The 57,671-nt window shown below is 33.9% G+C and carries 55 protein-coding genes and 1 riboswitch (2 of these 56 running past the window's edge); of the genes, 30 read left to right on the top strand and 25 right to left on the bottom strand.

The window, feature by feature from the left end:
• Positions 1–765: the 5' portion of a rod shape-determining protein gene (locus ACGH49_RS01995; protein ID WP_065608129.1), read on the bottom strand. The gene continues 282 nt to the left of window position 1, outside the view; only the first 765 of its 1,047 coding nucleotides appear in the window; its start codon is at positions 763–765; the stop codon falls past the left edge of the window.
• A 369-nt stretch (positions 766–1,134) separates the two neighbouring features.
• On the opposite strand from ACGH49_RS01995, the gene accB reads away from it, so the two are divergent.
• The 3 genes from accB to ACGH49_RS02010 all read left to right on the top strand — a co-directional run bounded on the left by accB (position 1,135) and on the right by ACGH49_RS02010 (position 3,683).
• Entirely contained in the window at positions 1,135–1,590 is a 456-nt protein-coding gene (accB, locus tag ACGH49_RS02000; protein WP_065608131.1) for an acetyl-CoA carboxylase biotin carboxyl carrier protein, read from the top strand.
• A 39-nt stretch (positions 1,591–1,629) separates the two neighbouring features.
• Entirely contained in the window at positions 1,630–2,976 is a 1,347-nt protein-coding gene (gene accC, locus ACGH49_RS02005) for an acetyl-CoA carboxylase biotin carboxylase subunit (protein WP_065560632.1), read from the top strand.
• 68 nt (positions 2,977–3,044) lie between these two features.
• Positions 3,045–3,683 carry a bifunctional 4-hydroxy-2-oxoglutarate aldolase/2-dehydro-3-deoxy-phosphogluconate aldolase gene (locus tag ACGH49_RS02010; RefSeq protein WP_065560631.1) on the top strand — a complete coding sequence of 213 codons (639 nt, stop codon included), beginning with the start codon at positions 3,045–3,047 and terminating at the stop codon, positions 3,681–3,683.
• 57 nt (positions 3,684–3,740) lie between these two features.
• Here ACGH49_RS02010 and ACGH49_RS02015 read toward each other — a convergent pair whose 3' ends face one another.
• Both ACGH49_RS02015 and ACGH49_RS02020 read right to left on the bottom strand, forming a co-directional pair.
• A complete protein-coding gene (locus tag ACGH49_RS02015; RefSeq protein ID WP_065560630.1) occupies positions 3,741–4,511 on the bottom strand; it encodes an ABC transporter permease in 771 nt (256 codons plus the stop codon).
• Positions 4,504–5,448, bottom strand: a complete 945-nt coding sequence (locus ACGH49_RS02020) for an ABC transporter ATP-binding protein (RefSeq protein ID WP_411588050.1) — start codon at positions 5,446–5,448, stop codon at positions 4,504–4,506. Before ACGH49_RS02020 ends, ACGH49_RS02015 begins: the two co-directional genes overlap by 8 nt.
• A 220-nt stretch (positions 5,449–5,668) precedes the next feature.
• On the opposite strand from ACGH49_RS02020, the gene mog reads away from it, so the two are divergent.
• The 6 genes from mog (at position 5,669) to cysS (ending at position 11,636) form a co-directional block, all read left to right on the top strand.
• The gene (mog, locus tag ACGH49_RS02025) at positions 5,669–6,247 is read left to right on the top strand and encodes a molybdopterin adenylyltransferase (protein ID WP_065589534.1); all 579 of its coding nucleotides are present in this window, start codon (positions 5,669–5,671) and stop codon (positions 6,245–6,247) included.
• A 163-nt stretch (positions 6,248–6,410) separates the two neighbouring features.
• Positions 6,411–6,869, top strand: coding sequence for a transcriptional regulator ArgR (gene argR, locus ACGH49_RS02030; protein ID WP_411588051.1), 459 nt, complete (start codon positions 6,411–6,413; stop codon positions 6,867–6,869).
• A 109-nt stretch (positions 6,870–6,978) separates the two neighbouring features.
• Positions 6,979–7,152, top strand: a riboswitch (Lysine riboswitch).
• A 75-nt stretch (positions 7,153–7,227) separates the two neighbouring features.
• The gene (lysC, locus tag ACGH49_RS02035) at positions 7,228–8,592 is read left to right on the top strand and encodes a lysine-sensitive aspartokinase 3 (RefSeq protein ID WP_065608144.1); all 1,365 of its coding nucleotides are present in this window, start codon (positions 7,228–7,230) and stop codon (positions 8,590–8,592) included.
• 208 nt (positions 8,593–8,800) lie between these two features.
• Positions 8,801–9,562: an IS5 family transposase gene (locus ACGH49_RS02040; RefSeq protein WP_411588052.1), complete on the top strand. Its 762-nt coding sequence runs from the start codon at positions 8,801–8,803 to the stop codon at positions 9,560–9,562.
• Positions 9,563–9,743: 181 nt separating this feature from the next.
• Complete coding sequence (locus ACGH49_RS02045; RefSeq protein WP_065608145.1) at positions 9,744–9,989, top strand: GlsB/YeaQ/YmgE family stress response membrane protein; 246 nt, start codon at positions 9,744–9,746, stop codon at positions 9,987–9,989.
• Between the two features lie 249 nt (positions 9,990–10,238).
• Positions 10,239–11,636 (top strand): cysteine--tRNA ligase, encoded by a 1,398-nt coding sequence (cysS, locus tag ACGH49_RS02050; protein WP_411588053.1) that lies wholly within the window; start codon positions 10,239–10,241, stop codon positions 11,634–11,636.
• A 101-nt stretch (positions 11,637–11,737) separates the two neighbouring features.
• Here cysS and trmJ read toward each other — a convergent pair whose 3' ends face one another.
• Positions 11,738–12,427 (bottom strand): tRNA (cytosine(32)/uridine(32)-2'-O)-methyltransferase TrmJ, encoded by a 690-nt coding sequence (gene trmJ, locus ACGH49_RS02055; protein WP_051634114.1) that lies wholly within the window; start codon positions 12,425–12,427, stop codon positions 11,738–11,740.
• Positions 12,428–12,742: 315 nt separating this feature from the next.
• Between trmJ and raiA the strand changes: the two genes are divergently transcribed.
• The 3 genes from raiA to mutY all read left to right on the top strand — a co-directional run bounded on the left by raiA (position 12,743) and on the right by mutY (position 15,373).
• Complete coding sequence (raiA, locus tag ACGH49_RS02060; RefSeq protein ID WP_065636277.1) at positions 12,743–13,075, top strand: ribosome-associated translation inhibitor RaiA; 333 nt, start codon at positions 12,743–12,745, stop codon at positions 13,073–13,075.
• A gap of 100 nt (positions 13,076–13,175) precedes the next feature.
• Positions 13,176–14,327: a bifunctional chorismate mutase/prephenate dehydratase gene (gene pheA, locus ACGH49_RS02065; RefSeq protein WP_411588054.1), complete on the top strand. Its 1,152-nt coding sequence runs from the start codon at positions 13,176–13,178 to the stop codon at positions 14,325–14,327.
• 5 nt (positions 14,328–14,332) lie between these two features.
• A complete protein-coding gene (mutY, locus tag ACGH49_RS02070) occupies positions 14,333–15,373 on the top strand; it encodes an A/G-specific adenine glycosylase (protein ID WP_296317630.1) in 1,041 nt (346 codons plus the stop codon).
• Between the two features lie 241 nt (positions 15,374–15,614).
• Here the strand turns inward: mutY and ACGH49_RS02075 are convergent, their stop codons facing one another.
• Together ACGH49_RS02075 and ACGH49_RS02080 are read right to left on the bottom strand one after the other, a co-directional pair.
• Positions 15,615–16,799: an FAD-dependent monooxygenase gene (locus tag ACGH49_RS02075; RefSeq protein WP_411588055.1), complete on the bottom strand. Its 1,185-nt coding sequence runs from the start codon at positions 16,797–16,799 to the stop codon at positions 15,615–15,617.
• Positions 16,800–16,814: 15 nt separating this feature from the next.
• Positions 16,815–16,994: a Sec-independent protein translocase subunit TatA gene (locus ACGH49_RS02080; protein WP_034909727.1), complete on the bottom strand. Its 180-nt coding sequence runs from the start codon at positions 16,992–16,994 to the stop codon at positions 16,815–16,817.
• 621 nt (positions 16,995–17,615) lie between these two features.
• On the opposite strand from ACGH49_RS02080, the gene ACGH49_RS02085 reads away from it, so the two are divergent.
• The gene (locus ACGH49_RS02085; protein WP_296208013.1) at positions 17,616–18,305 is read left to right on the top strand and encodes a helix-turn-helix transcriptional regulator; all 690 of its coding nucleotides are present in this window, start codon (positions 17,616–17,618) and stop codon (positions 18,303–18,305) included.
• 238 nt (positions 18,306–18,543) lie between these two features.
• Positions 18,544–20,379, top strand: coding sequence for an ABC transporter ATP-binding protein (locus ACGH49_RS02090; protein WP_411588056.1), 1,836 nt, complete (start codon positions 18,544–18,546; stop codon positions 20,377–20,379).
• Positions 20,380–20,444: 65 nt separating this feature from the next.
• Here ACGH49_RS02090 and dacB read toward each other — a convergent pair whose 3' ends face one another.
• Entirely contained in the window at positions 20,445–21,881 is a 1,437-nt protein-coding gene (gene dacB, locus ACGH49_RS02095; RefSeq protein ID WP_411588057.1) for a serine-type D-Ala-D-Ala carboxypeptidase, read from the bottom strand.
• 178 nt (positions 21,882–22,059) lie between these two features.
• Here dacB and ACGH49_RS02100 point away from each other — a divergent pair, with 178 nt between their 5' ends.
• Positions 22,060–23,073, top strand: coding sequence for a TerC/Alx family metal homeostasis membrane protein (locus tag ACGH49_RS02100; protein WP_411588058.1), 1,014 nt, complete (start codon positions 22,060–22,062; stop codon positions 23,071–23,073).
• Between the two features lie 49 nt (positions 23,074–23,122).
• Here the strand turns inward: ACGH49_RS02100 and cycA are convergent, their stop codons facing one another.
• Entirely contained in the window at positions 23,123–24,523 is a 1,401-nt protein-coding gene (gene cycA / locus ACGH49_RS02105) for a D-serine/D-alanine/glycine transporter (RefSeq protein WP_411588174.1), read from the bottom strand.
• 171 nt (positions 24,524–24,694) lie between these two features.
• Here cycA and mltA point away from each other — a divergent pair, with 171 nt between their 5' ends.
• The 3 genes from mltA (at position 24,695) to asmA (ending at position 28,351) form a co-directional block, all read left to right on the top strand.
• On the top strand, positions 24,695–25,786 hold the full coding sequence (mltA, locus tag ACGH49_RS02110; RefSeq protein WP_296208018.1) for a murein transglycosylase A: 1,092 nt from the start codon (positions 24,695–24,697) through the stop codon (positions 25,784–25,786).
• 70 nt (positions 25,787–25,856) lie between these two features.
• A complete protein-coding gene (gene dcd, locus ACGH49_RS02115; RefSeq protein WP_296208020.1) occupies positions 25,857–26,438 on the top strand; it encodes a dCTP deaminase in 582 nt (193 codons plus the stop codon).
• Between the two features lie 32 nt (positions 26,439–26,470).
• Positions 26,471–28,351, top strand: coding sequence for an outer membrane assembly protein AsmA (gene asmA, locus ACGH49_RS02120; RefSeq protein ID WP_296208022.1), 1,881 nt, complete (start codon positions 26,471–26,473; stop codon positions 28,349–28,351).
• 63 nt (positions 28,352–28,414) lie between these two features.
• Here asmA and hslU read toward each other — a convergent pair whose 3' ends face one another.
• The 11 genes from hslU to sucC all read right to left on the bottom strand — a co-directional run bounded on the left by hslU (position 28,415) and on the right by sucC (position 38,167).
• Positions 28,415–29,740, bottom strand: a complete 1,326-nt coding sequence (gene hslU, locus ACGH49_RS02125) for an HslU--HslV peptidase ATPase subunit (protein WP_065608167.1) — start codon at positions 29,738–29,740, stop codon at positions 28,415–28,417.
• 23 nt (positions 29,741–29,763) lie between these two features.
• A complete protein-coding gene (gene hslV, locus ACGH49_RS02130; protein WP_025316169.1) occupies positions 29,764–30,291 on the bottom strand; it encodes an ATP-dependent protease subunit HslV in 528 nt (175 codons plus the stop codon).
• 151 nt (positions 30,292–30,442) lie between these two features.
• Complete coding sequence (gene tolA, locus ACGH49_RS02135; RefSeq protein WP_411588059.1) at positions 30,443–31,456, bottom strand: cell envelope integrity protein TolA; 1,014 nt, start codon at positions 31,454–31,456, stop codon at positions 30,443–30,445.
• 18 nt (positions 31,457–31,474) lie between these two features.
• On the bottom strand, positions 31,475–31,900 hold the full coding sequence (gene tolR / locus ACGH49_RS02140; RefSeq protein WP_411588060.1) for a colicin uptake protein TolR: 426 nt from the start codon (positions 31,898–31,900) through the stop codon (positions 31,475–31,477).
• Between the two features lie 2 nt (positions 31,901–31,902).
• Complete coding sequence (tolQ, locus tag ACGH49_RS02145) at positions 31,903–32,583, bottom strand: protein TolQ (RefSeq protein WP_065608171.1); 681 nt, start codon at positions 32,581–32,583, stop codon at positions 31,903–31,905.
• Entirely contained in the window at positions 32,584–32,979 is a 396-nt protein-coding gene (ybgC, locus tag ACGH49_RS02150) for a tol-pal system-associated acyl-CoA thioesterase (RefSeq protein WP_411588061.1), read from the bottom strand.
• A 174-nt stretch (positions 32,980–33,153) separates the two neighbouring features.
• Positions 33,154–33,261 (bottom strand): cytochrome bd oxidase small subunit, CydX/CbdX family, encoded by a 108-nt coding sequence (locus tag ACGH49_RS02155; RefSeq protein ID WP_141674050.1) that lies wholly within the window; start codon positions 33,259–33,261, stop codon positions 33,154–33,156.
• A 9-nt stretch (positions 33,262–33,270) separates the two neighbouring features.
• A complete protein-coding gene (gene cydB, locus ACGH49_RS02160; RefSeq protein WP_411588063.1) occupies positions 33,271–34,407 on the bottom strand; it encodes a cytochrome d ubiquinol oxidase subunit II in 1,137 nt (378 codons plus the stop codon).
• 19 nt (positions 34,408–34,426) lie between these two features.
• Positions 34,427–35,998, bottom strand: coding sequence for a cytochrome ubiquinol oxidase subunit I (locus tag ACGH49_RS02165; protein ID WP_296208032.1), 1,572 nt, complete (start codon positions 35,996–35,998; stop codon positions 34,427–34,429).
• A 99-nt stretch (positions 35,999–36,097) separates the two neighbouring features.
• Complete coding sequence (gene sucD, locus ACGH49_RS02170; RefSeq protein WP_296208033.1) at positions 36,098–36,970, bottom strand: succinate--CoA ligase subunit alpha; 873 nt, start codon at positions 36,968–36,970, stop codon at positions 36,098–36,100.
• A 27-nt stretch (positions 36,971–36,997) separates the two neighbouring features.
• Positions 36,998–38,167, bottom strand: a complete 1,170-nt coding sequence (sucC, locus tag ACGH49_RS02175; RefSeq protein ID WP_296208034.1) for an ADP-forming succinate--CoA ligase subunit beta — start codon at positions 38,165–38,167, stop codon at positions 36,998–37,000.
• A 177-nt stretch (positions 38,168–38,344) separates the two neighbouring features.
• Between sucC and fldA the strand changes: the two genes are divergently transcribed.
• From fldA to cls, 5 genes are all read left to right on the top strand, one after another.
• Positions 38,345–38,857, top strand: a complete 513-nt coding sequence (gene fldA / locus ACGH49_RS02180) for a flavodoxin FldA (RefSeq protein ID WP_296208036.1) — start codon at positions 38,345–38,347, stop codon at positions 38,855–38,857.
• A gap of 79 nt (positions 38,858–38,936) precedes the next feature.
• Positions 38,937–39,395 (top strand): ferric iron uptake transcriptional regulator, encoded by a 459-nt coding sequence (gene fur / locus ACGH49_RS02185; RefSeq protein WP_065608177.1) that lies wholly within the window; start codon positions 38,937–38,939, stop codon positions 39,393–39,395.
• 71 nt (positions 39,396–39,466) lie between these two features.
• Positions 39,467–40,009, top strand: coding sequence for an inner membrane-spanning protein YciB (locus ACGH49_RS02190; protein ID WP_296208041.1), 543 nt, complete (start codon positions 39,467–39,469; stop codon positions 40,007–40,009).
• Between the two features lie 24 nt (positions 40,010–40,033).
• Positions 40,034–40,489 carry an acyl-CoA thioester hydrolase YciA gene (gene yciA / locus ACGH49_RS02195; RefSeq protein ID WP_296208042.1) on the top strand — a complete coding sequence of 152 codons (456 nt, stop codon included), beginning with the start codon at positions 40,034–40,036 and terminating at the stop codon, positions 40,487–40,489.
• Between the two features lie 6 nt (positions 40,490–40,495).
• The gene (gene cls / locus ACGH49_RS02200; protein WP_411588065.1) at positions 40,496–41,959 is read left to right on the top strand and encodes a cardiolipin synthase; all 1,464 of its coding nucleotides are present in this window, start codon (positions 40,496–40,498) and stop codon (positions 41,957–41,959) included.
• Between the two features lie 38 nt (positions 41,960–41,997).
• Here cls and cpdA read toward each other — a convergent pair whose 3' ends face one another.
• Both cpdA and nudF read right to left on the bottom strand, forming a co-directional pair.
• Complete coding sequence (gene cpdA / locus ACGH49_RS02205; protein WP_411588067.1) at positions 41,998–42,828, bottom strand: 3',5'-cyclic-AMP phosphodiesterase; 831 nt, start codon at positions 42,826–42,828, stop codon at positions 41,998–42,000.
• Positions 42,829–42,995: 167 nt separating this feature from the next.
• Complete coding sequence (gene nudF / locus ACGH49_RS02210) at positions 42,996–43,625, bottom strand: ADP-ribose diphosphatase (protein ID WP_065608183.1); 630 nt, start codon at positions 43,623–43,625, stop codon at positions 42,996–42,998.
• Positions 43,626–43,770: 145 nt separating this feature from the next.
• On the opposite strand from nudF, the gene tolC reads away from it, so the two are divergent.
• Complete coding sequence (gene tolC, locus ACGH49_RS02215; RefSeq protein ID WP_411588069.1) at positions 43,771–45,117, top strand: outer membrane channel protein TolC; 1,347 nt, start codon at positions 43,771–43,773, stop codon at positions 45,115–45,117.
• Between the two features lie 74 nt (positions 45,118–45,191).
• On the opposite strand, the gene ACGH49_RS02220 is transcribed toward tolC, so the two are convergent.
• Complete coding sequence (locus ACGH49_RS02220; RefSeq protein ID WP_411588072.1) at positions 45,192–46,082, bottom strand: LysR family transcriptional regulator; 891 nt, start codon at positions 46,080–46,082, stop codon at positions 45,192–45,194.
• Positions 46,083–46,191: 109 nt separating this feature from the next.
• On the opposite strand from ACGH49_RS02220, the gene ACGH49_RS02225 reads away from it, so the two are divergent.
• A complete protein-coding gene (locus ACGH49_RS02225) occupies positions 46,192–46,335 on the top strand; it encodes an NAD(P)-binding domain-containing protein (protein ID WP_411588073.1) in 144 nt (47 codons plus the stop codon).
• 47 nt (positions 46,336–46,382) lie between these two features.
• Positions 46,383–47,168 (top strand): SDR family NAD(P)-dependent oxidoreductase, encoded by a 786-nt coding sequence (locus tag ACGH49_RS02230; RefSeq protein ID WP_411588074.1) that lies wholly within the window; start codon positions 46,383–46,385, stop codon positions 47,166–47,168.
• 452 nt (positions 47,169–47,620) lie between these two features.
• On the opposite strand, the gene metG is transcribed toward ACGH49_RS02230, so the two are convergent.
• Positions 47,621–49,648, bottom strand: a complete 2,028-nt coding sequence (metG, locus tag ACGH49_RS02235; protein ID WP_411588075.1) for a methionine--tRNA ligase — start codon at positions 49,646–49,648, stop codon at positions 47,621–47,623.
• Between the two features lie 252 nt (positions 49,649–49,900).
• Between metG and apbC the strand changes: the two genes are divergently transcribed.
• On the top strand, positions 49,901–50,974 hold the full coding sequence (apbC, locus tag ACGH49_RS02240) for an iron-sulfur cluster carrier protein ApbC (RefSeq protein WP_411588076.1): 1,074 nt from the start codon (positions 49,901–49,903) through the stop codon (positions 50,972–50,974).
• A gap of 137 nt (positions 50,975–51,111) precedes the next feature.
• Here apbC and ACGH49_RS02245 read toward each other — a convergent pair whose 3' ends face one another.
• Complete coding sequence (locus tag ACGH49_RS02245) at positions 51,112–51,852, bottom strand: acid phosphatase (protein WP_065569444.1); 741 nt, start codon at positions 51,850–51,852, stop codon at positions 51,112–51,114.
• 455 nt (positions 51,853–52,307) lie between these two features.
• Between ACGH49_RS02245 and tpx the strand changes: the two genes are divergently transcribed.
• Together tpx and ACGH49_RS02255 are read left to right on the top strand one after the other, a co-directional pair.
• Positions 52,308–52,820 (top strand): thiol peroxidase, encoded by a 513-nt coding sequence (tpx, locus tag ACGH49_RS02250; RefSeq protein WP_065569445.1) that lies wholly within the window; start codon positions 52,308–52,310, stop codon positions 52,818–52,820.
• Positions 52,821–52,960: 140 nt separating this feature from the next.
• Entirely contained in the window at positions 52,961–54,142 is a 1,182-nt protein-coding gene (locus ACGH49_RS02255) for a sugar transporter (RefSeq protein WP_065607822.1), read from the top strand.
• A gap of 105 nt (positions 54,143–54,247) precedes the next feature.
• Here ACGH49_RS02255 and ACGH49_RS02260 read toward each other — a convergent pair whose 3' ends face one another.
• Positions 54,248–56,173, bottom strand: a complete 1,926-nt coding sequence (locus ACGH49_RS02260; protein ID WP_411588079.1) for an ABC transporter ATP-binding protein — start codon at positions 56,171–56,173, stop codon at positions 54,248–54,250.
• A 202-nt stretch (positions 56,174–56,375) separates the two neighbouring features.
• Between ACGH49_RS02260 and ACGH49_RS02265 the strand changes: the two genes are divergently transcribed.
• Positions 56,376–57,671, top strand: the 5' portion of a protein-coding gene (locus ACGH49_RS02265) for a phage holin family protein (RefSeq protein WP_065607818.1). Its footprint extends 882 nt past the window's final position; the window shows 1,296 of its 2,178 coding nt (coding positions 1–1,296); it begins with the start codon at positions 56,376–56,378; the stop codon falls past the right edge of the window.

Consider the following 57,671-nt stretch of genomic DNA (forward strand, 5'->3'; position numbering starts at 1 on the left):
ATTAGAGTTTAAAGTAAAGCTACGCGGCACACCTTCAGCAAGATTGCGCCCACGAACTTCGATTTCAAGGACTTCATCACCTGGATAAGCGCTACCAATAAAATGTTTGATTTTTTCAGCAGTAGCCTCGCCAATTAAAGCACCATAGTTGCGGCGAACATAGTTTATTATTGCTTCATCAAATCGATCGCCACCAATACGAGCAGATGCGGAATAAACAACGCCATTTAGTGAAATGACAGCAACTTCGGTAGTTCCACCACCAATATCAACAACCATTGAACCAGTAGGCGCAGATACAGGTAAATCAGCACCAATAGCTGCCGCCATTGGCTCTTCAATTAAATATACTTCACGAGCACCTGCGCCTAGTGCTGACTCTCGAATAGCTCGACGTTCAACTTGTGTAGCACCTACAGGAACACAAACAAGCACTCGTGGGCTCGGTCTTAAAAAGCTATGACTATGAACTTGACGAATAAAGTGTTGTAACATCTTTTCAGTAACAGAAAAATCGGCAATGACACCATCTTTCATTGGTCTAATAGCTGCTATATTACCAGGTGTTCGCCCTAACATTTGTTTCGCAGCATGCCCAACAGCAGCAACACTTTTTGGGGTACCGGTGCGGTGATCTTGGCGAATCGCTACAACTGAAGGTTCGTTCAATACAATTCCTTGCCCTTTTACATAAATAAGTGTGTTTGCTGTACCTAAATCGATCGATAAATCATTTGAAAACAAGCCACGAACTTTTTTTAACATAATAAAAACTCTTCCTAGAATTAATCTTGTTTAAGTATAATTTAGTATTTAAAACCACCATGGAATCAAAAAATAAATAATATTCTATTTATTTAGGATAAATAGAATATTATTTAATCCTTTCAAACCATAGTAAACCTTAATAGTAGTTGACAGTTAATATTGTATCGCATTTATAAAATAATACCTAGAAAATAGTATAACAAGTGTTTGTAAAGGAGATATATAATGACAAAAACTATTTTACAGTGTATTCTTCCGCGTTAATATTGAGTTACAACTTTATTACCGACTAAAGAATACCTTTAGCCGATAATAAGGATGCATTTAAATAATTGTTACTTATATCAAATAAACACGGTGTAATTCATGGATATACGCAAAATTAAAAAATTAATTGAATTAGTTGAAGAGTCAGGTATTTCAGAGCTTGAAATTTCTGAAGGTGAGGAATCAGTTCGTATTAGTCGTGCTGCTCCTACTACAAACTATTCGGCGCCAGTACAAAATATTCAAATTCCTCAACCAACTCCTGTTGTTGTTGCTCCAACCGTTCAAACAGAAGTTGTAACTGATAATGTGGTAACTGATGGTACAACAATTAAATCCCCAATGGTTGGAACTTTTTATCGTACACCGAGCCCAGAATCAAAAGCTTTTGTTGAAATTGGCCAAACAGTAAATGTTGGCGATGTGCTTTGCATCGTTGAAGCGATGAAAATGATGAACCAAATTGAATCAGAAAAAGCTGGTACAATAAAAGCCATATTGGTTGAAAATGGTCAACCAGTTGAATTTGATCAGCCACTATTCATTATTGAATAATCTGAATTTATTATTGACAATACGATTAAGAGATTGAATATGCTTGATAAAATTCTTATTGCGAATCGTGGAGAAATAGCTCTACGTATCTTACGAGCATGTAAAGAACTTGGAATAAAAACTGTCGCCGTTCATTCTACGGCAGATAAAGACTTAAAACATGTATTACTTGCAGACGAAACCGTCTGTATTGGTCCAGCAGCATCAGTAAAAAGTTACCTTAACGTTCCTGCATTAATTTCAGCTGCGGAAGTAACCGGAGCAGCTGCAATTCATCCTGGTTATGGTTTCTTATCTGAAAATGCAGATTTTGCTGAACAAGTTGAGCGATCTGGATTTATTTTTGTTGGTCCTAAACCAGATACTATTCGCCTTATGGGTGATAAAGTATCAGCAATTCACGCCATGAAAAAAGCAGGTGTTCCTTGTGTACCTGGTTCAGATGGTCCTCTAAGTAGCGATATTGAAATTAATAAACAAATTGCCAAGCAAATTGGCTATCCTGTTATCATTAAAGCTTCTGGCGGCGGTGGCGGTCGTGGTATGCGTATTGTTCGTGAAGAAAAAGATCTTGAACAATCAATTAAAATGACTAAGTTAGAAGCCAAAACTGCTTTCAACAATGATATGGTTTACATGGAAAAATTCCTTGAAAATCCTCGTCATATTGAAATCCAAGTACTTTCTGATGGTCAAGGAAATGCAGTTTATTTAGGTGAACGAGACTGCTCAATGCAAAGACGACATCAGAAAGTTGTTGAAGAAGCTCCTGCTGTTGGTATTACACCTAAAATGCGTAAATTCATCGGTGAGCGTTGCGTTAATGCATGTATCGAGATTGGCTACCGAGGTGCAGGCACATTCGAATTTTTATTTGAAAATGGTGAATTTTATTTCATTGAAATGAATACCCGTATTCAAGTAGAACATCCTGTTACTGAAATGATAACTGGAGTTGATCTAATTAGGGAACAAATTTTAATTGCAGCCGGCAAACCGCTTTCAATTAAACAAAGTGATATTGAAATTAAAGGTCATGCGATTGAATGTAGAATTAATGCTGAAGATCCCAAATCTTTTATGCCATCACCAGGAAAAATCACTCGCTTCCATGCTCCAGGTGGCTTTGGCATTCGTTGGGAATCGCATATTTATGCTGGTTACAGTGTCCCACCTTACTATGACTCAATGATTGGTAAATTAATTGCTTATGGTGAAACACGTGAAGTCGCTATAGCACGTATGAAAAATGCATTAGCAGAACTAGTTATTGATGGGATCAAAACCAATATTGATCTTCATATTGAAATTATGAACGACAGTGGTTTCCAAAAAGGTGGCACAAATATTCATTATTTAGAAAAGAAATTAGGTATTTATGAATAACAAAATAATCCCTATTTATTAGGGATTATTGCTTTATTTAAGTATCAATAAGGTGTGGGTAGAAACAAATGAAAAAATGGAAACGAAGTGCTGAAGAAATTTTAACTATGGGACCAGTGGTTCCGGTTATCGTTATTGAACGAATTGAGGATGCTGTACCACTAGCAAAAGCTCTCATTGCTGGTGGAGTGAAGGTACTAGAAGTAACGTTAAGAACAGCTTGTGCGATTGAAGCAATTAAGAAAATCATCAAAGAAGTTCCTGAAGCAATTGTAGGAGCAGGAACAGTAACTAGTGTTGAACAACTAAAACAGGTTACAGAAGCTGGTGTAGAGTTTGTTATTACACCAGGAATTACCGATGCTATTTTAGAAGCTGCAGTTGCAGGCCCTATCCCTGTTATTCCTGGTATTGCAACTATTTCTGAATTATTAAAAGCCCAAGAATATGGTTTAACGGCATTAAAATTCTTCCCAGCTGAAATCAATGGCGGAGTTGCTGCATTAAAGGCATTTTCTGGCCCTTGTGGATACATGAAGTTTTGCCCTACAGGCGGTGTGAATTCTAAAAACTACCGTGATTATTTGGCACTTAATAATGTACTATGTGTTGGTGGAACTTGGTTTATTCCAACGGATGCCATAGCAAAAGGTGATTTTACTAAAATCACTGAGATGGCTAAGGAAGCTGTTGCTGGTGCACAGTAGCTAATTATTATTCCGCCGATACAATATCGGCGGTTAATTATTATTTCCTAGCTTTAATTAACTTCTCAATCCTAGTCCACTATCAATCAGTCGCCATGTAATTACATAAAGTACAGTTACAAATAAAATAAGCATTGAAAATGTGATCCATAATGGCACATCTGACACTCCCAAAAATCCATAACGAAAACCATTAATCATATAAACAATGGGATTAATTTTCGATACCCATTGCCAAAAAGTTGGTAGCATTGTAATTGAATAAAAAACACCACCTAGATAAGTTAATGGTGTTAACACAAATGTTGGAATAATGCTTATATCATCAAACGTCTTGGCAAATACTGCATTGAGTAGACCAGCTAATGAAAATAAAATCGAGGTCAATAGCAATGTAAAAATAACAAACAACCAAGAATGTACATCGAAGCGAACAAAGAATAGCGATACAATAGTAACCAAAATACCCGTTAAAATACCGCGCATCACACCACCACCAACATATCCTAGAATAAGAATATTTGTTGACACAGGCGCCACCAATATTTCTTCAATGTTACGTTGAAATTTAGCACTAAAAAAGGATGAACAAACATTGGTATAGGAATTAGTAATTACTGACATCATTATTAATCCTGGAACAATAAATTCCATATAGCTAAAACCGCCCATGTCGCCAACACGAGAGCCAATTAAATTACCAAAGATAATAAAATAAAGAGACATGGTAATAACAGGTGGAATTAAGGTTTGAATCCAAATTCTTAAAAATCGGGTCACTTCTTTACGCCAAATACTTTTTAAGGCAATCCAATATAAATTATTCATTAATGCCACCTTTTTGTTTAGTATCACTATGCAACAGCTCAACAAATAACTCTTCTAATCGATTCGCTTTATTTCGTACGCTGATAACTTTAATATTTTGTTTATTTAATTGTTCAAATAATTGATTTAATCCATTTTGTTTATCTACTTTCACTTCCAACATCCCAGGCTCAACATCGAAATAATTATAGCCATTTAACTCAATCGGCTTAGGCGTTGCCACATAATCAATAACAATTGTTTCAGATTGGCTTTTCGCCAATAGCTCACGCATTGATGAGTTTGCTATCAATTTACCGCTCTGAATAATACCAATATTTCTACAGAGCATTTCTGCCTCTTCTAAATAATGTGTAGTTAAAATAATTGTGATACCTTGACGATTGATTTCACGTAAAAAATCCCACATAGAACGGCGTAATTCAATATCAACGCCTGCAGTCGGCTCATCAAGAATTAATAATTTAGGTTCATGCACGAGAGCTCTGGCTATCATTAATCGCCTTTTCATTCCACCTGATAGCAGGTTAGCTCGACTATGGCGTTTATCCCACAAATCTAAAACTCGCAAATATTTTTCGGCTCGCTCTAATGCGATTTTTCGGGGCAATCCATAATAACCACCTTGATTAGTAACTATTTGTAACACTTCTTCAAATTGGTTAAAATTGAATTCTTGCGGTACAATTCCTAATTGTTTTTTAGCATTTACAATATCGGTATCTAAGTCGTAACCAAAGATTTTTACTTGCCCACAAGTTTTAGTCACTAATGAACTAATAATACCTATAGTTGTTGATTTACCAGCACCATTTGGTCCTAGCAAAGCATAAAAATCGCCAGCTTGTACAGTTAAATCGATACCTTTTAATGCTTCTACACCGTTTTTATAAATTTTTTTGAGTGAGATTAACTCAAGTGCAGGAATTGATGGCATGAATATATCCTAAGTGAATCAATTGTTATTTTAATAATATGATATCATGTTTAATGAACCGACAATATAATCAATCATTGTAAAGAGCTTTTTAGTTTTATTTATATCAATATATATAAATTATAATTTCTAAAATAAAACACATATTATTAATTAAATACTAATAACGTATCTTTAATTATCAATCTGCGTCTAAGTTATTGCTTAAGGAATAAGTATCATGTTTAAGATTGGATTAGTTTCAGTATCAGATAGAGCATCAAGTGGCATTTATCAAGATGAAGGTATACCATCATTAATATCATGGTTGCAAACAGCACTGAAAACACCATTTACAACCGAAAACCATATTATTCCAGATGAACAAGTTGTTATTGAACAAACATTATGTGAACTTGTTGATAGTCAACATTGCCATTTAATTTTAACTACTGGCGGCACAGGCCCTGCGACTAGAGATGTAACCCCAGATGCAACATTAGCAATCGCTGATCGTGTAATGCCAGGTTATGGCGAACAGATGCGTCAGATCAGTTTACATTTTGTACCAACTGCTATTTTATCTAGGCAAGTCGGTGTTATTCGCAAAAAATGTCTAATCATCAACCTACCTGGTAGACCAAAATCAATTAAAGAAACACTTGAGGGTGTTAAAGATGATCAAGGTAATGTTATTGTGAGTGGGATATTTGCTAGTATCCCTTATTGTATACAACTACTAGAAGGACCTTATATTGAAACCTATGACCAAATAGTGAAATCTTATAGACCGAAGGATGCTATTAAATCAACACTTTAATTTTATGCATATTTAACGCATAATTATGTATATAATAATTGCTACTGATACATTAAAATTGGTCGTAGTTATTTTGATTTAATTATCAATTAGACTTTATTATGAGTCTTATAACGACATTTATTAGTAGTAAAGAGTAACAAATTAGAAGCCAAGGAACATTATGAAACAAGCTAATCTCACAAAAAAATTTAAAGAGATGCTTCGTCAAGAGAAGTTTAGTTCACAAGTAGAAATCGTACAAGCGTTACAAGAACAAGGATTTGATAACATTAATCAATCAAAAGTTTCACGTATGCTAACCAAATTTGGTGCGGTAAGAACCAGAAATGCAAAATCCGAAACGGTCTATTGTTTACCTGCAGAAATAAGCGTACCAACAACTAGTAGCCCATTAAAAAATTTAGTGATTGATATTGATTTCAATAGTTCAATGGTGGTGATACATACTAGCCCAGGCGCAGCTCAACTCATTGCTCGATTACTAGACTCAATTGGTAAATCGGAAGGTATTTTAGGTTCAATTGCTGGTGATGATACAATCTTTAGTACACCAACTAAAGAATGTACAGTAAAAAAATTATATCAAACCATTATTGAATTGTTTGAACGAGAGCTATAGATCTTTCCATTTTTTCTATATTACAACTAAATAATTTTTAACTTTTAACCTATTGACACAATTAATAAAATCGTTAATCCTATATAGTGCTGATTTCGTAACAGAAGTTGCAAAACGAAGAGGTGCATTACTCAGGTAAGTCATTTTAAGGACTGGAACCACTAATAAATGATCGAGGGGACGTAATGCCGAGGTTTGATTACCCATCCAGAAGTAATTAAATCGACTGCAAGGGCTGAATCCCTTGGGTTGTCACCTTAACAGGTGGAGCGCTTCATGGTTTGTACTTTTTTAATTGTAAATAGAACATGCCCGCTCTAACTCTGTTAAAAATAAAAATTTTTAATATGAGGAATCCATGGAAACATCATTTGTAATAGCTAAATTTGGTGGTACTAGTGTTGCCGATTATCCAGCAATGGTTAATAGTGCCAATATTGTAATAGCTAACCCTAACGTAAAGGTTGTTGTATTATCAGCCTCCGCTGGCGTAACAAATTTGTTAGTTGCATTAGCAGAAGGACGTGACGCTGAAGTAAGATCTCAACATATTGCGAAAATTCAATCTATCCAATACAACATTCTAGAACAATTACCTGAAAATCCAAAACTACGTGCTGAAATAGACCAAATCATTGCCAATATAGCCTCATTGTCAGAAGCGGCAAGCTTAGCAACATCACCTGCGTTAACCGATGAGCTTGTTAGTCACGGTGAAATTATGTCTTCAAAACTGTTTGTCGAAATACTAAAAGAAAAACAGAAAAAAGCCATGTGGTTTGACGTACGAAAAGTTATGCGCACCAATAATAACTTCGGTAAAGCAATACCTAAAATTGAAGATATTAAACAGCTTTGTTGTGCCCATTTAAAGTCACTAGACAATAGTTGTGTCATTGTAACACAAGGGTTTATTGGCAGTGAAAGTTCTGGAAAAACCACTACTTTAGGACGAGGCGGAAGTGACTATACAGCAGCTTTACTAGGTGAAGCATTGGGTGCAACTCAAATTGATATTTGGACTGATGTTGCTGGAATTTATACTAACGACCCTCGCATTACTCCAGCAGCTAAACGCATTGATGAAATATCTTTTGCGGAGGCGGCCGAAATGGCAACGTTTGGAGCAAAAGTACTACACCCAGCAACGCTAGTCCCAGCTGTACGTAGCAATATTCCTGTCTTTGTTGGTTCAAGTAAAGCACCGCAAGATGGGGGAACTATTGTTTATAGCACTAATAGTATCACATCTAAATTACCTGTCTTCAGAGCATTGGCGTTACGTCGTAAACAAACCTTACTAACACTAACCAGTTTAAATATGCTACATGCACAAGGCTTTCTTGCAAATGTGTTTACGATATTAGCCAAGTATAACATTTCGGTTGATTTAGTAACTACATCAGAAGTAAGTATTGCACTAACCATCGACACTACAGGTACAAACACCAACGGAAACAGTTTATTAACGAAAGAATTATTTGATGAATTATCAACCGTTTGTCATGTTGATATAGAAGAAGATTTAGCACTCATTGCTATTATTGGTAATAACCTAACCTCAACCAGAGGTATTGCAAAAGAAGTGTTTGGGGTATTAGACGAATTTATTATTAGGCTTTGCTGTTATGGGGCAAGTACACACAATCTTTGCTTATTAGCAAAAAGCAATGATGCCGAATCAATTATCAAAATTCTACATAAAACAATTTTCGAACAATAATATATTAAGGGAGATTAAACCTCCCTTTTAATTATGTTTAGTTATCTTCCTATATTCATCAAGTATATATTCTGAGTTAGAAACACCACAAAATACTTTACCTTTAATTAAAAATTAATAGGGCGTGTTGATCTTTCGTGATTATTTTTTAGACGGAATGATGTGAGTTATAATAATTCTGCAAAAAACAACCATAACTCGATTCATCATGCCAAGAACAATGCTAACAGATAAACGGTGGGAAAAGCTACTACAAATAATGAAAAATACCGGCCGAGTTTATAATAAATCCGAGCATCGGATGACGTTTGAAGTGAGCCTTTTCCGAATGAGAACCGGTATTCCTTGGCGAGATTTGCCAGAAGAGTTTGGTGAATGGAGCACCGTCTATAGACGATTTAATTTGTGGTCTAAAAAAGGAATATTAGTTGATATTTTCAAACATTTATCACAACTAGCGGATTTTGAATGGGTGTTCCTAAATGGCTCGATTATCAGGGCTCATCAACATAGTACAGGCGCTGCAACGGAGCATTGTGAGCTAATAGGTCAGAGCTGTGGTGGTAATTCAACTAAAATTCATCTTGCGGTTGATAGTGGTGGTTTGCCTATTTGTTTTGAGCTTTCTGAAGGACAACGACATGATATCACTTATGCAGAAAACCTAGTTGAAAAGCTCGATGAAGTCAATACAGTAATAGCCGATAAAGGTTATGACAGCGAGCTTTTTCGGTGCTTTGTTCGTCAAAAAGGCGGACGAACGGTGATTGCTAAACGTAATTATGGTAAGGATATAGATAAAAGCAGTATGGATAGGTGCCTTTATCGCTATCGTCATTTAGTCGAGAATGCCTTTGCTGGAATCAAGCAATATCGTTCAATATCAACTAGATACGATAAGTTAGAAAGGAATTATGCCAGTATGGTATCACTGGCATTTATGTTAATGTGGCTGCCAATGTATTGTTGAGTAATTTATGTACAGCAAAGATCAACAGCCCCTATTATCATTATCTATTAGTACATTTTGAAATCATTCGTTGACTATTAATTAATCGATTAAAGCTATTACATTGAACACTAACATCTGTTAGATTTTTTAATTTATTTGAGTAAACTATGCATAATTTCAATAAAAAAAGGAAATTATCATGGGTATTATAAGTTGGGTTATTCTAGGATTAATTGCCGGCTGGATTGCTAAGTTTTTTATGCCTCTAGGAAGTGTAGGGGTGATCAAAACTATTTTATTAGGCGTAGCAGGAGCCGTGGTGGGTGGGTATATTAGCACCTTCTTTGGCTGGGGTAGTGTAACTGGATTTAATTTCCCTAGTTTGTTAATTTCAGTACTTGGGTCGATTATACTCATTTATATCTATCGCCATTTAAAACAATAAGTTATTTTAATTTAAATTGGCGGGTAAACCGCCAATTTAAATAAGATTAAGGTTTGTATTTATAGTAAATCATATTTCTCATCATCAACCTTAAAAACATCTATACAAACTCAACAAATTTAATTCAGTTATATTGGTATATGCATTTTCTCAATTTTGCTTACAAAGTTCTTAATAAGTAATTTCGTCATATCCAGAATTTTGTTATATTATCTAACAAAATCCATCAATTTTACCCTGTAGATTATAATGTTAAAAATATTCAATACATTAACACGCGAAAAAGAAATATTTCAACCAATTACCCCTAATAAAGTTGGACTCTATGTTTGTGGAGTGACAATTTACGATCTTTGTCATATTGGTCACGGACGTACTTTCGTTGCTTTCGATGTTGTCGCACGTTATTTACGTTTTTTAGGTTACGATTTAACTTATGTTCGTAATATTACTGATGTTGATGACAAAATAATTAGACGTGCGTTCGAAAATGGTGAAACCTGTGATCAACTTACAGATAGAATGCTACAAGAAATGTATACCGATTTTGATGCACTAAATATTCGTCGGCCTGATATAGAGCCTCGTGCAACTCATCATATGTCACAAATCATCAAATTAGTTGAAGAGCTTCTCGAAAAAAAACATGCATATATTGCCAATAATGGTGATGTCATGTTTTCGGTAGACAGCGATCCGAATTACGGTATTTTATCTCGCCAAAATTTAGAACAATTACAAGCTGGTGCTCGAGTTGAAGTTGTTGATGTTAAACAAAATCCAATGGATTTTGTATTATGGAAAATGTCAAAACCTAACGAACCAAGTTGGGATTCACCATGGGGTAAAGGTCGCCCTGGTTGGCACATTGAATGTTCAGCAATGAACAGCTATCAATTAGGCAATCACTTTGATATTCACGGTGGTGGTTCAGATTTAATGTTTCCGCATCATGAAAACGAAATTGCCCAATCAACTTGTGCGCATAACGGTCAATATGTAAATTACTGGATGCACTCTGGTATGGTAATGATCGACCAAGAAAAAATGTCAAAATCACTCAATAATTTTTTCACTATTCGCGATGTATTAAAGCATTATGATGCTGAAACAGTACGTTATTTCTTACTATCTGGTCATTATCGTAGTCAGTTAAATTATAGTGAAGATAATTTAAAACAAGCAAGAATGGCACTTGAGCGACTATATACAGCCTTGCGTGATACTGATGCGAATCATCTATATACGACACCTGACAGTAATTATTATCGCCAGTTTTGTAACGCCATGGATGATGACTTTAATACACCAGAAGCTTATTCAACGCTTTTTGACTTGGCTCGTGAAATAAACAAAGCCAAAGCCGATAATAATATGCAACTTGCTAATGAATTAGCAGCTGAGTTACGTTATTTATCAGCAGTACTTGGATTATTAGAGCAAGATCCTGTTAAATTTTTACAAGGTGATAAGCAAGATGATGTTGATGTAGCATTAGTCGAAGCATTAATAAAACAACGTAACGAAGCAAGAGCAAGCAAAAATTGGTCTCAGGCCGATGAAGCTCGTGACAAACTAAATGCAATGAATATTGTTCTTGAAGATAGTGCAAACGGCACAACATGGCGCAAAAAAGCTAAAAGCTAACATACTTAGAATTGATATTTTGATTAATAGATAAGATACTACATTAAACAGTATCAACCTTAAAATAGCACCCACAAATCTGTGGGTGTTTCTATTTGACATCAATGTAAAATTTTATTAATCGAAGTTAAAATGCCACGCAAAATATTTAGTTCCTGTTGTTCAATACGTGCACGTGTAAATAATCGACGCAAACGCCCCATAATTTGTCCTGGATGATTGGCATTAATAAACCCTGTCTGTAACAAAGTTTGTTCTAAATGCTGGTAAAATCGCTCTATATCAGCATCTATAGGAAACTCAGTTTCAGCCATATTCTCATTTTCCTTTTCAGATTGCTGATCTTCAAGATTGAGCATTGACATGCGAATTTCATAACACAAAACCTGTACCGACATGGCAAGATTTAAAGAACTATAACTAGGGTTAGCTGGAATTCCAACATGATAATGGCACTTTTGCAATTCTTCATTAGTTAAACCAACACGCTCACGCCCAAATACCAAAGCGACTTGAGTATGGAGATTTGAGGCTTCTTGAATAATCTTATCGCCACACTTTTTGGGAGTTAAATATGGCCACTGTAAACTACGAGAACGCGCACTAGTACCAATCACTAAAGTACAATCAGCAATGGCTTGTTCAAGTGAAGAAAAGATTTGTGCATTTTTTATAATATCACTGGCACCTGCAGCTAACGAAATCGATTGAGAATCAGGCTTGATGATCGGATTAACTAAACAAAGGTTAGTTAATCCCATGGTTTTCATTGCTCTCGCAGCAGAGCCCATATTGCCTGTATGAGATGTTTCAACCAAAACAATCTTCACATTATCTAAATAACTCACATTGTCCTCATTATTGAAAATTACCTATAACATAGGATAAACTAAATAATTATTAATACAGTATATATTAAAACCATGGTAAAATCAGTTTCATCCCGTCCACATGTTATGCAATATTTAGTCAATGGAATTTATTTCAAAATTAAATTAATAAAAATTAGACAAAAGCAAAGATCTTATTGACGAGACTAAAATAATTTGCCAATGTAATAACAACATTAAAATTAACTTTGTTGATAAAAAATGAGGAGGTCAATTATGACTTTAAGTATTACCAGTAAACAAATGGATGTTACTCCTGCTATTCGTAGCTATCTAGAAGATAAATTTTCGAAGTTAGATAAATGGAGAGCACTGTTAATCAACCCTCATTTTATTTTATCGAAAGAACCAGATGGATTTATTGTTGATGCAACAATTGCCACCAAAGGAACTTCATTAGTTGCCTCTGCCAAACATATTGATATGTATGCTGCAATAAATGACCTTATTGATAAGCTTGAAAAACAACTTAATAAACTACAACACAAGAATGAATCTCGGCGTGCGGTTAACAGCATAAAAGACGCAGTATTAGAAGAAGAAATTTAATTCGTCAATTTTCTTGATTGAATAAAAAGGCACTTTGATGGTGCCTTTATTTTTTTGCTTGTTATAATACAAGCTATCTTTTTTAAATAACTAATAAAAAATGGCTACAAATCCTTTATTATCTTTGCGAAATAAAATTAATAAATTAGATAAAAAATTGTTAGAGCTTATTGCCCAGAGGCGTCAACTTTCAACACAAGTAATTCATACGAAAATTGAAGCAAACATTCCTGTGCGTGATATTGATCGTGAGCGTTCACTTATCAGAACCTTAATCAATGAAGGCAAAGACTATCATCTCGATGATATTTTCATTAAACGCTTATATCAATTAATTATTGAAGATTCTGTACTATTACAACAAAAAATCTTGCAAGAAAAGCTTAATCTCAGCACAATCACCACAGCCAAAGTTGCCTTTTTAGGCCCCAAAGGATCTTATTCGCATTCTGCTGCTCGCCGCTATGCTAGCACTCACTTAGATGAAATGATTGAATTAAGCTGTTCAACCTTTAAAGAGATTTTTGAACAAGTCGAAAATAGTGCCGTAGATTATGGTATTTTACCAATAGAAAATTCAAGTTCTGGCTCAATTAATGAAGTTTATGATTTATTGCAAAAAACTAATCTACATATTATTGGCGAGCTCTCTTTACCTATTGATCATTGTGTTCTTGCTATACAAAATTCACAGCTAGAGCAAATCGATACTATTTATAGCCATCCACAACCATTCCAGCAATGTAGTAATTTCTTAGAGAACTATCCTCATTGGAAAATCATATACTGCGATAGTACTTCATCAGCAATGGAAACTGTAGCTAAATTGAATCAACCTAATGTTGCAGCTATGGGTAATAAAGATGGTGGTGAATTATATGGGCTACAAGTCCTTGAACATAATTTTGCTAATCAAAAAGAAAACATTACTCGTTTTATTGTGTTAGCTCGTCAGCCAATAGAAGTATCTGCTCAAATCCCAGCTAAAACCACAATTCTCATGAAAACAGGTCAGCAAGCAGGTGCTTTAGTTGATGCGCTATCGGTATTACGTAACCATAACATTGTTATGACTAAACTTGAATCACGACCAATTCATGGTACGCCTTGGGAAGAGATGTTTTATATCGATTTGCAAGGTAACATTCATTCTTATGAAATGCAAACAGCTCTCAAAGAATTGGCATCAATGACTTTATATACTAAGGTACTAGGGTGCTATCCTAGTGATTCTATTGTTGCTGCAATGTAATGGCTATGACAATACAATACTTTTCGCAAGCTGTCCTGACGTGGTATGAACAATATGGCAGAAAATCGCTACCATGGCAGGTCGAAAAAAGCTCTTATCATGTTTGGTTGTCTGAAGTGATGCTACAGCAAACCCAAGTTGCAACGGTTATTCCTTACTTTAACCGTTTTATTGAGCACTTCCCACAAATAACAGATTTAGCAAAAGCGCCAATTGATGATGTATTGCATCTTTGGACAGGACTTGGTTATTATGCAAGAGCACGTAATTTACATAAAGCAGCGCAATTAATTGTGGATAAATTTAATGGCATGTTCCCTACAAAGTTCGATGATGTCGTCGCACTTCCAGGCATAGGACGCTCAACAGCTGGTGCAATTTTATCTCTTGCACAAAATCAACATTATCCAATTTTAGATGGCAACGTAAAACGTGTTTTAACCCGATATTTTGCTGTTGAAGGTTGGCCTGGTATTAAAACTGTCGAAAATAAACTTTGGCAATTAAGTGCACAAGTCACACCGAAACATAAGGTAGCAAAATTTAATCAAGCTATGATGGATATTGGGGCTATGGTTTGCACACGCACTAAACCTAAATGCTCCTTATGCCCATTGCAAACCCATTGTCTAGCATATAAAACCGAAAGCTGGCAACTCTATCCCACAAAAAAAACTAAAAAAGCCATTCCCAAAAAAACAGCCTATTTTTTAATGCTGGAATATGATCATACAATTTGGCTTGAAAAAAGGCCTCCGTCTGGTATTTGGGGAGGATTGTATTGTTTTCCTCAATTTTCAAGTAAACAAGCAATAACTGACTGGTTAAAAAAACAAGGTATCGAAACAACAGCACCAAAGCAACTTGTTGCATTTCGCCACACATTTAGTCATTTTCACTTAGATATCTTTCCTATTTATTGTGTCATTACCAAGTATACAAAAGGTTTTAATGAACATAGTGGCTATTGGTATAAACTAAAATCTAACAACGCAAAAATAGGTCTTGCTACCCCTGTTTATAACTTATTAAAACAAACAATTTAATCACGATTTATTATCAATATTGGTGCACTTTTTAGTGCATCATTATTATTCTTGTTTAACTATAATTTGCTAAGCACATTAGATCATACGGCTTTAGTTCAGTTTACTTATTTTATGGTTGGATTGTTATTTCTGGAATAGATTCTTAATTTATTAAGTATCATAATTGATTTTTATACTGAAACACATACTTACCTGAAAGTTTTTGACAGACACAATAATAACTAGATATAAGTTTAAATTAAATATGCATAGCATATTTAATCAGTTGCTTTTTTAATAGCTGACTATTATCAATAACATTCATACCAATTGTTCTTAACGTCTTTTTCAACAAATTATCACCATTAAACATATCTTGAATAGTTTGCATGGCCGTGAGCATAACTAACGCATCTTTGCGACGATTAAACTCAAATGATTTTAAATTTTTTACAAGCCCAATATCTTTATTAGTTTCGATTAATTGTTTAATGGTTGAAACTAATAAAGCAGAATCTTGAAAACCTAAATTTACCCCTTGTCCTGCTAAAGGGTGAATAGTATGAGCAGCATCGCCAATAAGTACTAACCGATGCTTAATAAATTGTTTAGCAAATCGCGCTTTTAATGGGAATACCATTCTAGGGTTAATTAACTGGCATTTACCGACTTTATCACCAGTCAACCGAAATAATTCGTTCGAAAATTCTGATTCAGAAAGTGAAGTTAAAGTTGACGCATTATCTGGTTTTGTCGACCAAACTAAACAACTTTTATTTACATTCCAAAGAGGAAGAAAAGCAATAATTCCATTGGGGTAAAACACTTGTCTAGCACAGGATTGATGAGGATATTCAGTTTGAACAGTTGTAATCACAGCATGATGAAGATAATCACGCTCAAGAACAGAAATATTTTCACTCCTACGCACCCAAGAATGAGCACCATCAGCCCCTATCATTAATTTAGCTTGTAAAACAGCTTTATTTGCAAGTGTCAAAAAGACAAAATCATCATTAAATGTACAATCAACTGCTTCATGGCTATAAATTTTAATATTCGAACAGTTTAAGGCAAACTGGTAAAGATAATGAGAAATGACATTATTTTCAATTATGTATCCAAGATTAGAATAACCGTAATCTTTGGCTTGGGCAGACAAATGAGCTTGACCATTTTTTTCCCATACACCTATCTCAGTAAATTCCTGTACACGGTTGCTATTGCATAAATCATCCCATATACCAATTTTTGAAAAGTAGCGCTGGCTAGCGCCATTAATAGCAGAAGCTCTAATACACATTTCAGCATGTGGCAAGAATTCATGCTGACAAATTTTAGTATCTATAATCGCAATGTTTAAATCACATTGGCTAAGTGCACAAGCAGTGGCTAAACCAATTAATCCACCACCAACAATTACTACATCAAATTGTAAATTCATACTAAATAAGTGCAACTATTTATTATCATCTAACTTATTATCACTTTTTGATTCAACTTCGTCATCATTCATCGCTTTTTTAAAGCCCTTTAATGCTAAACCAAGGTCTGAACCTAAATTGCGTAATTTCTTAGTGCCAAATAATAAAATTACCACGGCAAGAAACACTAAAAGGTGTGGAATACTAAAAGACATAATTAAATCCTCTCAACAAATATAACGCTCGGTTAAGATAAGCTTTAAAACAGATTTTACGGATGCTGATTATACTCTTTTTGTGAAGGAATTTCATGAATAGTTCAAGGATAAAAAAAGACCTGTATAAAACTATACAGGCCAACATGAAATATAAGGAATATAAGGAAAGAAAACAATGAAAAATCCTTACCCTGCTTATTATCCATTTTTTTTCGCTTTCGTCAACGTTTTTATTTGTTTTTAAGCTTATTTGATTATTATACAAAAAAAATACAAATTAAATAAAAACATATAATTATACAAAATCACACACCTAAAAAACATTTGATAAATATCAAATATTCTATAGAAAAGTATTTTTTATCACAAAAAAAAAGATTTTCAAAGAAAAACACGAACAACTAAACAGAAAAACAAAAACAATGATTTATCAAAAAAACCCATCATTTATTCATAAAAAAAAAGAAAAACAAGATAAAAACAAAAATATACAATCAAAAAAACGAATAAACAAGGAAATAAAAATAATTTAATGAATTTCCACGTCATTAACCTATACAAAAACATAAAAAAATGCATTATAATTAATAAACTTATGCAAGAAATAATGGATCAAAAATGAATACAATTAAAAATAATAATATTAAGACTTTTAAAGATAGACTATATAGCTCAATGCAAGGTTTATCTGTATCAGCCTTCGCTAAAAAATGTGATATGTCAGAAACAGTAATCCGAGATTATTTATCAGGTAAAACATATCCATCACTTACACGTTTAGAAGTCATTGCTGAAAAATGTAATGTTTCTTTTAACTGGCTTGCTACTGGACATAAATTAGAAGTATTAGACCCTAAAGACAGCGAAGAAGTGTATAACGAAAATATTTATCGTATCCCCGTATATAAAAAACAGTTACCAACAAAAGAAGAAGCGCAAAAAGAGCGTTTTGTTAGGGAAACGCCTCCGGTAATGAATTATCCTATTATTGAAGGTTGGGTTAAGCATCGAGGTTTGGATGCTAAAAAATTAATTATATACTGGGCTAAAGGTGATTTAATGTCGCCAGAAATCAAAAATAATAATGGATTAATTCTTAATACAGAAATAAATGAGATTATTGATGGCGCAATTTACCTAATTGAATATGAAGATATTACCTTTTTGAGAAAGATTCGTTTAACTCTCAATGGATGGTTGTTAATCTGCAATAATAACCAATATCCTACTATTGAAGTACCTAAAGCAGACTTTCAGAAATATCATATTGTTGGGCGAGTTGTACTTATTATTAAAGATATATTTTAAGACCAGTAATGGCTATATGTCAGCTTTCAAAATATAATCATAAATAGAGGAAATATTAAACATTTTTATTTCCTCTTCATTTTTTTAATATGTATAATATCGTAACAATTTTAGATATATATCTAAAATTTCATGTGACAAATTAATGCATAGATAATTTACATCTATTTGCACTACCCTCTTTTTATATCATTAATTATATTATCAATAGAAAACTTTATTATTTATCAGGCCGAATATGTATCGATTTTTTGAAAAATTAGTATCACCTTATCCAAAAGCTGAATCTCAATGTATGCCTAAAAATTTTTTTAATTTCATATGGCAATCAACTAAAGGAACTCGCTTATTTCTACTATTATTAATTATTCTTAGTGCATTCGCTGGCGCTTTTGAAGCTTTTTTATACGCAGCTCTTGGTAGAGTTATTGATTGGCTTGCAGCTGTTGAACCTAGCAAATTTTGGCAACAAGAAAAAACAACATTAGTAATATTAGCTTTAATCATCATAGCAAGTACAATTATTATTGGATTACAAACTATTATTAAACATCAATGCTTAGCCGGCAATTTCCCAATGCGAATGCGCTGGAACCTTCATCGATTGGTACTCAATCAAAGCATGCGTTTTTTCCAAGATGAATTTGCCGGTAGAATATCAGCCAAAGTCATGCAAACAGCGCTTGCAGTTCGTGATACTTGCTTTTTAGTGACGGAGATTTTTATCTATGTCTTTATATCGTTTATTACTATGGCAACAATCATCGGACAATTAGATCTTTGGTTATTAATCCCATTTATGAGCTGGTGTCTAATTTATGGTATTGCCATGTATTATTTTATTCCTCGTCTAAGTAAAGTTGCTAGCATGCAAGCTGATGCTCGTTCTACGATGACAGGAAGAGTAACCGATGCCTATACCAATATCATAACCGTAAAACTTTTTTCACATGCTGGCAATGAAGCAAAATATGCTAAAGAATCAATGGATGAATTTTTAGTCACTGTCAATAAACAAATGCGCTTAGTCAGTAGCTTTGAAATTGTTAACCATTTAATGTCTATTTTGTTGATACTAAGCACAACAGGTATTGCCTTATGGCTATGGAGCAATCAATTAATTGGTGTTGGTGCAATTGCAACAACAACCGCTGTAGCGCTTCGATTAAACGGTTTTTCACATTGGATTATGTGGGAATTGGCAGCCTTGTTTGAAAATATTGGTATAGTTAAAGATGGAATTAACACTTTTTCAGCCACTAAAACAGTTATTGATCAACCTAATGCAACATCACTTCGTGTTACGCAAGGTAAAATCGAATTTAAACACATCCATTTTACTTATGATAAAAAACAACACAATTCAATTATTGAAGATTTAAATTTAACAATCAAACCTGGTGAAAAGATTGGTTTGGTTGGTCGTTCTGGAGCTGGAAAATCAACGCTTATTAATTTATTACTTCGTTTTTACGATTTACAAAGTGGAAAAATTGTTATTGATGGACAAGATATTACTGCCGTTAATCAAGAAAGCTTACGCTCACAAATCGGTATGGTTACACAAGATACTTCATTATTGCATCGCTCAGTACGAGAAAACTTACTTTACGGTAACAACAATGCTTCTGAAGAAGATATGATAAAAGCTGCCCAAAGGGCTCATGCTGATAACTTTATTCAAACACTCGTTGATACAAGAGGTAAAAAAGGATACGACGCTTTTGTTGGTGAGCGAGGTATTAAATTATCTGGAGGACAAAGGCAACGTATTGCCATTGCTCGCGTCATTCTAAAAAATGCCCCTATTTTATTATTAGATGAAGCAACAAGTGCATTGGACTCTGAAATTGAACAAGCAATTCAAGAAAGCCTATACACTTTAATGGAAGGCAAAACCGTTATTGCTATTGCCCATCGATTATCAACAATCGCAGCAATGGATAGACTCGTGGTACTTGATCAAGGTAAAATCATCGAACAAGGGACTCATCAAGAATTACTGAACAAGAATGGTTTATATGCACAGCTTTGGAAACATCAGAGTTGTGGCTTTTTAGCCGATAATATTTAATTTGCAAAAAAATGTCGGGACTCATATAACTAAAAATAAAATATATGTGTCCTGACTACACTTTATTAATTAATAAAATTTTTATAGAATTCCGATTCAAATCGCATGACCGCACTATTTTTAGGCTCTCCCTTATTATCAGCTTGGTATCCCGATAATAGCTGCACAAATGCAACGTATCCTCCATCAGACTTTTGGATAAATCCAGCTAAGTTATAGCAACCTTGGATATAACCTGTTTTGGCTCTTATCGTCTCTTTAAAAGGTGCTTGATTAAAACTTTTTCGATTCTGCAAAGTACCGTCAACACCTGCAATTGGTAACATTTCAATCATTTTTAATTTTGTATTATTGGCTGCAATATATTGTAGAATTTCCATTAACTTATCAGCACTAACCAAGTTTAATCTAGATAATCCAGAACCATCAGCAATAACTAAATTTTCTAGATTTATACCTGCTTTTTTGCGTAAAATTTGCTTAACAGCATCACCACCATTACGCCATGTACCTTGAACATTATAATAATGAGCGCCTAAAGTTCTAAATATAGCATCTGCATATAAATTATTTGATTTTTTAAGCATAATTGTTAACAGTTCAGAAAGTGGAGCGGATTGACTAGAGGATAATAATGACAACTGAGCATTAGTCCTTTGGTTACGTTCAATAAATGATCCGGTATACGTTATTTCTTTTTGTTTAAGCTCATTTTTCAAAATTTTTGAAAAATATTCAACACTATCTATTACTGCAAATTTTAATGGCGTTTTATCCGCACTTACAGCAATGCATCCTGATAGATGGTAATGGTTTTTATCTGAATAGCTTACATCTAATTCACAATATTTATCATTTAAATCTTTACTATTAGCTGCAATCGTTCTGACATCACCTGTAAACATAATAGGAATGTTAGAAGAGACCGAAACAGAGGCTTTGGAACCGACCTTACCTGGAGTTATTATTGCATTAAAACAGTTATCTTCAATAATAGCAGCAGATGGCGGAGCACTATAACATGCAGTTAAGTTATTCCAAGACCAGCCAGATGCTTTATCATGACTTGTAAAGATTGAAGTATCTAAAATTATATTCCCTGAAATTTTTTCAATACCTTTTTGCTGCAAGGCTGCAATCATACTTTTTAATCGTTCACGAGTTAAAGTTGGGTCTCCACTTAATTGAATAATAAGATCACCATTTAACTGTTTATTACTTATTGAACCATTAGTTTGTATACGAGTTATAAATCGAAAATCGCTCCCTAGTTCAAGCTGAGCAGCTAACGCAGTTATCACTTTTTGAATACTTGCAGGCTGTTTGAACTGATCACTTTTATATTTTGCTAATGTTTTAGGATTACTCCCAACAGATTGAACCAAAACGGATAAATCACTTCCTTTAGATAAAGAAGATATATAGGGCTCGACTGGTTGTGCATTTAATAATCCTGAAATAAAAGGAAGAAAAAAGAAAATAATTATCCTAAATTTTGTCATAAATATTGGCTCAAAATATTATTAAACTAAAACAGTTAAATAAGATTTGCAAATATAACTTTTTTTGATTTTGCTAGCAATATATACTCTATTACTTTTATAAGTATTAATTACGGTTAAATTTGATAGACCCACTATTCAATTTATCTAATATCAATTAAAACTAGAAGAAATAAATATGATTAAAAGTTCATTAGGGTTTCCAATAGAAACCATGTTGGTATTTGTTGTGCTAGCCATAGCTGCAATTATTATTGATTTATATGCCCATCATAACAATAAGCTTATTAGTTTAAAAAATGCCATTATTTGGTCACTTTTTTGGATAATTATTGCATTGGGGTTTGCACTATTTTTATACATTCATCATGGCGCAGCCATAGCCAGCTTATTTATTGCTGGCTATGTCCTTGAAAAAGCATTATCTGTCGATAATTTGTTTGTTATTATGGCTATTTTTTCGTGGTTTTCAGTACCCAATAATTATCGTCATGGCTTACTTTATTGGGGAGTTATTGGTGCTATTATATTCCGCGCCATATTTGTTGTAATTGGAACAAATTTGTTATATTTAGGTCCTTGGATGGAGTTAATTTTTTCAATATTGATTGCTTGTACTGGAATAATAATGCTAAAAAATCAAGATAATAACCAAGACATAAAGGATTATTCAAATCACTTAACTTTTCGCATCGCCAAACGTATTTTTCCATCTTACCCTAAAATTGTCGGTCATCACATTTTATTGACCAAAAAACAACTTGATATAGAACTAGCAAAACCTGAGAACGGCAATTTAGTTGGTAAAATACCTAAAAGTATTTTTTATGCTACACCGCTGTTTTCATGTATTGTTGTAATTGAACTAAGTGACGTTATGTTTGCTTTTGATTCGGTTCCTGCTGTGATCGCTGTAAGCCAAGAACCGTTAATCGTTTATAGCTCGATGATTTTTGCTATTTTAGGCCTTAGGACTATGTATTTTATTTTACAAGCCATGAAACAGTATTTAGTTCACCTTGATAAAGCGATTATTTGTTTACTCTTTTTTATTGCTGGGAAATTAGCTTTAAATGCAAGTAATCACTTATTTGGATATGGTGTTGATATAAATCCAATCACCAACCTTTATATCGTTTTAGGCATACTAGCTTTGGGCATTCTTACTAGTATCATCTTCCGAAAAAAATAAAGTCTATAGAATAATATTGGCAGGTTTTCCTGCCATTTTTAGCATAAATTTATTGGCGTTTTAAAGATCGAATAAAATAGCTTACACCTAAAATAGCAAACCAAATAGGTGTTGCCACTAATGCCTGACGGGTATCCACCTCAAAAGTAAGTAATACAATCACGAAAGCAAAAAAAGCCAAACAAACGCAGCACATAAAAATACCACCTGGCATTTTAAATTGAGATTGTTCATGTAAGTTTATTTTTTTGCGACGATAAGCAATATAAGAAATAAGAATCATCGACCAAATAAACATAAATAAAATAGCCGAAATTGTAGTTACTATAGTAAAAGCTTCCATGACATTAGGCACTAAATAAATCAAAACAACTCCACCAAATAAACATGTGCACGAAAATAATAATCCATTAGCTGGTACTGAGCGACTTGATAATTTACCAAACGGTTCTGGAGCATCTTGTTTTTTGGCAAGTCCAAATAGCATCCTACTTGTTGAGTAAATACCACTATTAGCTGATGATGCTGCTGAGGTTAATACTACAAAATTAATAATACTTGCAGCAGCGGGTAAGCCAATTAAAGTAAATAATTCTACAAAGGGACTTTTGTTTGGAGAAATAAACATCCATGGCGTTACACTCATAATGATGATTAAAGCAAAAACATAGAAAAAGATGATACGCGCAGGCACTGAATTAATTGCACGAGGCAAATTTTTGCACGGATCAACGGTTTCTGCTGCAGTTGTGCCAACTAACTCAATCCCAACAAAAGCAAAAATAGCAATTTGAAATCCAGCAAAAAAACCCATACTACCATGAGGGAAAACTCCCCCGTATTCCCACAAATTCGAAAATGCAGCTGTGGTACCCGTTTGTTCGGAATGAAAAGCTGTCAAAATGAGTACGATCCCAATTCCTATCAATGCTAAAATTGCAATAATCTTAATCATTGAAAACCAAAATTCTGTTTCACCAAACATTTTTACCGTTAATAAGTTTAGTGTTAAAAGTAAGGCAACTGTTAATAACATTGGTATCCATGACTGCAGTTGAGGAAACCAATGTTGCACATATCCAGCAATTGCAATAACGTCAGCAATCCCTGTAATAACCCAACAAAACCAATATGTCCAACCAGTGAAAAATCCAGCCCAAGGGCCTAAAAGATCGTTAGCAAAATCACTAAAAGATTTGTACTTCAAATTAGAAAGAAGGATTTCCCCCATCGCACGCATAACAAAAAAAAGGATAAAACCAATAATCATATAAACAAAAATAATAGAAGGACCAGCAAGACTAATTGTCTTTCCTGAACCCATAAATAAACCAGTCCCAATTGCCCCACTGATTGCAATTAATTGAATATGGCGATTAGAAAGATTCCGCTTTAGATCATTTTTTGAGGATGTAATGCTCATCGCTATTATTTCCTTTTCATTTTCTATATTTCTCGATTTTTTAATACACTAGGACTATAAAGTCTATAGAATAAAATCGCAAGTTGAATCGTTATGAAAACTTTTTATGGATTCATAATAATTATCTGTAGTTTCTTATAATAGAATTGTGTAGCATAACTAGCTATATTACTTAACTTATTATAATTATTTTCCAAGATGAAAGAAAAAGATCGTTATTACCGTTTTTATTTTTTAAGTATTTTACTTGTTTTATCTATTTTCGCTGATAGCCAATACAATACAAATAAACCAATTAATCAAGGCCAACAATATAAAGATGGAAAATTATCTTTACCGCTTAACATAAATCATCCTCAATTAAATATCCCTGTCAATGTATCAGACTACATTATCCAAATAGCTAAAATTAAATCGTCATCCCCTTCTTTATATAAAAAAAATGAACATATTTATAAAGCAATAAATGAGTGGATTAGTCGTTCTTTAATGGTTGATGAATTTTACAAGGTTGGACTGAACAGTTACGAAATGGTTGGTCAAGATGGATATGGCAATGTACATCTGACAGGCTACTATACTCCGATAATCAAAGCAAGGCATCAACCAACAGCAGAATTTAAATACCCTATTTATAAAATGCCAGTTATTAGTGACGAAGAACAACTGCCAAATCGTGAACAAATTTACAATGGAGCTCTTTCTGATAGAGGACTTGAAATTGCATACAGTAATTCCTTAATGGATAATTTTATTATGGAAGTACAAGGTAGTGCCTATATTGATTTTGAAGATGATTCACCTTTAGTTTTCTTCAGCTATGGAGGTAAAAATAATTATGGCTATTCCAGTATAGGAAGATTATTAGTAGAACAAGGCGAAATAGAAAAAGAAAAAATTTCTATACAAGCAATCAAAGATTGGGCGAAAAATAAACATGAAAATCAAGTTAAAGCTTTACTAATTCAAAATCGCTCATTTGTTTTTTTCAATCCACAATATGATGCAGAGGTTACAGGTGCTGCTGAAATACCTCTGGTTGCAAATGCATCAGTCGCATCAGATACATCAGTCATTCCTTTAGGATCTGTAGTATTAGTTGATGTACCGCTTCTTGAAGACGATGGACAATATCGAGGCAGACGAGAAACTCGACTTATGGTTGCACTTGATGTTGGTGGTGCTATAAAAGGTCAACATTTTGACCTTTATCTAGGAATTGGAGATAAAGCAGGAAAATTAGCCGGATACTATAACCATTATGGGCGTGCATGGGTACTACAACCTTAAACTACTAACATCGACGGGATTTAAAGAACCTGTTAGAATAAACCATTACAAGCTGAATTAAGGATAACTCATGAGATTATGTGACAGAGATATCGAAGCATATTTAAAAAATGGTAAATTAAAAATAACACCACAACCTGCAACAAGCTGTATTAATGGTGCGACTGTTGATGTTAGATTAGGTAATCAATTTCGTACTTTTCGAGAACATACCACACCTTATATAGATTTAAGTGGTCCAAAAGAAGAAGTATCTGCAGTATTGGAACGAGTGATGAGTGAAGAAATGGTATTACCTGAAGGTGACGCCTTTTACCTTCATCCTGGCGAATTAGCATTAGCTGTAACCTTAGAATCAGTCACTATTCCTGATGATTTAGTTGGCTGGTTAGATGGTCGTTCATCACTTGCTAGATTAGGCCTAATGGTTCACGTTACAGCTCATCGTATCGACCCCGGCTGGCAAGGACAAATTGTATTAGAATTTTATAATTCAGGGAAAATTCCATTAGCACTTAGGCCTGGAATGACAATTGGTGCGCTCAGTTTTGAAACGCTAAGTGGTCCTGCAGCAAGACCATATAATCGAAGACTAGATGCAAAATATAAAGATCAATATGGTGCCGTTGCTAGTCGTATTGATAAAGATTGAATAATTGATAACCATAACGAAGGAAAATTAATATGATCAAAAAAATATTGGTTATTCTATTTACCTTAATTTTAGTCATAACAATTAGTATTGTTTCACTGATTGTTTTTGTTGATCCCAACAACTTTCGTGGGTTTATTTCCGATACTGTTAAAGATAAAACAGGATATGAATTAACTATTGATGGAAATTTACGTTGGCATGTATGGCCGCAAGTGAGTATTTTAACTGATTCAATTAAGCTAACCGATACAGGCGCTTCAAAACCCCTTTTAACTGCAGATAATATGAGATTGGATGTTGAGTTACTACCTCTTTTCGCAAAAAAATTATCAGTTAAAAATGTTTTTATAAAATCAGCAATCATCAGTATCACCAATGAAAGTAAAGGTGATATTGCAAAAAATGGTGCAAAAACACCATATAATACGACTACAAATAAACCGACTGATTCTAAAGATCAAAAAATATCATCTAATTGGAAATTTAGCTTAAATAAATTTGAAGTTACTGATAGCACTATAGTATTACAAAATAAGGATGATTTAATTAATTTTAGAAATATTAATCTAGTGGTAGAACAAAATAGTGGGAAAAATATTTCCATCGATTTAAAAGGTAATATAGATAAAAATCAACAAGATCTATCTTATTTGGTACATGCATATGTCGATTTAAATCAATTTCCAGAACAAGCATTAATCGATTTAAAAAAATTAGATTTCATTTATAAAGGTGTCGACAATTCAACAAAAGAGCTAAAAGGTAATATTAGCGGTATATTTAACTACCAACACCCGCAAATGTTACTTAAAAGTCAAAATTTATCTTTTTCAATTAATGAAAATTATTTTACTGCCGCAATAAATGCCGATTTAGCAAATAAACCATATATAAATTTGCAGTTAAATTCAGATAAAATCGATCTTACTTCGTTCTTGAAAACAGGTGAAAATTTAAATAAAGAAGCCAGTCCTCAACAAACTTCACCAGTAGTGTCGAATGTCACAAAGACCAATAATGAATTAAACTTTCTAAATAGTTTTAATGCCAAAGCTAAATTAAATATTAAACAGATTAATGCTAACGAAATAACATTAAATAATATTAATATTGATATGGCCAATGAGGAAGGTATTACAATATTTAAAAATATTAACTTTGATTTTGCTAACGGACATATAGCTGCAACTGGTATAGCCAATGGTAAACAAAAAAATACACTAATGAAGCTTAATACCAAAATATCCAATGTTGATTTAAACACATTTTTTAATCAATTAAATATAGCACATGATCTAGAGGGTTTATTTAACGCTACTGGAGATTTAGAAAGCAACAGCTTATCTGGTTCAAAAATCTTAGCCAACTTGCAAGGAAATTTGAATATGGTAGTGACTAATGCAAGGCTAAATAATTTAAATATTCAAAAAATCATTCAAAATGCAGCAACTCAATATTCAAAGGATATCATGACTCCTGAGAATCAAAAAAAATATACTGAATTTCATAAAATTTTAGCTGTTGCTAACTTAAAGGAAGGTAATTTGCAATTGTCGACATTAAATGCTAATTCTGAAACTCTTGATATCGTTGATGGCTCAGGGCGAATTGGTTTTTTAAAACAAGATTTAGATGTTAATTTAAACTTAAAAATATTAGGTGGCTGGAACGGTAAAAGTGAAACAATTAGTAAACTACAAAAGCTAACAATACCACTACGTATTTATGGTCAATTTGCTAATCTTCATTATCAAATTGATATGAGTAAATTAATTACCGATGCACTAACCGATAAATTACAAGAACGTTTAGACAAACTCCGCGAAAAATTAAAAACTCATGACTCTAAAGATAATTCAAAGTCTAAATCAAAAGCTACAGATATCTTAGGAGATCTACTAAGAAAGTAACAATAAAAAAGGTGAAGTTGAGTAAATTTACCTTCACCTTTTCATGTTTATACGCTAAACTTTTTATAGAATAAACTTGCTTAGATCTTCATCTGCAACAAGCTTATCTAAATGATCGCTTACATATTTAGCATCAATAGTTACAGTTTCTCCACCGAGTTCACTAGCTTCGAATGAAACATCTTCCATCAAGCGTTCCAAAACAGTATGCAACCTGCGGGCACCAATATTTTCATTTTGCTCATTTACTTGCCATGCTGATTCCGCAATTTTACGAATACCATCCGAGGTAAAATCGATGTTAACTCCTTCAGTTGCCATTAGAGCTTTATACTGAACAGCTAATGAAGCGTTTGGTTCAGTTAAAATACGCTCAAAATCCTCACTTGTTAGAGCTTGTAATTCAACCCTAATTGGTAATCTACCCTGTAATTCAGGAATTAAATCAGATGGATTTGCTGTTTGGAAAGCACCAGACGCAATGAACAAGATATGATCCGTTTTAACAGAGCCATGTTTAGTCGACACAGTGCAACCTTCAACTAATGGTAAAAGATCTCGTTGTACTCCCTCACGTGAAACATCTGGTCCCGACGAATTACCACGTTTACAAACCTTATCTATTTCATCAATAAAAACAATACCATTTTGTTCTACAGCTTCAATCGCTTCATGTTTAAGATCATCATGATTAACCAATTTAGCCGCTTCTTCTTCAATGAGTTGTTTTAACGCATCTTTGATCTTCATTTTACGTGGCTTTGTTTTTTGTCCACCTAAATTTTGAAACATTGACTGTAATTGATTTGTCATCTCCTCCATACCTGGAGGAGCCATAATTTCAACACCAATATTAACACCAGCTAATTCGATTTCTATCTCTTTATCATCAAGTGAACCTTCACGTAATTTTTTGCGAAAAGCTTGTCTTGCTGTTGAATTATTATCTTCAACTTGACCCCACCCATCTTTCGCTGGCGGTACAAGTACATCCAAAATACGCTCTTCAGCTAATTCTTCAGCTCGATTACGATTGCGTTCAATCGCTTCTTGACGAATCATTTTTACTGCAGAGTCAGTTAAATCTCGAATAATTGAATCAACTTCTTTACCCACATAACCAACTTCGGTAAACTTAGTTGCTTCTACTTTAATAAACGGTGCATGTGCTAATTTTGCTAAACGCCTTGCAATTTCAGTTTTACCGACACCAGTTGGTCCAATCATAAGTATATTTTTGGGCGTAACTTCATGACGCAATGTTTCATCTAATTGCATACGGCGCCAGCGATTACGTAGTGCAATTGCAACAGAACGTTTCGCTTTTTCTTGCCCAATAATATGTTGATTCAGTTCGCTTACAATTTCACGAGGAGTCATTTCAGACATAATTAAATTTCTCTTAAATCAGATTAATAATTAAGTTCTTCGATTGTTTGGAAATTATTAGTGTAAACACAAATATCACCAGCAATCGATAATGATTTTTGCACAATATCATGTGCAGAAAGTGAGGTATTATCTAGTAGAGCTCTTGCTGCTGCTTGCGCATAAGGACCTCCAGAACCAATAGCAATTAAATCATCCTCTGGTTGGATAACATCACCAGTACCAGTAATAATCAGTGATGCACTTTCGTCAGCAACAGCAAGTAAAGCTTCTAATTTACGAAGCATTCTATCTGTTCGCCAATCTTTAGCAAGTTCAACAGCGGCTTTGGTTAAATGGCCTTGGTGCATCTCTAATTTTCGTTCAAACAGTTCAAATAATGTAAAAGCATCTGCAGTACCGCCAGCAAAACCTGCAATCACTTTGTTATTATATAAACGACGTACTTTACGGGCATTACCCTTCATAATAATACGTTCGCCTAACGTAACCTGTCCATCACCACCAATAACGACTTGCCCCTCACGACGGACACTGACAATTGTTGTCATATTCTGCTCCTTCTTTCACTTAAATAACTTAATTCGGAATGAATAGGCTATATATTGGGATGTTTAATGTAATTTCAACATTTTAATTTAGAGATATTGACAATTTATTTTGATTAATATTTTTCAGGAAATAAAGTTTTCCTGTATAAGACTATTTTGGTTGAAAATCAATTATCATTGTTTTTACTTGGTTATAAAATGAACTATTCGGCTTTGGAATTACAGCTTGTTTAGTTGCAGAAAGCGCTTCTCGGCATAATGAGCCATCACCACCTTTCGCACTAACATTAAGTAACAAGCCATCGGGTGCAATTTGAATTTCTAATACACAATTTCGACCACTATATAATTTATTAGGATTAATAAATTTATTGCTAATGGCATTTTGAACTAAGGATTTATATTTATCTATTTCCCCATCTGAAACACCTTTACGGCTAACTGTACCTCCTGATGGGCTAGACGTGCCTGATGTAAGCCCGCCTAGTAACTTATCAATTTCTTTATCTTTTTTTGCCTGCGCTGCTCTTTTTGCTTTCTCAGCTGCTTGTTTTTTTGCTTGCTCTTCTTTTTGTTTAGCTAATTCTGCTTGTTTTTTTTCATTTTCAATTCTTTGCTTTTCTAACAACTCTCGCTCAGCTTTTAATTTAGCTTCTTGCTCGGCCTGTTGTTTAGCTAATTCCGCTTGCTGTTGCTCTAAACGCTTTTTTTCGGCTTGTCTTTGTTGCTCTTCTAACTGTTCTTTAGCTTTACGCTCATCATCTTCTTTTTGTCTTGCAATCCGTGCAGCCTGTGCAGCTTCTGCTTCTTTCTTTTGTAGTTCTTCTACTTTTAAGCGCTCTTTTTCTAACTCTTTGAGTCGTTGCTGTTGAGCTAGTTGTTGTTCTTGTAGCGCCTGAGTCTGCTCATCTATTTGTTGCTGCCTTTGCTGTTCAGCTCGTTTTTGGCTAATCTGTGTTTTAAGTTGTCTTTCATATTGTTCGGCCATTACAGAAGAATCAACCATAATAGCATCAATAGAGTTACCATTAACGCGACCATAATTAATATCATTATTATACATAACTCGGTAACCCAAAATGATAATTAAAATTATATGCAATATAATGGATATTACAATAGCTATACTTAATTTAGAATTTGGCTTATAAGACATTGCTGACATATTGTTATATAATATTGTTTAAATTGGTTGAGTCATTAACCCTACAGACTTAACACCTGCAGATTGTAGTAAATTCAACGCTTTTATAATTTCTTCATATGGAACATCTTTAGCTCCACCAACTAAAAAAATAGCCTTTTCATTAAGCGACATCTGTTGCTTGACTTCTGCAATAATTTTTTCTTGTGGTAAATTGTCTTGACGATCCTGCTCAATGATCAGTGCATATACACCAACTCCAGATACTTCAATAATAATTGGTTTAGTTTCTGAAGACGAAACAGTTTTTGATTCCGATGCTTCAGGTAAATCAACTTCAACACTTTGGCTAATAATTGGTGCTGTTGCCATAAAAATAAGCACTAATACTAATAGTACATCAAGTAAAGGTACTATATTGATCTCAGATTTAGTCGAATAACGAGAACGTCTGCTTCTACTCATAATTATTTCCTAACAGCAACTGCTTGGCGTTGTAAAATTGCAGAAAATTCATCAATAAAGTTAAGATAGCTTTGTTCAATTCGACTCACACTCAATGATAAACGATTATAAGCAAGTACGGCAGGAATAGCAGCAAATAGACCAATTGCGGTTGCAATTAATGCTTCAGCAATCCCTGGCGCAACCATCTGTAACGTTGCCTGTTTAACTGCACCTAAAGAAATAAATGCATGCATAATCCCCCAAACAGTACCAAATAAGCCGATATATGGGCTAATAGAACCCACTGTACCCAAAAAAGGTATATGTAATTCTAGAACATCAAGCTCGCGATTCATAGCTAAACGCATAGAACGTGAAGCTCCATCTAAGGCTGATTCGGCCATATTTGGATTAATTTTGTACAGCCGTGAGAACTCTTTAAAACCTGAATAAAAAATATGTTCTGTACCGCTAATATCTTCTTTATAAAATTTCGCTTTATCAAATAAAACATTCAAATCATCAGCGGCCCAAAAGCTATTATCAAATTGCTCAACTTGCTTTTTAGCCTTACTTAAAATCTTAGTCCGTTGAAATATAATAGCCCATGATATAACAGAAAAAGCAAGTAACAATAACATAACACATTGCACTAACAAGCCCGCTTGCAAAAAAAGATTAATAATATTCAGATTTTCCACTTATATAAACTCCAAAACTAATAACTTAGGAAGCCCACAAGGCTTCATCTTAGTGACATCTACACAGGCAATAAGAACATCTGCCGTGCTAATAACTTGTTCATTTTGATTAAAAATAGTCTGTTTAAAAATAATAGACGCCTTGCGAACTTGAACAATCCTAGAACTAATAGTCAACATATCATCTAAACGAGCCGGAAAATGGTAGTTAATCTCAATCTTTTTGACCACAAAAGCAATATTTTCTTGTAATAACGTTTGTTGGCTAATGCCAACTTGTCTTAGTACTTCAGTCCTAGCTCTTTCAAAAAAGGCTAGATATCTAGCATGATAAACTACTCCGCCAGCATCTGTATCTTCATAATAAACTCTTGCACACCAATTGAATTGTTTCATATCCATATCGCACTAAATAAATTTGGTGCTATTATATCTGAATATAAATTTCGCTGCACTATGATATAAAAAAGAAAAAATGAAAACAATTATCATTTTCATTTTTTCTTAACAATTTACTTACTAACATAAAAGACAACTCTTGCCACCTTTAATATTAATTTTTAATTAATATTATTTGTTATAAGATTCTTTTTCGCTGTTTCTTTCAACTAACAAGCCGGTAACAACCGATAACATACATGCAGCAATAATTCCTATAAACCATAAAACGTAATACATAATATTTCCTTAGTAAAGAGAATGTTTATTATTTTCGATATGATTTTTATCCAATCTCCCAAACATTTTTATATAGGACCAAATGGTGTATAAAAGAATAATAGGTAAAAAAATAAGAACCACAATAAACATAATATTAAGTGTTAATTGACTTGAAGATGCATCCCATATAGTTAAACTAGCATCTGGCATAATGCTAGAAGGCATAATAAATGGGAATGTTGCAATACCATATGTAAATAAAACGCAGATAATTGTCAATGCTGATGAAATAAATACTAATGCATTTTTATTTAGACTAGAAAAAAGAATAGTCAATAATGGTAACACTATACCTAAAGTAGGAACTATCCATAAAATAGGATAATCCATGTAGTTGGCTAACCATGAAGAATCTGTAGAAACTTTTTTAGTCAATGGGTTAGATACAGCATTATAATCAATTACACTGGTAATTTCATAACCATGAATACCAAATGCAATCCAAACTCCAGCTAAAATAAATGCAATTAACATAACTAAACTGGCAATTTGTGTAGCCTTTCTAGCTCTTAAATAAAGTTCACCCGATGTTTTCATTTGTAACCATGCGCCACCATGAGCAACAAACAACATTAAGCTCACAACACCTGTTAATAGCGCAAAAGGATTAAGCAAACCAAAGAAGTTACCATCATAAAAAACACGATAAGAGTTATCAAATCTAAAAGGAATACCTTCTAATAAATTACCAAATGCTACACCGAAGACCAATGCAGGTACAAAGCTACCTGCAAAAATGCCACCATCCCATAAATTACGCCATTTAGAGTTTTCCAGTTTACTACGATAATCAAAACCAATTGGTCTAAAAAATAGTGCGCAAAGAACTAACATCATTGCAATATAAAAACCTGAAAATGACGCAGCGTATACCATTGGCCAAGCTGCAAATATTCCTGCACCAGCAGTGATTAACCAAACTTGGTTACCATCCCAGTGAGGAGCAATTGCATTAATCATAATACGACGTTCTGTATCAGTTTTACCAATAAACGGCAATAAGATACCGACCCCCATATCAAAACCATCTGTTACAACAAAACCAATTAAAACAATACTAATTAGTACCCACCAGATGACGCGTACAATTTCGTAATCAATCATTGTGTATACTCCCTATGCCCTATTCTGTTACCTGTTGCGTTTTTTCATAATGATAGTTGCCTGTACCCAAAGAACTCGGTCCTAAGCGAGCAAACTTAAACATTAAGAATAATTCAGCAATTAAGAACAGTGTATAAAGTCCACAAATAAGTACCATAGTGAATAACACTTCACCTGCTGTTAATGATGAATTTGCTACTCCAGTTGGTAAAATATCTTGAATTGCCCAAGGTTGGCGACCATACTCCGCAACAAACCAACCTGATTCACATGCTAACCAAGGAAATGGTAAAAAAAGAATTAATAAGCGGTGTAACCAAAGTTTTTCACCAATTTTATTTTTATAAGTTGTCCATAAAGCCAATCCAGTACCAAGAATCATTAACACGCCAAGACCGACCATAACTCTGAAAGCCCAAAACAGAGGCCACACGGTAGGGATAGAGTCTTCTGTCGCAGCTTTAATATGTTCTTCAGTCGCTTGAGGTATAGTCAAATTATCACGATCAGTAAAACGTTTAACTAAATAACCATAACCTAAATCAGATTTATTATCTTCAAAAGCTTTCAGTACTGTAGGATCTTGATTACCCTGATGGATTTTCTCCAAATTACTATAGGCTAATATTCCATTGCGAATCCTTGTTTCATTATTTGCTAAAATGTCTTTTAATCCTGTTACTTGAGTATCAAGTGAACGAGTGGTCATTATTCCCATAGCATACGGGATCTCTATTGCAAACAAGTTTTCTTTATTACTTTGAGATGGAAATGCAATAACATTGAATGATGCTGGGGCAGGTTGAGTTTCCCATTCAGCTTCAATTGCAGCAAGTTTAGCTGGCTGAACAGTTGTCATCTCATGACCTGCTTCATCGCCCATAATCGCCACAACAATCGATGTGATAAATCCAAATGTAGCCGCAATAGCGAAAGAGCGTTTAGCGAAAGCAACATCACGTTTTTTTAGCAAATAGTAAGAACTAATGCTTAAAATAAATATAGCTCCTGTCAGATAACCAGCTGCAACGGTATGAACAAATTTATATTGAGCAACTGTGTTAGTAATCAATTCATAAAAGTTAGCCATTTCCATGCGTGAATTAATAGGATTAAATTCAGAGCCTACTGGAAATTGCATCCAACCATTAGCAACTAAAATCCAAAGAGCTGAAAGGTTAGAACCAAATGCAACACACCAAGTCACCATTAAATGTTTAACCCGACTTAATCTATCCCAACCAAAAAAGAATAAACCTACCATGGTTGATTCTAAGAAGAATGCCATTAAACCTTCCATTGCCAACGGCGCACCAAAAATATCTCCCACATAATGTGAATAATAAGACCAGTTAGTGCCAAATTGAAATTCCATGGTTAAACCTGTTGCGACACCTACTGCAAAGTTGATACCAAACAGTTTACCCCAGAATTTTGTCATATCTTTCCAGATTTGCTTACCACTAATAACATATACAGTTTCCATAATTGCTAACATGAACGCCAATCCTAGCGTTAATGGAACAAAAATGAAATGATACATTGCAGTAAGAGCAAACTGGAGGCGTGAAAGTTCTACTATATCTAGCATAAACGCTCCCTAATTCTTAAATGCTCATAAATTTTTACGTTAATGACGAGTATTATACACCGATAACTACAGAATGAAATTGATATATGTCAAAAAAAATTACATTTTAATATGCTTTTTTACTTCATTGCCGATATTGGTAAGACTTGTTACAACTGTAATACCTGCAGATTGCAAGGCTTTAGATTTTTCTGCGGCTGAACCTTTCTTTCCAGAAACAATTGCACCTGCGTGCCCCATGCGTTTTCCTGATGGTGCTGAAACACCAGCAATATAAGCTATTACAGGTTTGGTTACTTGTTTTTTTATATATTCAGCTGCTTCTTCTTCGGCACTACCGCCAATTTCGCCGATCATAACAATAATTTCAGTTTTAGGATCTTGTTCTAGTAACGCTAAAATAGAAATAAAATCACTACCAGGAATAGGGTCACCACCAATACCAACACACACAGATTGCCCTAAACCAATATCAGTTGTTTGTTTGACTGCTTCATAAGTTAATGTTCCTGAGCGAGAAACGATCCCAACCTTTCCTGCCCGATGAATATGTCCTGGCATAATACCTATTTTACACTCATCAGGAACAATAATGCCAGGGCAATTTGGTCCAATCATTACAACATTGTTTTGTTGTAATTTTGCTTTAACAACAAGCATATCTAAAGTTGGAATACCTTCAGTAATACAGACTATTAGTTTAATACCTGCATCAATTGCTTCCAAAATAGAATCCTTTCCAAATGCTGCTGGCACATAGATAACACTTGCTGTTGCGCCAGTCGCAACAACCGCTTCTTTAACAGTGTTAAAAACGGGCAGGCCTAAATGGGTTGTTCCACCTTTACCCGGCGTCACGCCACCAACTAACTTAGTACCATATGCAAGCGCCTGTTGAGAATGAAAAGTTCCTTGACTACCAGTAAATCCTTGGCAAATAACTTTGGTTTCTTTATTAACTAAAATTGACATAATAACTATTCTCCATGCGACCTATTCTCAAGCAACAGCAATAATTTTTTGGGCAGCATCTATTAAACTTTCTGCAGTAATAACATTTAATTTGCTTTCAGCTAAAATTTCTCGAGCAAGTTGTGCATTGTTACCTTCAAGGCGAACAACGACAGGAACAGTAAGACCTATTTCTTTAATTGCACTGATAATTCCATCGGCAATTAAATCGCAACGAACAATACCTCCAAAAATATTGACTAAAATCGCTTTCACGTTTTTGTCAGATAATATTAACTTAAATGCTTCGGCAACACGCTCTTTCGTTGTGCCACCTCCAACGTCCAAAAAGTTAGCAGGCGAACCACCATGTAGTTTAATAATATCCATAGTTGCCATCGCAAGACCTGCACCATTAACCATACAACCAATATTGCCATTTAAAGATACATAGCTAATACCTTGTTTTGCGGCAATTGACTCACGTTCGTCTTCTTGAGTTGTGTCCCTTAAAATATTTAAATTAGGATGTCTAAAAATGGCATTATCATCTAACACAACTTTTGCGTCCAAACAAATTAGTTCATCGGAATCAGTAATCACTAATGGATTAACTTCAGCTAATGAAACATCATTTTCTAAAAATAATTTTGCAAAATTAATAAATAACTTTGTAAATTGATTAATTAATTTACCTGTTAATCCCAATTTGAACGCAAGTTCACGCCCTTGGTAAGCACAAGGGCCAGTTAAAGGATCTAGCGAGGTTTTATGAATTAAATATGGGGATTTTTCGGCAACACTTTCAATATCAACGCCACCTTCTGTCGAGGCCATAATTACAACTCGCTTAGAGCTACGATCGACCACCGCTCCTAAATAGAGCTCTTTCTGAATATTAGATGCTTTTTCAATTAAAATCTTATTAACTGGCTGCCCCTTATCATTGGTTTGATAAGTAACCAGATATTGTCCTAACCATTTTTCAGCAAATTGCATTATTTCGCTATAGTTTTGAGTACAAATAACACCACCTGCTTTACCTCTTCCCCCTGCATGAACTTGACATTTAGCAACCAAAGCATCTGAAGTCTTCCCAGAAGATAATTCAGCTAATGTATCTTGTATTTCACCAATTGAATTACAAACGTACCCTTCTGGTACGGGTAAATTATATTGTTTAAAAAGATATTTAGATTGATACTCATGCAAGTTCATAATGAAATCCTACAACCTAAGTTAATATAAAAAATAGACAATAATTTTAATGCAAGATGAATAAATTGTATAGTACATAATAAGTTATGTTCTGTGTAATTTAGAATTATTGCTGATAGTAAGTGACAATGATATACTCCTAAAATATTTTAATATCGTAAATAACAAGGTACAAATATGAAACAAGTTGGTATTTTTTTTGGGAGTGACACAGGCAATACAGAAAATGTAGCAAAGCAAATTCAACTCATTTTAGGTAGTGATAAAGCTGAGCTTTTCGACATTGCAAAAACCACTAAAGAAGACATTGAACAATATAATTACCTATTTTTCGGTATCCCAACTTGGTACTATGGTGAATCTCAAGCAGACTGGGATGACTTTTTTCCTAATTTAGAAAAAATTGATTTTAGCGGTAAAACAGTGGCTATCTTTGGTTGTGGCGATCAAGAAGATTATGCTGAGTATTTCTGTGATGCCATGGGAACACTTCGCGATATTATTGAGCCCAAAGGAGCGAAAATTGTTGGTCACTGGTCAACCGAAGGTTATAGCTTCGAAGCATCTAAAAGTTTAGTTGATGACACCCATTTCGTTGGTTTAGCCATCGACGAGGATCGTCAACCAGAATTAACTGAAGAACGTATTAACAATTGGGTAAATCAAGTCAAAATCGAAATGAAAATTTAATCTATTGGAATGATTTCTTTTATTTACCGTACACAATTCCTATAATGGGTAATTATCAATAAATTAATTGGAAAGTAATATGACAAATCATGATAATGATAATAATGAAGCACTTAAAAGCGCGGGTTTAAAAGTTACATTACCAAGATTAAAGATTTTAGAATTATTGCGAGATCCTTCATGCCAACATATTACCGTAGAAGATCTTTATAAAAAACTACTTAATATGGGGGAAGAAATTGGACTTGCAACCGTTTATCGTGTTTTGAATCAATTTGATGATGCTGGAATTGTTACTCGCCATAACTTCGAGGGTGGCAAAGCAGTTTTCGAACTAGCAACACAACAACATCATAACCATTTAATTTGTTTAGATTGTGGCGAAGTATTCGAGTTTCGCGATGATATTATCAATGCTAGACAAAAAGAGATCGCTGAACAACATGGTGTTAATTTAACTTTCCACAGTTTGTATTTGTATGGACATTGTCAATCGGGCGATTGCAAAGCTCATCCTGAACTTCATCACAAAAAATAAGCCTATTCAAATAGGCTTTCTACTTATTTAGTAATGTATCAATTCATCTATTGTGCTAGGATAACAATTAAATGAAACAACTTTTAAATTTTATTCCTCTTATATTCTTTTTTGTATTTCTAACCATGTATGATGTCTTTGTTGGCGTTCAAGCATTAATGATCGCTGCTACAGCATGTTTTCTTCTGATTCTTATTTTATATAGAAAACTAGATAAAGTAGAGCTAATTTCTTATCTGATGGTTATGGTTTTTGGTGGATTCACACTCTATATGCGTGATCCCAATATTATTAAATGGAAAGTGACTATTGTTAATTTCTTATTTGCTTCAGCCTTATTAATTAGCCAATTTATTTTCAAAAAAAACCTACTTCAAACAATGCTAGGGAAGGAAATACGATTAGAGATAACCATCTGGAATAAATTAAATTTATTATGGATTTTCTTTTTTATATTATGTGGTGCTTGTAGCTTAGGTGCTACCTATTACACCTCAGATGATTTCTTTTGGATATTTAAAGTATTTATTTTACCTGGCGCATCCTTACTATTATCATTAATATCAGGCATCTATATCTATAAAAATATGAATAAAAATACAAACAATAAATAAATTGTACATACGGAGTATTTTAGTATGACACAAAATATAGCCCCTAAAGGTCAATTAGTACTTAGAACGCTAGCAATGCCTGCTGACACTAATCCGCATGGTCACATTTTTGGTGGATGGATAATGTCTCAAATGGATCTTGCCGGTGGTATTTTATCAAAAGAAATAGCAAGAAATCGAGTTGTAACAGTAAATGCTAGTAGTATTACATTTTATAAACCTGCAATGGTAGGAGATGTTGTTTGTTGTTATGCACATTGCATCAAAACTGGAAAAACCTCTATTACAATTGGTATTGAAGTTTGGGTTAAAAAAGTAATTGATACATCTGATTCAACACAACGCTTTTGCATAACAGATGCCGTATTCACATATGTTTCAGTAGATAAACATAACAACCCAAAGCCATTACCTGAAGTATTTCAGAATTATGATTGTACTAAAGATTCAATAACTAAATTAAACCTAACTGATAGCTAATGAAATATGCAATTTACCTCATTCCATGCATTAATTAGTACCTTAATTTTCCTTGTTTATTGGTTGATCGTCGTATCAACAACATTACGGATTGTCTTTAAGCGAAGACCTACAACTTATGTTATTGCATGGATGCTGGTTATTTATATTTTACCACTTGTCGGTGTGATTCTTTATTTCTTATTGGGTGAAGTTCACTTAGGTCAGCAACGAGTTAAACGCGCACAAAAAATGCGCCCAGCTATTTCCAAGTTTATTAACCAACTAAGTAACTTTCCCGACATATTCACCAATAAAGTTAGCCAAGTCAGTAGACCGATTTTTCAACTTTGTAAACATCAAACTGGTCTTGATGGAATTAATGGCAATCATATTGAGTTGCTGAGCGAAACAAACATAATTTTTGACCGTTTAATTGATGATATAAATCATGCAACATCAAATATCGAAATGGTATTTTATATATGGAATGAAGGCGGTCGTGCTGATGATGTCGAGCAAGCACTTATTCAAGCAAGTAAACGAGGTGTAACTTGCCGATTAATGGTTGATTCTGCCGGTAGCAGGCATTTTATTAAAAGTAATGCTAGTAAAAGAATGCGTGATGCTGGCATCATGATTGTCGAAGCATTACAAGTAAATTTACTTCGTTTTATGTTTAGGCGATTAGATTTACGTCAACACCGCAAAGTAGCTATTATCGATAACTATATATCTTATACTGGTAGTATGAATATTGTCGATCCGCGTTTCTTCAAACAAAATAAACATGTTGGCAAATGGGTTGATATCATGGTCAGAATGAATGGTCCAGTTACAACCCTTATGGGTGCTCTCTATGCCAGTGATTGGGAGCTAGAAACAGGCAAATATTTATCACTACCAAAAATTACTGATTTCGCTGAACCACCTGAAGATAAAAAACATATTATGCAATTAATTGCATCGGGTCCTGGTTACATGGAAAACATGATCCACCAAGTGTTATTAACGGCAATTTATTCGGCACAAGAACAAATAATTTTCACTACACCTTATTTAGTACCAAGTGATGATATTTTGCATGCAGTATGCACAGCCGCACAGCGAGGTGTTGAAGTCATCATCATCATTCCTAAAAATAATGACTCACTAATGGTAAAATGGGCAAGTCGAGCATTCTTTTCTGAATTATTAAACGGCGGAGTAAAACTCTATCAATTCAATGATAATTTACTACATACCAAAAGTGTTTTAATTGACAATCAATTAAGTCTTGTCGGAACTGTCAATTTAGATATGCGCAGTTTGTGGCTTAATTTTGAAATTACAACTGTGATTGACGATGCAGAATTTGCTAAATCGCTATCAGTTCTCTTACAAAAATATTTATCTAATTCAGATAAAATAAACCCCAAGGAGTGGAATCAGCGCCCTATTTGGCAACGCATCGTTGAGCGGCTTTTTTACTTTTTCGCACCTTTGTTGTGATTATTAACCAATTTTAAGCTTATTATGATTACTACTTACTAATAACCGTTTTGAGAAATATCTGGTAAAAACTGATTATTCTTTAATCTATAAACATCACTCTCAATAGAACCATCAATATTAACTGTGATTTCTCGCCAACCCGGTGCATCATCACTTGACAATTGAAAATTATAACATTCAGGTTTAAATTGAAAACAAGTCGAAGGAGTTGAAAATGCCTTACAATTATGCCAAACATAATCTTGTTTTTGATGAATGTGTCCCCACCCAATCCCTTTTACATTGGAATGTTTTTGAATAATTTCCTCGAATTGGTCACTATTTTTTAAAATATGATGATCTAGCCAATGACAACCAGAATCAACTGGATGATGGTGTAAAAATACTAACGCGTCTCTATAAGGATGTTCAGTTAAAATATTGTGTAGGAACTCAAGTTCGGATTCAGGTAAAAAACCATAAGCTTGACCAACAACTTGGCTATTCAATAAAATAATCAGCCAATTATCTCCCAATAAAGCTACTTTATTATCAGCAAAATGATAATTTGCAAACACATCTTGCATATACTCATAATTATCATGATTGCCAGCCAACCACACACAAGGAGTATCAAGCTTAATTATTTGTTCGGCAAAACGAGCATAAGCTTTTTTAGAGCCATCTTGTACAAAATCACCTGTTGCTACAATTAAATCAAACTTCTTATTACTACGTTCAACTTCATTTATAACAGCTAGAAAGCTTGCATTAGAATTCACACCAAGCAATGTTCCAACGTCATCAGCAAAAAGATGAGTATCAGTTATATGTAATATTTTACCGTAATTTTTATTACGGATTGGAAGTTTTAAAAATGACTCCAAAATTCACCCCAATTATTTATTAATCTATAATTATGGTTAATAATGTCAGTAATAAAATAGACATTGAAACTGGAAACATGATTTTTATTATAAATTCTACTTTTCATAAAATTGTAAAATATATTTCACTTTTATGAAAGAAATAATTAAAATTGCTTACAGAAAAGTTATATCCACTCTTCTTTCAATAATTGATAGTTAAGTTCTAACCATTGAAGAGCAATAATTGATGCAGCATTGTTAATCACTCCATCTTTAACCCATTGATAAGCTTGAGTTCGACTTACTACATGAACTTTAATATCTTCACTTTCTTCGTCAAGACCATGAATGCCTTCAGCGGTTGATGAGTCAACTTCACCCACCAAAATGTGCAATTGTTCAGTTAAACCTCCAGGAGATGCTAAATAACTGATGATGGGTTTACATCGACCAATAACAACTCCCGCCTCCTCCATTGCTTCACGTCTTGCTACTTCTTCAAATGATTCATTTTCATGATCCATCATACCAGCAATAAGTTCTAGTATCCAAGGGCTATCTTGGGTTTCAATAGCAGCAATCCTGATTTGCTCAATTAGCACAACTTCATCACGTTTTGCATCATATGCTAAAAGTACAACCGCATGCCCACGTTCTAAAATTTCACGAGTAACAATCTCACTCATTGAACCATCAAATTTTCGATATTGAAAACGATATTCAAACAAAGAAAAAAAACCTTTATACAAGATTCGTTTCGTTAAATTAAACACATCATTTTTGTCAAAATTTACCAGACTGTTTTTAATTTTCATATAAAATCTCAAATTTAAGCTGAATTTGAATAAAAAGTGCGGATGGCAAACAAACAATGCTTACTATATGCAAATTATCTGTTAAAATTGTACCATTAAAAATACTACAATATTTTAATTTTAATGATTTTTAAAGAGAAGATTGATGAAAAAAACCTTAACCTTTTTAATTGGCTTAGCGTTAAGCCAATCTGTTTTTGCTGAAAATTTGATACAAGTTTATGAACAAGCAAAAGAAACTAACCCAGATCTACGTAGTTCATTAGCTGAAAAAAATAAAGCATACGCAGCAATTTCAGGTTCTCGAGCAAGTTTATTACCACAAGTTGGTTTAAGTGCTTCATATGGTGTTACTCATGGTCGACGTGATACAAGTGGTGTAAAATCTAAAAGTGGCAACTTATACCAAGTCGCAGTATCTCAAAGCATTTTTAATTTCTCAAATTGGAAAGCCTTGGATATTACTAAAAAACAAGCAAGTATTGCTGATATTGCCTATCAATACCAAGGTCAAACATTAATCTTAAATACTTCTGTCGCTTATTTTAATGTATTAAAAACACTTGATGCATTAAGCTTTATTGATGCACAGAAAAAAGCAATTGGCCGTCAGTTAGAACAAACTCGTCAACAACATCAAGTTGGTTTAGTAGCAATCACTGATGTACAAAACGCTCAGGCCAATTATGACTTAACTGTTGCACAACAAGTTAATGCATTAAATGATCTAAATAACGCCATTGAAGCATTGCGCCAAGTGAGTGGTCGTTTTTATTCAAGTTTAGCTAGTGTTAACACCAATACATTTAAAACAGAATCCCCAGCACAAATCAGCACATTGTTAAAACAATCTAAAACAGCTAATCTTAATTTATTAACAATGAGGTTAAATCAAGACATAGCGCGTGAACAAATCAAACTCTCACAGGCAGGACATTTACCTACAGCAAGTTTAGATGCATCAACTAATTTGAATAAAACTGACAGATATGGTAACAACATCACACCTGGAGCACATAGAGGCAAATCTTATTCAGGAAACAACTATGTTGGCGTCAGTGTAAACCTACCTATCTTTTCAGGTGGAGCAACAATGTCTAAAGTTGAGCAAGCACAACAAGAGTACGTGAGCTTTAGCGAAAAATTAGAAAGCACCAATCGTGGTGTAATTAATCAAGTACGTTCATCGTACAACAATATTTCATCATCGATTAGCGCAATCAAAGCTTATCAACAAGCAGTTGTTTCGGCACAAAGTTCATTAGAAGCAACCAATTCTGGTTATCAAGTAGGAACAAGAACAATTGTTGACGTATTAAATGCAACAACTCAACTATACAGTTCTAAACGAAATTTATCAGATGCAAAATATAACTATTTAACCAGTTTACTACAATTAAAATATGCAGTAGGAACTTTAACTGCTAATGATTTAGTTTATCTAAACAATATGTTAGATAAAGAAGTAAGCACTTTAGCTACAATAAAATAATTGTAGAATCAATTATGGTAATTATAAAGAAGGCGAGCAAATCGCCTTTTTTATTATGCATAAAAACAAACCTATTACGATATTGCATTCAACACAAATTCAATAAATGCTTTTAGTTTTGGTGGTTGCTGACGATCAGCAGTATAAAGCATATTAAGCGGCTTGGCAGGTGGTAAAAATTTTTTTAATATGGGAAATAATTTTTTCTGCTTAATTGGTTCTTGTAACATAGATTCTGGCAACATGGTGATACCTAGTCCTTCAATCGCAGCTATCGCTAACGCTGAAGTCTGATTACTTTTAAATCTCCCTGATATAGGAATATTGACTATTTCACCATTAATCATAAACGACCAAACATGATCTTTTTTATTCTGATTCACATATTGGTAAATCAAGCATTGATGCTTTTTCAAATCATCAGGTATTAATGGAACACCATATTGCGCTAAATAATCTGGCGAGGCAGCAAAAATAAGTTGATGAGGATTAAGTTTACGAGCAATAAGGCCTGAATCACTCAAATCACCAATCCGAAAAGCGATATCAAAACCGTCCTTAATTAAATCGACATAACGATCACTTAATTGTATATCGACACTAATTTGGGGATAACACTTCATAAAACTACTAATTAATGGCACTAAAGTAAAATTACCAAAAGTAAATGGTGCACTAATTCTAAGCACACCACTAGGTTTATCTAAAAACTGTTGCGCAAGCATAGAGGTGGCTTTAACTTCACCTAAAATACTCACACAGCGCTCATAATACTGCTTACCAAATTCAGTAAAATTTTGTGAACGTGTTGTTCGATTAAGTAACTTTAACCCTAATTGCGTTTCTAAAAAAAGAATATATTTCGCAACCATTTGGGGAGAGGTATTTAATGAAATAGAAGCTGATGCAAATGAACCTGTCTTCACAGTCAATACAAATGCCTTCATACTTCTAAAAAGATCCATATTACCAATCTCCAGTTGTTAATAAAACAATTTTAAAGCCATTTACCATCTTTTATTTTATAAATATTATAACGCAAATCAGGTAAACAAATAAAAACAGAGTAACTATATGGAAAAAATCGGCATTATAGGGGTAGGATTTGTAAGTCAAGCCTACACAACATTATTTATGCGCGCAGGTTATCAAGTTATGTTAAGTAATTCTAGAGATAAAAACACGTTAGTTACATTTATCATATATTCAATAGGTTGAATGATTTTAATTAAATACAGATATTTGAAATATTAGATGAAATAAAAATGACCAATACACATAAAAAATATACCGCCATAACAGGTGCTAGTTCAGGCATAGGTTATGCTGCCGCTATTGCTTTTGCAAAACGAAATAAAAACCTTATTGTTATTGCAAGAAGACAAGAAAATTTGGAACTTTTACAACAAGAAATTGCAAAAATTGCCCCAGCATTAGACGTAATTATAAAACTTTGTGATTTATCACAACCAACCAACGCTTATTCCCTTTTTAATGATTTAGACAGCTATTTTATTGAAACATGGATTAATAATGCCGGTTTTGGTCATTACGGCAGTGTTAGCGATCAAGATTTAGTAAAAATAGAATCAATGCTTCATTTAAATATTGAAACCCTAACGATTTTTTCAACACTGTATGTACGTAAATATCAAAATGAACCCGAAACACAACTAATAAACATCTCCTCCCGAGGCGGGTATACTCTCGTTCCTAATGCGGTAACTTATTGCGCAACAAAATTCTATGTCAATGCTTTTACTGAAGGGCTAGCACAGGAATTAAAGCAAGCTAACGCACAATTAACCGCAAAGGTATTGGCTCCCGCTGCAACAAAAACGGAATTTGGTGAAAAAGCCAATAATGTTAGTGAATACAACTACGATGCAATTTTTACAAAGTACCATACAGCAAAGCAAATGACCGAATTTTTACTGGCTTTATACGATAGCAACAAAATTATTGGGGAGATTAATACTAAAGATTTCTCTTTTTCACTAAAAGACAGCATATTTCCTTATTCAGGAAATCCGTCAGAAAATCAAAAGTAAGAAAATAATGAATTTACAAGTAATGTTAAACCAAACAGTAAAATATGAATTTTAACAAAATTGAGCTTTGGCAATCGTTATTTTGATTGCCAATTTCAGGATAAAAAGAAAAATATAGCATATTGATTTAAAGTGAAATTTTATTTACTTCGATCAAAAAATGGTGTTTAAATGAAATTGGGCGCCAGATATGGAATAGGTTTCTAAGTGTAAACGGAAAGGCTTTTATAGGCTTTTTAAAAAGTTTAAGCAACCAACCATCAGTACCCTCAAACGACATAAATTCAAAATTGGAATGGCAACATATTTATAATAAAAAAACAGCCCCAAAAAACAAAAGCTACAATTATTTATCAAATAAGCAAATTTTATACTGAAACGCATAGTTTCCTGAAACATCTTAACAAGCGTATTAACTTGTTAAGATGTGACTTCTATAATAAAGGTATCAATTACGAAATTCGCATTCCTGGTTTAGCACCACTATCTGGTGATAGTAGGTACACACCTTCATCATCACCTTTACCACTCGCACAAAGCACCATACCTTCAGAAATACCAAAGCGCATTTTACGAGGAGCTAAGTTAGCAATCATAATAGTTAAACGCCCAATTAACACCTCTGGGTCAGGATAAAACTGCTTGATACCTGAAAACACATTACGGGTTTCGTCACCAATATCAAGCGTTAATTGAAGTAATTTATCGGATCCTTCAACAAAGCAAGCATGTTTAATTAAAGCAACGCGCATATCGACTTTAGCAAAATCATCAAAATTAATCGTGTCAGCGATAGGCTCTGCAACTTTAGGTTTTGCAGGTTGGGCTAATGCAGCTTGTTGTTTTGTTTCTTCAATCATGTTTGTAATTTTATCCATATCAATACGATTAAATAAAGCTTTAAACTGATTAATTTTATGACTTGTTAAAGCATTATCAATTTCATTCCATTCTAATTTGCTATTTAAAAATGCTTCTGTACGTTCAGCCAATGAAGGCACAATTGGTTTTAAATAGGTCATTAAGATGCGGAATAAGTGAATTCCCATTGAGCAAATATCTTGCAATACTTGATCTTGCCCATCTTGTTTAGCAACCACCCAAGGTGCCTTTTCGTCAATATAGCGGTTAGCTTCGTCAGCAAGTGCCATAATTTCACGTATTGCCTTGCCTGATTCGCGTTGTTCAAAATAATTAGCAATCACTTTTGCTTTTTCAACAAACAAGGAATACAGTTCAGGCTCTGCCATTTTATCTGATAATTTGCCGTCAAAGCGTTTATAAATAAAACCAGCCGAACGCGAAGCAATATTAACAACTTTATTGACTAAATCACTATTTACACGTTGAACAAAGTCTTCTAAATTTAAGTCAATATCATCAATGTGTGACGACAATTTAGCCGCATAATAATAACGCAAACAATCAGGATCTAAATGTTTTAGATAGGTACTTGCTTGAATAAAAGTACCGCGTGATTTAGACATTTTTGCACCATCAACAGTCACATAACCATGTACAAAAATATTGGAAGGCTTGCGATATTCGCTACCTTCAAGCATTGCTGGCCAAAATAAGCTGTGGAAATAAACAATATCTTTACCAATGAAGTGATACAGTTCTGTATTTGAATTTTTGTCCCAAAACTCATCAAAAATTGGTTTATTTTGTTTATTACAGTAATTTAAGAAAGATCCCATATAACCAATTGGCGCATCTAACCAAACGTAAAAATACTTACCTGGAGCATCGGGGATCTCAAATCCAAAATAAGGTGCATCACGGCTAATATCCCACGGTTGTAAGCCTGATTCGAACCATTCTTGCATTTTATTAGCAACTTGATCTTGTAATGTTCCTGAGCGAATCCACTCTTGTAACATATTTGAAAAAGCAGGTAGGTCAAAAAAGAAGTGTTCAGAATCTTTCATAACAGGTGTTGCACCAGATACTACTGATTGGGGATTAATTAAATCAATTGGATTATAAGTTGCTCCGCAAACTTCACAGTTATCACCATACTGATCAGGCACTTTACAGTGTGGACAAGTACCTTTTACAAAACGGTCAGGTAAAAACATCTGTTTTTCAGGATCGAATAGCTGTGAAATAACTTTAGTTTTAATATAACCATTCGCTTTCAAACGCTTATAAATTTGCTCTGATATCTCACGATTTTCTGGGCTATGTGTTGAATGGTAATTGTCATAACTAATATTAAAGCCAGAAAAATCACGTTGATGTTCGGTTTTAACTTCACTAATCATTTGCTCTGGAGTAATCCCCAATTGCTGAGCCTTGAGCATAATTGGCGTGCCATGGGCATCGTCAGCACAAATAAAATAGATCTCATTACCACGCATACGTTGATAGCGTACCCATACATCAGCTTGAATGTGTTCTAGCATATGACCTAAGTGAATTGCACCATTGGCATAAGGAAGTGCACAAGTCACCAATATTTTGCGTTGAGTTGTCATGTTGATTTATTACCCTTTTTTACATAATGGCAGAAATAGTACATCAATCGTGGGATTATCGCTAGATTTATGCCATAATTTGATAAAATTTATATACTCAATTCATATTTCAAAACAGAAAATAATCATTTTTTATGAGGGTAAACCAATTTACTGTTTACCGCCTTATTATTTAAGGTATTTTACGCTTTTAATGCAAAATAATTGAAAATAAAACGAGTATAAATACTAAGGCATAAAGAGATAACCACAATGAACACTGAAGTAAAAAAAATTCTTGAAAATTTTACTCATTCAACTCTACAAAAAAATTTACTTGAACTCGATGCAATAAAAAAATGCGAAATAGTTAATCACCACTTAACTATAAATTTAACAATGCCTTTCGCTTGGCAATCTACTTTTGAAGAATTGAAAAAAATAACCACTCCAGAATTGCTTAAACTTAACAGCGTTAATGAAGTTGACTGGCATATTGAATATAAAATTGCTACTTTAAAACGTGCTAATAACCAAAATGCCATTAATAATATAAAAAACATTATCGCGATAAGCTCAGGAAAAGGCGGTGTGGGCAAATCATCAACAGCTGTCAATCTTGCGATAGCTTTACAAAAACAAGGCACTAAAGTGGGGATCTTAGATGCAGATATTTATGGTCCCTCGATCCCAACCATGCTAGGTACAGAAAACCAGCAACCCTTAACACCCGATAATAAACATATGACACCAATCATGGCATATGGGCTTGCTAGTAATTCCATTGGTTATTTAGTTGATCCTAATGGTGCCATGGTATGGCGTGGACCTATGGCAAGTAAAGCACTATTACAGATTTTACAAGATACGCTTTGGCCAGAACTCGACTATCTTGTCATTGATATGCCTCCAGGCACAGGGGATATCCAAATAACCCTAGCGCAAAACATTCCAGTTACTGCTGCTGTGATTATCACAACTCCTCAAGATATTGCTTTAATCGATGCAAAAAAAGGTATTACCATGTTTAATAAAGTAAACATCCCAACACTAGGAATTATTGAAAACATGAGTTACCACATTTGCGAACATTGTGGGCATCATGAGGCCATCTTTGGTGAAGGTGGTGCAAAACATTTAGCTGAGCAATATCAAACCAAATTGCTAGGGCAAATTCCACTTCAAAAAATGTTACGCCAAGATCTTGATACAGGAAAGCCCACTGTTATTAACCACCCTGATAGCGAATTTAGCCAACTTTATTATCAAATAGCAGGAAGTATTGCTAGTGAGTTATATTGGCAAGGTGAAGCGATTTTGCCTGATATCCCTTTTAAAACTATATAAATTTAAAATCGATATATTGGCTACTAAATATAATAGCCAATATATCAAGATGAAATTTAAATAATAATGTGTAAATAATCCAGCATTTTTCAATAAATAATTCAAATAATAATCAATATGACACCAATCAGTATCTACTATTTTAAATGACTAAACTCCTCCTTCGCCTTAATTAATTGTTGAGTAAATTCCGAGTTTGTATGTAGCTGAGCCACAACAGCCGCTGCCATAATCTTTGCAGCATCGACATCACTTTGCCAATGATAACCACAAATTACTCGACTTTCGCCTATTTCATAACCACGCTTAAAAATTTCATTTTGTCTCTCTGGATTGATTTCAGCAAGTACTAGCGAAATAGCAAATCCCATTGTAGTATGACCTGATGGATAAGAGCCATTAGTTGATAATGTTTTTTCATCTTCTGGACGACAAGTTGGCTCATTAAAAAAAGAAAATGGTCTAACTCGATTATAAAAATTTTTAGCAGAACGAGTCGCCAGATCACCGGCATCTTCTTTCATCGTAGTAATGAGTTTATAAATCTCGGGAGTTGTAGTTATAGAAATTTCAGATCCAAAAGAGGAGGAAAACTGTTTGGCTATATTATCCTTACTAGAATCAGCATCTAAATAAGCTTGATGTCCTCGTTCAGAATTACGAAGTGACTTACCCCAATCGTACATCGCTTTATCCCTAAGAAAATCAACACTATTAAAAGAAGGAGGAGGAGGTAATAAAAATAAACTATTAGGCGATTGATTTTCTGTAAGGTAAAAATCTTGTGGATTAGTCGTCACATCTTTAATATTATTGGCATAAACATTTGTAGATATTAAGACACACATAATAATACTGTTTACAAAGATTTTTTGCATATAAGTTTCCTTATTAAAAAGCACTATAATTCTCGGTAACCAACACCAACACCAACAACTTATGATAACTAACCTGCTTATTTAAATAGATTAATTGCCCTATAAGATAAATAAGTAATAAATATTTCTTATTTTAAGCATATCAATGTGGTTATTTAACAACATTCACCAATTAATAGCTTAGTTAATCATAAAAATAATTTCTTTATTAATAAACAAACAAATTTTTTATATGTGATAACTATCACATTTATTTTTATTGAAATTTTTTGACTTATTATTGCTCACTAAATTGAGTAATCAAAAATGTTATTCATTGGATAAATTATCAATTCTAGCATAATATGAATATGACAGCTGAATAATGCTAAATTTATAGTAAATAAAGCTGTAAAACTTTAATAAGTTCACTCTATCGAAACAACGTTATTAGTTACAACACTAAGGAAACTGTTATGCAAAAAAGAGTTAATGAAATCACCATGCGCGGAGCACCTATTACTTTGTTAGGCACACAAATTAAAGTTGGCGACACAGCGCCCAATTTTATCGTGCAAGATTTAAAAATGGAGCCCATTAAATTGTCCGATTTTAAAGGTAAAATCAGAATTATTAATTCGGTTCCATCCATTGATACCTCAGTATGTAGTGCTCAAGTGCATCGCTTTAACGTCGAAGCGGCAAAATTAAAAGACACAGTGATATTTTCAATTAGCGTCGATTTACCTTTTGCCTTAAATCGCTACTGTGCTGCTGAAGGTATTGATGCCGTTAAAGTCACCTCAGATCATAAAGAACTCAACTTTGGTTTAAAATATGGAGTTGTTATTGAAGAGTTGCGATTACTTTCTCGATCTGTATTTGTCATTGATAAAAACGACAAAATTGTTTATGTGGAATATGTCAAAGAAACCTCTTCTGAACCTGATTATGACAAAGTCCTAGCTGCAGTTAAAGCACTAGAATAAATCGCTATAATGAAACATCGCCCTCAAATACTAATATTGGTGGCGATTAAGTTTAAGATTTATTCTTAGCAACTATTTAATAGACAAACATATTCAGTTATAATCAAAAGTAATCTAATATTCCCTCCAAAATCTTAATCATGAATAATAGTATTAACCGATCTCGGGTTTGGTCATCAATTCTTTGTCTTGCATTTGCGGCATTTATTTTTAATACAACGGAATTTGTACCTGTCGGGCTATTACCCAATATTGCTGAAAGCTTTTCAATGGACGTAGCCCATGCTGGATTATTACTCACTATTTATGCGTGGGCTGTTTCGTTATTATCATTGCCACTCACAGTATTAACATCAAAAATGGAACGAAGGAAGCTACTTATCCTTTTATTTTGTCTATTTATAGGTAGTCATATTTTAGCTGGAGTCGCATGGAATTTTTACAGTTTAATGATAGCAAGAATTGGTATTGCTTGTGCACATGCGGTATTTTGGGCAATTACAACACCACTTGCAGTTCGGTTAGCGCCCAATGGTAAAAAAGCTAAAGCAATGGGCTTTATTGTTATTGGCGTATCGATGGCAACCATTCTAGGTATTCCAATTGGCACCATCATAGGACAACTCGTTGGCTGGCGCGTGACTTTTTTATGTATTGCTGGTATCGCTTTTTGCGTGATGATATTACTACTCCGCTTATTGCCTACTGTACCAAGCATGGATATTATCTCTATCAAAGATATTCCAATAGTATTAAAACGCCCAATACTGCTAAACATTTATTTATTAATTGCCATTATTATTGCGGGTCACTTTACTGCCTATACCTATATTACGCCATTCATGAAGAATATTGGTGGATTTAACCAAAATGTTATCGTCCTTTTATTATTAGTTGTAGGTTTTTCTGGAATGATTGGTAGCGTTATTTTTGCAAAATATGCTGAAAAGAATCCAACCGCAATTTTCATCATCCCTATGCTATTACTGATTACTTGCTTATTATCGCTTTATGTATGTTCATTCACGCTTTATACTGCAATCATTCAATGTTTAATTTGGGGGCTTTCCATTACAATTATTGGAATGGTTATGCAAAGCAAAGTAATTGATGCCGCACCCGATGCCACAGATATAGCCACTTCAGTCTATTCTGGTATTTTCAATATTGGAATAGGAGGCGGTGCTTTTATAGGCAGTAAGGTATTAATTTTACTTTCAATTGATTACATTGGTTATGTTGGTGCGTGTTTTGTCCTCATCGCACTATTATTATTCTACTTTTTATCTAGAAAATTATGGAATAATAAAACGGTTATTTAAAAAAGGGTTATGTAAAAAATATTATATAAAAACCTTAGGGTAAGGAAACAGCATTATTTATTTTATAACACAAATAAATAATGCTGAAAAATACTAACATTTACCTTATGATTTACTTAAAGACTCTAACTGTTCCCATCTTTCAAAAACAGCTTCTAATTCAGCCTCTTTATCTGCCAAAGATTGTAAAATTGGACTAGTAATTTCATGAGTTTGATTAAAAAAGTCACTTTGACCAATTTGTGCTTGTAAATCAGTAATCTCTAATTCTAATTGTTCTATTTTGCTTGGTAATTGTGCCAATTCTCGTTGTTCATTATAACTCAGTTTAACTTTCTTTTTAGCGGTTCGCTCACTACTTTGATTATTAGTAGCACCTAATTCTTTTTTAGGTTGCTCAAGTTTATTAACTGTCGTTACTTTAACTGGTTGTGCCTGCTGCTGTTGTTGCAGAGCATCGGCATAACCACCAGCATAAACACCAATATGGCCTTTTTCTTCAAAAAACCAACATTGAGTGACCACATTATCAACAAATTGCCGATCATGACTAACCAACAAGACAGTTCCTTGATAATCATTCACTAACTCTTCTAGCAATTCTAATGTTTCAATATCAAGATCATTGGTCGGTTCATCAAGTATTAATAAATTGCTAGGTTTTAAAAATAGTTTAGCCAGCAATAAACGATTACGCTCCCCTCCAGACAGTGCTCGTACAGGAGTTCTGGCACGTTTAGGCGGAAATAAAAAGTCCTGTAAATAACCAAGTACATGGCGTGATCGGCCATTAACCATGACCTCTTGCTTACCTTCGGCTAAATTATCCATCACCGTTTTTTCAGGATCGAGTTCGAGACGATATTGGTCAAAATAAGCAACTTCAAGCTTTGTGCCACAATGCACACTACCTAATGTTGGTCTCAAATTACCCAACATCAGTTTTAATAAAGTTGTTTTACCAATACCATTAGGACCAATCAGAGCGATCTTATCACCACGTAATACTTGTACAGAAAAATCATTAACTAGTAACTTATCCTCAATCTGATATGTCACATTTTCAAGCTCAAAAACAATTTTTCCTGAACGTAATGCTTCCTCGATTTGCATTTTAGCACTACCCATAACTTGGCGTCGCTTGCTATATTCTTGGCGCATTGCTTTTAATGCTCGCACTCGCCCTTCATTACGAGTACGACGAGCTTTAATACCTTGTCGGATCCAGACTTCTTCTTGAGCTAATTTTTTATCAAATTCAGCATTTTGTAACTCTTCAACACGCAATGCTTCTTCTTTACCAAGCAAATAGTTATCATAATTTCCACTCCAAGACGCAATTTTACCTCGATCCAAATCAATAATACGCGTTGCCATTTGACGAATAAACGAACGATCATGGGAAATGAACACAATACTGCCATTAAAACTTTTCAAAAAATCTTCCAACCATTTAATGGTTTGAATATCCAAATGATTGGTTGGTTCATCAAGCAATAAAACTGTTGGCTGACAAACCAACGCTTTGGCTAATGCGGCTTTACGCAACCACCCACCCGATAACGAAGACAACAACGCATCACCATCAAGCGATAATGAAGAAATAACATTACGAATACGACTATCTAATTGCCAACCATTTTGATGATCTAACTGTTCTTGCATTTTAGCTAATTTATCTAAGTTACTTTCGCAAGGATCGAGCTCAACGCGATATGCTAAATCATAGTAATCTCGTAATAACTGTGCTTGTTCGTGTAATCCTTCAGCCACAAAATCAAACACACTACCTTGCACATCACGGGGAGGATCTTGTTGCAATCGTGAAACAATCACATTATTTTCATAAATAATTTGCCCTTCGTCTAATGGCACCTCTTTATTTAAAACTTTAAGTAAAGTCGATTTTCCAGCACCGTTACGGCCAACAAGACAAACACGCTCGTTTGACTCAATAGACATATCGATATGATCAAGCAAGGGCGCATCACTAAATGAAAGATAAGCATTGGTAAGATTAATTAATGACATAGTTATTGGTGGTTTTTATTTAGATATTAAGTAATAAGACATTATTCTATCATAAAGTTACCAAAGGCAACTAAAGCAAATACAAAAGATAAACCAATAGATCTTACAAATACTAGAAATCACTGTTCTGTTCTATCAAAAAAGATAAATACTGATATATTAATTAGTAAAAATATTATTAAATTTCTGTGTGGAGATTATTATGAGCCATATGTGGACATTTCAACGTGTTGGTGGGCTTGATCAAGTCGTATTTAAAAGTGCCAGTGATATTATCAATTTACCTGATTTAGATCCTAAATTATGGGTGGCTTTAAGTTGCCCAACAACAGGGTTGGATTTTGATGAACGAACCTTATCTCTACTCGATTCAGATAATGACGGACGTATTCGCATACCTGATATTTTAGATGCCATTAGCTGGACTTGCGATAAAATCAATTCATTTGATAGTATCTTAAGTACAAGTGAAACATTACCATTATCACAAATTAACGCATCGACCCCGCAAGGAAAAAAATTATCGGTCACCGCACAAAGCATTTTAGCTAGCTTAAATAAAAAAAATGTGGATTATTTAACACAAGATGATATACAACAATCAATAAAAATCAATGCTGACAAACTTTATAATGGTGACTTGATCTTTCCTCCATCAAGCGAATTGTCACCAAACATGCAAATGTTTATTACAACAGCAATCAAAACTACTGGTGCACAAAAAGATATGAGTGGGCAAGATGGCATTGATTTAAACATAGCAACCACCTTTGTTGAAAATCTACAAACTTGGTTACAATGGCAAACAAAAATAAGTAATACGCAAACCCCATTTGGTGAAAATACCGCAGAAATTTGGAAAATAATTCAGCTATTAAAACCCAAAATTGATGATTATTTTTTACGTGCTGAATTAGCACAATACGCCCCTCAAGCGCAAACGGCACTTAATGTCGACGAAAAATATATTGTACCAACACAAAACGGATTACTATCTGAAGAAGAATTAGCCGAATTGCCGCTATCCAAAATCGACACAACTGATACTCTAGATCTAGTCAATGGGCTAAATCCACTTTGGAAAGCTAAAATCAGCCGATTTAAGGCATTAATAGAATCATCATTATCCAACCCAGACCAACTAACACAACAAGAATGGCAAAATATACAACAAAGCTTGCAAGCATATACCACACTTATTAGCACTAAGCCCGAAATGGCACAATTAACCGTTGAAATTGAGCCTTCGGCCAATATAGATGATATTCCTATTAGCATCATTACCAACCTAGCTAACAATGATTTACTGACCGAATTTGAGAAAATGGTTGAACAAGATAATCAAACACCAATATCTGCCTCAGATATTCTAGTGCTAGAAAAATTAGTCCTATTTCATAAACATCTTTACCGTTTACTAGTTAACTTTGCCTCTTTTGCAGACTTCTTCCAGCCTGAAACACGAGCAGCATTTCAACTTGGTAAACTCTACATTGAT

The sequence above is a fragment of the Gilliamella sp. BG7 genome, assembly GCF_046635565.1.
Classification (GTDB): domain Bacteria; phylum Pseudomonadota; class Gammaproteobacteria; order Enterobacterales; family Orbaceae; genus Gilliamella; species Gilliamella apicola_P.

Excerpts from the sequence above, each read along its gene's own strand:
- accB (WP_065608131.1), top strand. The coding sequence starts at position 1,135 with ATGGATATACGCAAAATTAAAAAATTAATTGAATTAGTTGAAGAGTCA.
- accC (WP_065560632.1), top strand. The coding sequence starts at position 1,630 with ATGCTTGATAAAATTCTTATTGCGAATCGTGGAGAAATAGCTCTACGT.
- ACGH49_RS02010 (WP_065560631.1), top strand. The coding sequence starts at position 3,045 with ATGAAAAAATGGAAACGAAGTGCTGAAGAAATTTTAACTATGGGACCA.
- ACGH49_RS02015 (WP_065560630.1), bottom strand. The coding sequence starts at position 4,511 with ATGAATAATTTATATTGGATTGCCTTAAAAAGTATTTGGCGTAAAGAA.
- ACGH49_RS02020 (WP_411588050.1), bottom strand. The coding sequence starts at position 5,448 with ATGCCATCAATTCCTGCACTTGAGTTAATCTCACTCAAAAAAATTTAT.
- mog (WP_065589534.1), top strand. The coding sequence starts at position 5,669 with ATGTTTAAGATTGGATTAGTTTCAGTATCAGATAGAGCATCAAGTGGC.
- argR (WP_411588051.1), top strand. The coding sequence starts at position 6,411 with ATGAAACAAGCTAATCTCACAAAAAAATTTAAAGAGATGCTTCGTCAA.
- lysC (WP_065608144.1), top strand. The coding sequence starts at position 7,228 with ATGGAAACATCATTTGTAATAGCTAAATTTGGTGGTACTAGTGTTGCC.
- ACGH49_RS02040 (WP_411588052.1), top strand. The coding sequence starts at position 8,801 with ATGCCAAGAACAATGCTAACAGATAAACGGTGGGAAAAGCTACTACAA.
- ACGH49_RS02045 (WP_065608145.1), top strand. The coding sequence starts at position 9,744 with ATGGGTATTATAAGTTGGGTTATTCTAGGATTAATTGCCGGCTGGATT.
- cysS (WP_411588053.1), top strand. The coding sequence starts at position 10,239 with ATGTTAAAAATATTCAATACATTAACACGCGAAAAAGAAATATTTCAA.
- trmJ (WP_051634114.1), bottom strand. The coding sequence starts at position 12,427 with ATGGGCTCTGCTGCGAGAGCAATGAAAACCATGGGATTAACTAACCTT.
- raiA (WP_065636277.1), top strand. The coding sequence starts at position 12,743 with ATGACTTTAAGTATTACCAGTAAACAAATGGATGTTACTCCTGCTATT.
- pheA (WP_411588054.1), top strand. The coding sequence starts at position 13,176 with ATGGCTACAAATCCTTTATTATCTTTGCGAAATAAAATTAATAAATTA.
- mutY (WP_296317630.1), top strand. The coding sequence starts at position 14,333 with ATGACAATACAATACTTTTCGCAAGCTGTCCTGACGTGGTATGAACAA.
- ACGH49_RS02075 (WP_411588055.1), bottom strand. The coding sequence starts at position 16,799 with ATGAATTTACAATTTGATGTAGTAATTGTTGGTGGTGGATTAATTGGT.
- ACGH49_RS02080 (WP_034909727.1), bottom strand. The coding sequence starts at position 16,994 with ATGTCTTTTAGTATTCCACACCTTTTAGTGTTTCTTGCCGTGGTAATT.
- ACGH49_RS02085 (WP_296208013.1), top strand. The coding sequence starts at position 17,616 with ATGAATACAATTAAAAATAATAATATTAAGACTTTTAAAGATAGACTA.
- ACGH49_RS02090 (WP_411588056.1), top strand. The coding sequence starts at position 18,544 with ATGTATCGATTTTTTGAAAAATTAGTATCACCTTATCCAAAAGCTGAA.
- dacB (WP_411588057.1), bottom strand. The coding sequence starts at position 21,881 with ATGACAAAATTTAGGATAATTATTTTCTTTTTTCTTCCTTTTATTTCA.
- ACGH49_RS02100 (WP_411588058.1), top strand. The coding sequence starts at position 22,060 with ATGATTAAAAGTTCATTAGGGTTTCCAATAGAAACCATGTTGGTATTT.
- mltA (WP_296208018.1), top strand. The coding sequence starts at position 24,695 with ATGAAAGAAAAAGATCGTTATTACCGTTTTTATTTTTTAAGTATTTTA.
- dcd (WP_296208020.1), top strand. The coding sequence starts at position 25,857 with ATGAGATTATGTGACAGAGATATCGAAGCATATTTAAAAAATGGTAAA.
- asmA (WP_296208022.1), top strand. The coding sequence starts at position 26,471 with ATGATCAAAAAAATATTGGTTATTCTATTTACCTTAATTTTAGTCATA.
- hslU (WP_065608167.1), bottom strand. The coding sequence starts at position 29,740 with ATGTCTGAAATGACTCCTCGTGAAATTGTAAGCGAACTGAATCAACAT.
- hslV (WP_025316169.1), bottom strand. The coding sequence starts at position 30,291 with ATGACAACAATTGTCAGTGTCCGTCGTGAGGGGCAAGTCGTTATTGGT.
- tolA (WP_411588059.1), bottom strand. The coding sequence starts at position 31,456 with ATGTCAGCAATGTCTTATAAGCCAAATTCTAAATTAAGTATAGCTATT.
- tolR (WP_411588060.1), bottom strand. The coding sequence starts at position 31,900 with ATGAGTAGAAGCAGACGTTCTCGTTATTCGACTAAATCTGAGATCAAT.
- ybgC (WP_411588061.1), bottom strand. The coding sequence starts at position 32,979 with ATGAAACAATTCAATTGGTGTGCAAGAGTTTATTATGAAGATACAGAT.
- ACGH49_RS02155 (WP_141674050.1), bottom strand. The coding sequence starts at position 33,261 with ATGTATTACGTTTTATGGTTTATAGGAATTATTGCTGCATGTATGTTA.
- cydB (WP_411588063.1), bottom strand. The coding sequence starts at position 34,407 with ATGATTGATTACGAAATTGTACGCGTCATCTGGTGGGTACTAATTAGT.
- ACGH49_RS02165 (WP_296208032.1), bottom strand. The coding sequence starts at position 35,998 with ATGCTAGATATAGTAGAACTTTCACGCCTCCAGTTTGCTCTTACTGCA.
- sucD (WP_296208033.1), bottom strand. The coding sequence starts at position 36,970 with ATGTCAATTTTAGTTAATAAAGAAACCAAAGTTATTTGCCAAGGATTT.
- sucC (WP_296208034.1), bottom strand. The coding sequence starts at position 38,167 with ATGAACTTGCATGAGTATCAATCTAAATATCTTTTTAAACAATATAAT.
- fldA (WP_296208036.1), top strand. The coding sequence starts at position 38,345 with ATGAAACAAGTTGGTATTTTTTTTGGGAGTGACACAGGCAATACAGAA.
- fur (WP_065608177.1), top strand. The coding sequence starts at position 38,937 with ATGACAAATCATGATAATGATAATAATGAAGCACTTAAAAGCGCGGGT.
- ACGH49_RS02190 (WP_296208041.1), top strand. The coding sequence starts at position 39,467 with ATGAAACAACTTTTAAATTTTATTCCTCTTATATTCTTTTTTGTATTT.
- yciA (WP_296208042.1), top strand. The coding sequence starts at position 40,034 with ATGACACAAAATATAGCCCCTAAAGGTCAATTAGTACTTAGAACGCTA.
- cls (WP_411588065.1), top strand. The coding sequence starts at position 40,496 with ATGCAATTTACCTCATTCCATGCATTAATTAGTACCTTAATTTTCCTT.
- nudF (WP_065608183.1), bottom strand. The coding sequence starts at position 43,625 with ATGAAAATTAAAAACAGTCTGGTAAATTTTGACAAAAATGATGTGTTT.
- tolC (WP_411588069.1), top strand. The coding sequence starts at position 43,771 with ATGAAAAAAACCTTAACCTTTTTAATTGGCTTAGCGTTAAGCCAATCT.
- ACGH49_RS02220 (WP_411588072.1), bottom strand. The coding sequence starts at position 46,082 with ATGGATCTTTTTAGAAGTATGAAGGCATTTGTATTGACTGTGAAGACA.
- ACGH49_RS02225 (WP_411588073.1), top strand. The coding sequence starts at position 46,192 with ATGGAAAAAATCGGCATTATAGGGGTAGGATTTGTAAGTCAAGCCTAC.
- ACGH49_RS02230 (WP_411588074.1), top strand. The coding sequence starts at position 46,383 with ATGACCAATACACATAAAAAATATACCGCCATAACAGGTGCTAGTTCA.
- metG (WP_411588075.1), bottom strand. The coding sequence starts at position 49,648 with ATGACAACTCAACGCAAAATATTGGTGACTTGTGCACTTCCTTATGCC.
- apbC (WP_411588076.1), top strand. The coding sequence starts at position 49,901 with ATGAACACTGAAGTAAAAAAAATTCTTGAAAATTTTACTCATTCAACT.
- ACGH49_RS02245 (WP_065569444.1), bottom strand. The coding sequence starts at position 51,852 with ATGCAAAAAATCTTTGTAAACAGTATTATTATGTGTGTCTTAATATCT.
- tpx (WP_065569445.1), top strand. The coding sequence starts at position 52,308 with ATGCAAAAAAGAGTTAATGAAATCACCATGCGCGGAGCACCTATTACT.
- ACGH49_RS02255 (WP_065607822.1), top strand. The coding sequence starts at position 52,961 with ATGAATAATAGTATTAACCGATCTCGGGTTTGGTCATCAATTCTTTGT.
- ACGH49_RS02260 (WP_411588079.1), bottom strand. The coding sequence starts at position 56,173 with ATGTCATTAATTAATCTTACCAATGCTTATCTTTCATTTAGTGATGCG.